Source organism: Variovorax sp. ZS18.2.2, from assembly GCF_024701975.1.
In the GTDB taxonomy this organism is placed as follows: Bacteria; Pseudomonadota; Gammaproteobacteria; order Burkholderiales; family Burkholderiaceae_C; genus Variovorax.
The window spans coordinates 57,672-113,930 of the sequence record NZ_JANLNM010000010.1 but is presented as its reverse complement, the minus strand read 5'-3'; the positions used below and the strand labels follow the sequence as shown (position 1 = coordinate 113,930).

Below are 56,259 nucleotides of genomic sequence, written 5' to 3'. Positions count from 1 at the left end.
GGCGGCCACGCCGCACATGCGGCCCTGGCAGCGACCCATGCCGATGCGCGACAGGGCTTTGAGTCGATTCATTTCATCGGCGCCGTTGACGCGAACGGTCTCGCGCAGCGTGCCGGCGGTGATGTTCTCGCAGCGGCAGACGACAAGGTCGTCGGGCGCGTTCGCGGCCCAGTCCTGCGGCAGCGGAAAGGCGCGTTCCAGTCCGCGGCGAAAGCCCGTCAATCCTTCAAGCTTGCGTTCGAGTGCCACGGCGCGCGCGGCATCGACGGCCACGCCGCGGTCCGCGAGCAGTGCGAGCGCGGCGCGCTCGCCGGCCCACTCGGCCGCATCGGCGCCCATGATGCCGGCGCCATCGCCCGCGAGGTACACGCCTTCGACGCTGGCGCGGCCCGCCGCATCGCGCACCGGCAGGTGGGCGCGGTGCATCGGCGCGAACTCGAAGCGGCAGCCGAGCAGGTCGGCCAGCTGCGTCTCGGAGCGCAGCGCGTAGCCGAAGCCGACGGCGTCGCAAGCCAGCGTGCGCTCTTCGCGGCCGTCGTGCCAGGTGACGCCGGTGACGCGGCGGGCTTCGTCGTCGCCGATCACGCGCAGCGGGCGCACGCCGCTGTGCAACGGCACGCCGTGCGCGCGCAACCACGCGACGAAGTACACGCCCTTCGCGAACACGGCGGGTTGGCGGAGCATCGCGGGCGTCGCGGCGATCTGGTCGGCGAGCCGCGCGGTGTCGAGCACCGCCGCGACCTTCGCACCGGCCTTCGCGTATTGATACGCCACGAGGTACAGCAGCGGCCCCGTACCCATGAACACCACGCGCTGCCCGATGGCGCAACCTTGGAACTTGAGCGCGACCTGCGCGCCGCCGAGCGTGTAGACGCCGGGCAAGGTCCAGCCCGGCACCGGCAGCACGCGATCGGTCGCGCCCGTCGCGACGATCAGCGTGCCGTGCGGCACACGCGTCGTGGTGCGTGTCGGGTTATGCAGCACGTCGAGCACGTTGCCCTGCGCGTTCCACACGAGGCTGTCGGGGCGGTAGTCGATGCGATCGCGCAGTGCGTCGAAGGCCGCGTGTACCGCGTTCGCGCGCGAGGCCTCGAAGCCGTAGAGCGTGGCCGCCGTGCGCTGCATGAAGTTGGCGGGCGGGCGTCGATAGATCTGTCCGCCGGCCCGCAAAGCCTCGTCGATCACGAGGGGCTTGAGGCCGTGCGCGACCAGCGCCTCCGCCGCGCGCACGCCGGCCGGCCCGGCGCCGACGATCACGGGTTGAAGCCCGGCATTCGTCGTCATGCGCCGCTTCTCCCGGTGACCAGCGCCATGCCCGGCGCGATGAAGGTCGAGCAGGCGCGCAGGCGTTCGCCTTCGGCGGTCGCGATCCAGCAGTCCTGGCAGGCGCCCATCATGCAGAAGCCGGCGCGCGGCATGTCGCTGAATTCGTTGCGGCGGAGTTGGCCGGCCTGCGTGAGCACGGCCGTGAGTACCGTGTCGCCAGCGAGTGCCGACGCGGGCTCTCCGTCGAGCGTGAACGCCACGGCATCGCGGCCGGTCTCGGCCACGCGATGCAGCAGTGCGTGGTGTGCGGTCGATGCCATCTACTTGCGCCCCACCAGCACGCGGTCCAGCCCGTAGAGCCGGTCGAGGATCACCATCGCGATGGCGGTCACCGCCACCATCAGCGCCGAGACCGCCGCCATCAGCGGATCGATCGACTCGGTCGCATACATGTACATGCGCACCGGCAGCGTCACCGTGCTCGGCGAGGTCACGAAGATCGACATCGTCACTTCGTCGAAGCTGTTGATGAAGGCGAGCATCCAGCCGCCCGTCACGCCCGGCAGGATCATCGGCAGCGTGATGCGCCGGAACACCGTCGCCTGGCTCGCGCCCAGCGAGAGTGCCGCCTGCTCCGCGCTGCGGTCGAAGCCCACGAGCGCCGCCACCACGAGGCGCAGCGTGTAGGGCGTGACGATCAGCGCATGCGCCATCACCAGCCAGCCGAAGCTGCCCGTGCCGCCCACCAGCGCGAACAGCCGCAAGAGCGCCACGCCCAGCACCAGGTGCGGAATGATCAGCGGCGAGAGAAACAGCGCATTGAGAAAGTCGCGCCCCGGAAACTCGTAGCGCGTGATCGCCATGCCGGCCGGCACCGCCAGCAGCGTGGCAATCGTGGCCGAGGCCAGCGCGAGCCACAGGCTGTTCCAGAACGACTGCATGAAGTCGGGGTGCGCGAACACCGCGGCAAACCAGCGCAGCGAGAAGCTGGTGGTCGGAATGGTCAGCGTGTTCTCGGGCGTGAACGCGACGATGCACACCACCAGCAGCGGCGCCAGCATGAAGGTGATGACGAGCGCGTTGAACGCGAGGGCGATGGGGCCGTTCTTGCTCATCGCCTCAGCCCAGCGCTTTCTTGTAGCGGCCTTCGACGAGGCGGTTGTAGCTCAGCATCACGATGAGGTTTGCGGCGAGCAGCGTGAGTGCGATGGCTGCGCCCAAGGGCCAGTTGAGTTCGCTCAGGTACTCGTCGTAGACCACCGTCGCGACCATCTTCAGGCGGCGTCCGCCGAGCAACCCCGGAATCGCGAACGAACTCGCCGCGAGGCCGAACACGATCAGGCTGCCCGAAAGAATGCCGGGCATCACCTGCGGCAGCACGATGCGCCGCAGCGTGGTGAACTGCGAGGCCTTGAGCGAGAGCGCCGCGTTCTCCACACCCGCATCCAGCTTCTGCAGCGAGGTCCATACCGGGATCACCATGAACGGCAGCATCACGTGGACCAGCGCGACGATCACCGCGATCTCGGTGTAGAGCATCTTCACCGGCCCGATGCCCACGAGGCCCAGCAGCGAATTCACCGCGCCCTCGGGCCCGAGCAGCATGCTCCAGCCGAAGGCGCGCACCACCACCGACACCAGCAGCGGCGCGAGCACCACCAGCAGCAGGATCGAGCGCCACGGGTTGCGCATGCGGCTGAGCACATAGGCTTCGGGCGCGCCGATGACCACGCAGATCAGCGTGACCAGCGCCGAGATCCAGAAGGTGCGCCAGAAGATGCCGTGGTAGTAAGAGTCGGTGAACACATGCGCGTAGTGCGCCAGCGTGAACTCGCCCGCCTTCGGCCCGGTGGCCGGGTCGTACACGTTGAACGACAGCACCGCGGTGAGCAGCAGCGGCACCAGCAGCAGCGCGGTGAAGAGCAGCAGCGCCGGCCCCGAGAGCCACCACGGCGCGGCCTTGTTTCGGATGCCGCTCATGCCGCGACCGCCTCCTCGGCCGGCAAGAGCCGCGTGCAGTGCGCGGGCCAGTCGATGCCGACGGCGTTGCCCTCGTCCAGCGCATCGCGGCCGTCGTTGGGGCTCAGCACCATCAGGTCGCCCGCGGGCGTGGCGATGCGGTAGAGCCACTGGCTGCCGAGGAAGAAGCGCTCCTGCACCGTGCCGTCGAGCCGGCCGCGGCCGGCAGTGACCAGCTGGAGTTTTTCGGGCCGCACGCTCATCAGCACCGCGGCGCCGGCCTTGAAGCCGTCTTCGTCCACCTGCACCGCCAGGGGGCCGACCTCGACGCTGCAGCTGCCGGTGCTGCAGGTCGTCACGCGCCCGTTCAGCAGGTTGGCCTTGCCCACGAAGGTGGAGATGAAGCGCGTGCTCGGGTGCTCGTACACGCGGTGCGGATGGTCGATCTGCGTGGCGCAGCCGCCTTCCATCACCACCACGCGGTCGCTGATCGACATGGCCTCGCTCTGGTCGTGCGTGACCATCACCGTGGTGGTGCCGACCTTGCGCTGGATCTGGCGCAGCTCGAACTGCATCTCCTCGCGCAGCTTGGCGTCCAGGTTGGAGAGCGGTTCATCGAGCAGAAGCACCGGCGGCTCGATCACCAGCGCGCGGGCCAGCGCCACGCGCTGCCGCTGGCCGCCCGAGAGCTCGCGCGGGTAGCGCGTGGCGTGCGGCTCCAGGTGCACCAGCGCCAGCGCCTGCTTCACGCGTTCGGCGCGCTCGGCCTTGGGCATCTTGCGCATCTCCAGGCCAAAGCTCACGTTGTCGGCCACCGTCATGTGCGGAAAGAGCGCGTAGCTCTGGAACACGATCCCGAGGCCCCGCGTGTTGGCCTTGGCGTTCGTGATGTCCTTGCCCGCGAGTTCGATGCGGCCGCTGGAGACCGCCTCGAAGCCCGCAATCATCTGCAGCGTCGTCGTCTTGCCGCAGCCCGAGGGGCCGAGCAGCGAGACGAACTCGCCCTTTTCGACCGTGAGGTTCATGGCCGACACCGCGCGGGTGCTGCCGTAGAACTTGGTCACGTCGGTAAGCCGTAGGAATGACATGGAAGCGCCTTTTCTGTGGGGCAAAAAGATGGCGTGCGACACCTTGGTGTAGGCCATGGACCGCTGAGTACTTTCAATTCACTCTATTGCAACGATTGCGCCAGAACGCCTCGGGTATTCCATTAATCAGAATCTTTCTCTGATTTATTCCGTTCATCGGAATATCAATCCTAAAATCGCTTCAGAGAATTCCACAGGAGCAAGGTATGGAAACCCCTTCGGAGGCAACTTCGGCGTCGCCCGCGTCCAGCAGCGGCGTGCCGCGCGTCTTTTCGGTGATCCGCGCGCTCGGCGCGGTGCAGGCCGAAGGCGGCCGCGTGACCCAGATCGCACGGTCCGTGGGCCTGACGCAAGCCACCACGCACCGTTTGCTGCAGGCGCTGATGGCCGAGGGCATGGTCGAGCAGGACGAGCGCACCAAGCTCTACCGCCTGGGAATCGATTTCTTCGCGCTCGCGGCGAGCGCGGGCAACCCCGGTGACCTGCGCTCGATCTGCCGGCCGGTGCTGCTGCGGCTGTGCGCGAGCCTGGGGGACAGCATCTTCTTGTTGGCGCGCAGCGGCTTCGACGCCATCTGCCTGGACCGCAGCGAGGGGCCGTTTCCGATCCGCTCGTTCACCGGCGACATCGGCGGGCGCATCGCGCTGGGCGTGGGGCAGGGGGCGCTCGCGATCCTGGCCTTCTTGCCGGAAGCGGAGCGGGAAGAAGTGATCCGTTTCAACCTCTCACGGGTGCGCGAGTACGGCGTGTACGACGAGGTCTATCTGCGCACCGAGATCGAGCGCGTGCGCCAGCAGGGCTACGCAGGGCGCAACACCGGGCTGCTCGAAGGCATGGCGGGCGTGGCGGTGCCGATCCTCGACCGCGAAGGGCGCGCGGTGGCGGCGCTGAGCGTGGGCACGATTGCGGACCGGCTCAATGCGGACCGCATGCCGACGGTGGTGGAACTGCTCAAGCGGGAAGCGGCCGCCATCGGGCCGAAGATCAACCCGTTCGATGCGACCTTGCGGCGGCCAGCCCAGAGCCTGGCGGGTTCGCCGGCGGGGCAGAAGATCTCGCTGCCCGAGGCGCCCGGCCCGGCCTGATCACTTCAGCTTGCGGTCTTCGCTCTTGGCCTCTGCCATGGCCTCGGGCTCCAGCTCCTCGGCGTAGCGGTTCAGGCGAATGAAGATCCCCCAGCCCGCCATCAGCAGGCCGACGGCGCCGAGCATCGCGGCGGCGTGCAGCATCAGCTCGGGCGCCTCGCGCGCCTTGAAGGTCGCGACCAGCCCTTCGACCGCGACAGCGACCACGATCACCACCATGAAGCGCGAGAGGAACCGGCGCACGCGGGTCGGCGCGCCGATGTGGGCATCGCGGACCACTTCTTCCTCGAGCACGGTCTGCGAAATCTGCAGCGCTACGACGCCGGCTGCGAGCAGGCCCACGGCTTCGATGATCGCTTCGGCGGCCGGAAGATCGAGGCCCTGCATCACGGCGCCCCAGCCGGCGCGCGCGGCGATCACGACCAGCACGATCGAGGCGATGGCGAACGCGAGCGCCATCAGCGCATGGATCGCGGCGTAGAGGGCGTGGATGACTTTCATGGCGCGGATATTCGACGCCGCCCGACGGCCCGCGCGTAGGCGTGCAGCCCGTTGCGCAGGGAGCGGACGCCGAGTTCATTCCGCAAACGCATCAAGTCCTTCCTTTTTTTCACTAGGCAAGCGCGCGGGATTCGCAGATATTGGCCGCATTTCCCCGGCCTCCTGTTGTCTTTCTTCTCCCTCCTTCCCGGAGCGCGCCCATGTCTGAAGCCCAAGCCACCCTCTCTGTCCCCACCGAAGTCGAACAACTGCTGCAGCGCCTGGGCGTGCCCCGCACCGCCTACACCGGCGGCGAATTGACGGTGCGTTCGCCGGTCAGCGGCGAGGTGATCGCAGAGGTGCCGCAGACCACGGCGGTGGAAGCCACCGGCGCCATCGGCCGCGCGCACGAGGCCTTCAAGGCCTGGCGCAACGTGCCGGCGCCGCGCCGTGGCGAGCTGGTGCGTTTGCTGGGCGAAGAGCTGCGCGCCGCCAAGCGCGACCTGGGCCGCCTCGTCACGCTGGAGGCCGGCAAGATCCCGTCCGAAGGCGCGGGCGAGGTGCAGGAAATGATCGACATCTGCGACTTCGCGGTCGGCCTCTCGCGCCAGCTCTACGGCCTCACGCTGGCCACCGAGCGCGCCGAGCACCGGATGATGGAAACCTGGCATCCGCTGGGCGTGTGCGGCGTGATCTCGGCCTTCAACTTCCCGGTGGCCGTGTGGTCGTGGAATGCGGCACTCGCGCTGGTGTGCGGCGATTCGGTGGTGTGGAAGCCGTCCGAGAAAACGCCGCTGACCGCGCTCGCCGTGCATGCCATCGCCGAACGCGCCATCGCCCGCTTCGGCGATGCGCCCGAAGGCCTGCTTGGTTTGCTGCTGGGCCAGCGCGACATCGGCGAAGTGCTGGTGGACGACCACCGCGTGCCGATCCTCTCGGCCACCGGCTCCACCGCGATGGGCCGGCAGGTCGGGCCGAAGCTCGCTGCGCGTTTCGCCCGCGCGATCCTCGAACTGGGCGGCAACAACGCCGCCATCGTCACGCCTTCGGCCGACCTGAACCTCACGCTGCGCGGCATCGCGTTCTCGGCCATGGGCACGGCCGGGCAGCGTTGCACGACGCTGCGGCGCCTCTTCGTGCACGACAGCGTGTACGACCAGCTGGTGCCCAAGCTCGCGAAGGTCTACGGCAATGTGCAGGTGGGCGATCCGCGCGAGGCCGGCACGCTGGTCGGCCCGCTGATCGACCGCGCGGCCTTCGACGGCATGCAGAAGGCGCTGGGCGAAAGCCATGAAGCGGGCGCGAAGGTGCATGGCGGGCAGCGCGTCGAGGGCATCGGCACGAAGGACGCTTACTACGTGCGTCCCGCGCTGGTCGAGCTGAAAGAGCACACCGGCCCGGTGCTGCGCGAGACCTTCGCGCCGATCCTCTACGTGGTGCGCTACAGCGACCTCGACCAAGCCATCGAATGGCACAACGCAGTGGGCGCCGGCCTGTCGTCGTCGATCTTCACGCTCAACGTGCGCGAGGCCGAGCGCTTCATGTCCAGCGCGGGTTCGGACTGCGGCATCGCCAACGTCAACATCGGCCCGAGCGGTGCCGAAATCGGCGGCGCCTTCGGTGGCGAGAAGGAAACCGGCGGCGGGCGCGAAGCCGGCTCGGACAGCTGGAAGGCGTACATGCGCCGCGCGACCAACACCATCAATTACTCGACGGCATTGCCTTTGGCTCAAGGCGTGACCTTCGACATCGGCGACTGATCGACCTCGGACCGTTGTTCCTGCCGCGCAGCACCTCGCTGCAGCGGCAGGGCGGCGGCCGCGCGTACCCAAGAAAAACTACCAGGAGACAGAGAAGATGAAGAAGCAACTGAAGAAGACCCTTGCTACCGCAGCGCTGCTCGCGCTCGTCTTCGGCAGCGCCTCCGCGCAGCAGGCTCCCACGGGTGGCACGCTCGACAAGATCAAGGCGAGCGGCAAGGTCGTGCTCGGCGTGCGCGAAGCCTCACCGCCGATGGCCTACATGCTGGGCGCGGGCGAGAAGTACGTGGGCTACCACGTCGAGCTCTGCGAGCGCGTGCTGAAAGACATCACGCCCAACGCCAAGCTCGAATACATGGCCGTGACCGCGCAGAACACGATTCCGCTGGTGCAGAACGGCACGCTCGACATCGGCTGCGGCCCCACCACCAACAACACCGCGCGCCAGCAGCAGGTGGCCTTCGCGCTCACCACGTATGTGAGCGAAGTGCGCATGGCCACCAAGGTCGATTCGGGCATCACCACGCTCGACCAGCTCGCGGGCCGCAACGTGTCGGCCTCGACAGGCACCACCGCCGTGCAGCTGCTGCGCAAGCGCGAGCGCGCGCAGAACGTCTCGTACAACACGATGCTCGGCAAGGACCACCTGGAGAGCTTCTTGTTGATGGAGTCGGGCCGCGCCGATGCCTTCGTACTAGACGACAACCTGCTCGCCGGGATCATCGCGAACTCGAAGAGCCCGGCGTCGTACCGCATCGTGGGCGACGCGCTGGGCTCCGAGCCGATCGCGCTCCTGTTCCGCAAGGACGACCCGGCCTTCAAGACCGCAGTGGACGAGTCGCTGCGCAAGCTCATGAAGAGCGGCGAGCTCGAGAAGATCTACACCAAGTGGTTCGTGGCCGCGATTCCGCCGAAGAACACCAGCCTCAACCTGCCGATGAGCCCTGCGCTCAAGCAGTTGCTGCTCGAACCCAACGACAAGCCACTGGAAGCCTACGCGAAGTGACAGACGCAGCCGTGTTCTCGCCGGCGCAACGTGTGCGCGCCATCAACGTCTCGGAGATCCTGCGCATCACCGACCACGCGCAGGCGCTCAAGCGCGCCGGCCGCCCGGTGATCGTGCTGGGGGCGGGCGAGCCCGACTTCGACACGCCCGAGAACATCCGGCATGCGGCCTCGCAGGCCATTGCACGCGGCGACACGCGCTACACGGTGCTCGACGGCAGCCCGGCGATGAAGGCGGCCGTGCAGCTGAAGTTCAAGCGCGACAACGCGCTCGATTTCGCGCTCGACGAGATCAGCGTGAGCGCGGGCGCCAAGCAAGTCATCTTCAACGCGCTGATGGCGAGCCTGAACCCGGGCGACGAGGTGATCCTGCCTGCGCCGTACTGGACGTCTTACGCGGACATCGTGCAGATCTGCGGCGGCGTGCCGGTGTCGGCGGCGTGCGGCGAGGAGAACGGCTTTCGCCTGACAGCGGCGCAGTTGCAGGCGGCGATCACGCCGCGCACGCGCTGGCTGTTTTTGAACTCGCCGTCGAACCCGAGCGGCGCGGCCTACAGCGCGGCGCAACTCAAGCCGATCACCGACGTGCTGCTCGATCACCCGGGTGTCTGGGTGCTGGCGGACGACATCTATGAACACATCCTCTACGACGGCCTCGCCTTCGCAACGCCGGTGGCCGTCGAGCCGCGGCTGCGCGAACGCACGCTCACGGTGAATGGCGTGTCGAAGGCCTATGCGATGACCGGCTGGCGTGTGGGCTACGGCGCCGGGCCGCGCGCGCTGATCGCGGCGATGGCGGTGGTGCAGAGCCAATCGACCTCGTGCCCGTCGTCGGTGAGCCAAGCGGCCGCCATCGAGGCGCTCACCGGGCCGCAGGGCATCGTGGCCGAGCGCTGTGCATCTTTTCAACAGCGCCGCGACTTCGTTGTGGCCGCGCTCAACCGCACGCCAGGCCTGCACTGCCGCGTGCCCGAGGGCGCCTTCTACACATTCGCAAGTTGCGCCGGCGCGCTCGGCAAGCGCACCGCCGGCGGCGCGCTGCTGCAGACCGACAGCGACTTCTGCCGCTACCTGCTGCAGGACTTCGACGTGGCGGTGGTGCCGGGCAGCGTGTTCGGGCTCGCACCGTATTTCCGCATCTCGTATGCGACGTCGATGGCGCAGCTCGAAGAGGCGTGCGCGCGGATTTCTGCAGCATGTGCGGCACTCTCATGAATTTCTCCCTCCCCCGCTGGGGGAGGGTTGGGGTGGGGGCACGCGGCGTCTCCATTGCCGCCGGCCTTTTCAGCGCCGCTTGCCCCCATCCCAGCCTTCCCCCAGAGGGGAAGGAGCCAAGACCAATATCCACAGTCATCCTTCGGAGCGCACATGACTTCCTCCCGCACCGGCGGCCAGATCCTGGTCGACCAGCTCATCACCCACGGCGTGCAGCAGCTCTTTTGCGTGCCTGGCGAAAGCTTCCTGGCCGTGCTCGACGCATTGCACGATGCATCGATCGACGTGACGGTGTGCCGGCAAGAAGGCGGCGCGACGATGATGGCCGAGGCGCAGGGCAAGCTCACCGGCAAGCCCGGCATCTGCTTCGTCACGCGCGGCCCCGGTGCCACCAACGCGGCGGCGGGCGTGCACATCGCGCACCAGGACTCGACGCCGCTCTTGCTGTTCGTCGGCCAGGTCGCGCGCGACGCGATGGGCCGCGAGGCCTTCCAGGAACTGGACTACGGCGCGGTCTTCGGCACGATGGCCAAGTGGGTGGTGCAGATCGACGATCCGGCGCGCGTGCCCGAACTCGTGTCGCGCGCCTTCCATGTCGCGACCTCGGGCCGGCCCGGCCCGGTGGTGATCGCGCTGCCGGAAGACATGCTGACCGAAGCCGCCGTGGTGGCCGATGCGCTGCCCTACGCAGTCACCGAAACCCATCCCGGCGCGGCGCAACTGGCCGAGCTGCAGCAACGGCTGTCGCAGGCGCAGCGGCCCGTCGTCATCCTGGGCGGCAGCCGCTGGTCCGAAGCTGCGACTCGGCAGTTCGCGCAATTCGCCGAGGCGTATTCACTGCCCGTGTACTGCTCGTTCCGCCGCCAGATGCTGATGTCCGCCGAGCACCCTTGCTATGCGGGCGACCTGGGGCTCGGCGCGAACCCGCGCATGCTGGCGCGCATCCGCGATGCGGACCTCGTGCTGCTGGTGGGCGGGCGTCTGTCGGAAGTGCCTTCGCAGGGCTACGAGCTGTTCGCGATTCCGCAGCCGAAGCAGGCGCTGGTGCATGTGCACGCCGATGCCGACGAGCTCGGCAAGCTCTACCGCCCGGCGCAGGGCATCCACGCCACGCCGCAGGCTTTTGCCGAAGCGGTGTCCACGCTGCGCCCGGCGTCACCGTCCGCCTGGCAGGCCGAGACGAAGACCGCGCGCGAAGAGTTCCTCCGCTGGAGCGACCCGGCCCCCATTCGCATTCCGGGCCCGCTGCAGATGGGTGAGGTCATGCAGCACCTGCGCGAGGTGCTGCCGGCCGACACCATCTTCTGCAACGGCGCGGGCAACTTCGCGACCTGGGTGCATCGCTTCTGGCCGTTCCGCGCGTTCGCGAGCCAGCTCGCGCCGACCAGCGGCTCGATGGGCTACGGCCTGCCGGCGGGCGTCGGTGCCAAGCGCCTGTGGCCCGAACGCGAGGTGGTCGTGTTCGCAGGCGACGGCGATTTCATGATGCATGGCCAGGAGTTCGCCACCGCCGTGCAGTACGGCCTGCCGATCCTCGTGGTGCTGCTGGACAACGGCATGTACGGCACGATCCGCATGCACCAGGAAAAGCATTACCCCGGCCGCATCAGCGCCACGCAGTTGAAGAACCCGGACTTCCGTGGTTATGCCGAGGTGTTCGGCGGGCACGGCGAACGCGTGACCACGACGGAAGAGTTCGGCCCCGCACTCGCGCGAGCGCGTGCCAGTGGCAAGCCGGCGATCCTGCATTGCCTGCTGGACCCCGAGGCGATCACGCCCGCGAGCACGCTGCAGTCGATCCGCAAGGCTGCGTTGGCAGCGGGCTGAAGCGTTGCCCGATCAGCGCAACCCACCCACATAGCGAGGCGGCGGCGTAGGCGGCGTCCCATCCGGCTGTCGCGCCGCCAGCCGCGCGGCGCGAGCAACAGGCTCCATCGCCTGCTCGAGCCGCGTAGCCAGCTGGTCGAGTTCCTCGTCCTTCGTCTCCGCCGCATGCGCACGCGTCATGCGCACGATCTCGGCGGCGTACTCGGCATTGGTGGCCATCCATTCGGTGTCGGTCACGCGCCCGTGCTTTCGCCGCAGTGCCACGTGAAGACGGGCTGCAAGCGCAATGCGTTCGCTTTCGGACATGGATGGCATGGTGTCTCCCGCGGGAGGTCAGGCTCCCAGGTGTTCACGATGCTGAGCAAGATCGAGGCCCAGCTGCTCGCTTTCGGGATCGACGCGCAGTCCGACCAGCACGTGCACCAGGAACAGCACGATCGCCGTTCCCGCCGCGCTGTAGATCGCCACGCTGCCGACGGCGATGGCCTGCGTCAGTACATTGCCGGTCGCGCCGGAGATGCGCGCATCGGCGAACACGCCAGTGAGCAGCGCCCCCACGATGCCGCCGATGCCGTGCACGCCGAACACGTCGAGCGAATCGTCCGCGCCGAGCATGTGCTTGAGGCCCGTGGCGCCCCAGTAGCAGGCCAGGCCCGCGATGGCGCCGATGGCCAGCGCCGCGGGCGGCGTGACGAAACCGGCCGCCGGCGTGATCGCCACCAGCCCGGCCACGAGGCCCGAGCAGAGCCCCAGCAGCGAAGGACTGCGTCGCACGATCCACTCGCCGATCATCCAGCTCATGGCACCAGCCGCCGCCGCGATGTGCGTGACCAGCATCGCGAGGCCCGCACGCCCGTCGGCCGCCACCGCCGAGCCGGCATTGAAGCCGAACCAGCCCACCCACAGGAGCCCGGCGCCCATCATCGTCATCGCCAGGCTGTAGGGCTCGAAGGCCTCGCGGCCGTAGCCCTTGCGCGGGCCGAGCGCATAGGCGCACACCAGCCCCGCGATGCCCGCGTTGACGTGCACCACCGAGCCGCCCGCGAAGTCGAGCGCGCCCATCTGCGCGAGCCAGCCGCCCGGCTCCCACACCCAGTGCGCGATGGGCGCATAGACCAGCACGCTCCACAGCAGCGCGAACCACAGCACCGCCGAGAAGCGCATGCGCTCGACGAAGGCGCCCAGCACCAGCGCGGTGGTGATGATGGCGAAGGTGAGCTGGAACATCGCGTAGACCGACTCGGGCACGTTGGGCGCAACATGGCTCACCGCGATCTGCCCGGCCTCCTTCAGGTACTCGAAGCCCGAGAACCAGAAGCGCTCGGTGCCGCCGAGCCACGGCCAGCCGGCGGTGAAGGCCAGCGAGTAGCCGAGCGTGAACCAGGTGAGCGACACCGCCGCGGCAATCGCCACGACGGCCGCCATGGTGGCCAGCACGTTCTTGCGCCGCACCATGCCGGCGTAGAAGAGCGCGATGCCGGGCAGCGTCATCAGCAGCACCAGCGCGGTCGACGTCATCATCCAGGCGGTGTCGGCCGCGTTGATGGAGGCTTGCGGGACCAGGGCCATGGCAGTGCGCTTCTTCGAGTTGTCGGATGTGGCGCTACGTGCACGAGTCGTGCCACATCGTTAACTACCAGAAACACTTTGGTTTGCGAATCGGCCGTTCGCAGTAAGGCAAAGCGGGTAATTCCCAATGCACTGGTGCGGTGCAGCACATAAAGTCTGCGCACTCGCGAACGGGCCCTGCTCGTGCTGCCGAGGGTCCGAGGAGACAATTCCCCCTTCAAAAAGAAAAATCCTTCAAGGCTCCGTACGAGATGCCGGTTTGAACTTGAAAGGCGCCGCTGGTCGGCGCCTTTTTTATGTCCGTGCGGCAGGCGTTGGCAGGTCTTTTTCTCCCCGTCGAATCTCAAGGTTGACCACGTGTCACGGATCTTTGTAGCTATCTTTTCAGTAGCGGCACAGAGAAAACAATCTCGTCATTGAAATGCCGGTGGCGATGGGCGCTTCGGTGCCTGCGGGACTTGCCGATTCGAGGTGGATTGATCCCGTATCCGCGCTGTTTGGGGGCCTTCCAGACGCACCACCGACGACGGCGCCCGGCACCAACAAGAGCGCGTCGATATGGGGCATGGCCGTCGATGCGGCGTCCCTGAAATGAGAAAAGCCCCTGCGCTTTCGTGCAGGGGCTCGTTCCGGGAACGCCAGGGCGAGCCTATTCCTCGACGAAGGCCTCTTCGCGCTTCGCCTTGATGGACGGCAGCAGCACGATGCACAGCAGCGCCGCCGCAGCCACCAGCAGCCCGGCCGAGAGCGGCCGCGTGACGAACACGCTCCACGCACCGCGCGACAGCAGCAGCGCGCGCCGCAGGTTCTCTTCCATCATCGGCCCGAGGATGAAGCCCAGCAGCAGCGGGGCCGGCTCGGTCTTGAGCTTGAGGAACAGGTAGCCGATGAAGCCGAAGATCGCGACCATCCACACGTCGAAGGTGTTGTTGTTGGTCGAGTACACGCCGATCGCGCAGAACAGCACGATGGCGGGGAACAGGAACTTGTAGGGCACCGTCAGCAGCTTGATCCACATGCCGATCAGCGGCAGGTTCAGGATGATCAGCATCGCGTTGCCGATCCACATCGAGGCGATCAGGCCCCAGAAGAGCTCGGGGTTGCTGGTCATCACCTGCGGGCCGGGCTGGATGTTGTGGATCGTCATCGCGCCCACCATCAGCGCCATCACCGCGTTGGGCGGAATGCCCAGCGTCAGCAGCGGAATGAAGGAAGTCTGCGCGCCGGCGTTGTTGGCCGACTCGGGTGACGCCACGCCGCGGATGTTGCCCTTGCCGAAGGGCACTTCGCCGGGGCGCATCTTGATCTTCTTCTCCAGCGCATAGGCCGCGAAGGCCGCCAGCAGCGCACCGCCGCCGGGCAGGATGCCCAGGGCCGAGCCCAGCGCCGTGCCGCGCAGCACTGCGGGCGTCATGCGCTTGAAATCGTCCTTGGTGGGCCACAGGCCCTTGACCTTGTGCGTGAAGACTTCGCGCTCGTCGTCGGGCTGCGAGAGGTTGCCGATGATTTCGCCGTAGCCGAACACGCCCATGGCGATCACCACGAAGCCGATGCCGTCGGTGAGCTCGGGGATGTCGAAGCTGAAGCGCGCGACGCCCGAATTCACGTCAGTGCCGACGATGCCCAGCAGGAGGCCCAGCACGATCATCGCCACCGCCTTCAGCAGCGAGCCCGAGGCCAGCACCACGGCGCCGATCAGGCCCAGCGTCATCAGCGAGAAGTACTCGGCCGGGCCGAACTTGAAGGCCAGCTCGGTCAGCGGCGGTGCGAAGGCGGCCAGGATCAGCGTGCCGACGCAACCTGCAAAGAACGAGCCGAGGCCCGCGGCTGCAAGTGCGGGGCCTGCGCGGCCCTGCCTTGCCATCTGGTAGCCGTCGATGCAGGTGACGACCGAGGACGACTCCCCGGGCAGGTTCACCAGAATGGCGGTGGTCGAGCCGCCGTACTGCGCGCCGTAATAGATACCGGCCAGCATGATCAGCGCCGACACGGGCGGCAGCGCGTAGGTGGCGGGCAGCAGCATCGCGATGGTCGCGACCGGGCCGATGCCCGGCAGCACGCCGATCAGCGTGCCCAGGATGCAGCCCAAAAGGCAATACAGCAGGTTGGTGAAGGTGAAGGCAACGCCGAAACCGATGGAAAGGTTGTGGATCAGGTCCATGGTGTGCGCTCCTCAGCCCGAAATGAAAGTGGGCCAGACCTGGATCTGGAGCTTGAGCGCCCAGATGAAGGCCACATAGCTGCCGGCCGCCAGGATGGTGGAGAGCACCAGCACATCGCGCAGCTTGAACTGCGTGCCCGCCATGCTCGAGATGATCGTGAGCGCGTAGATCGCGATGATCATTCCCATCGCCGGCAGGCCGATGCTTGGCAGGCCGCCCAGGAGGATGCCGAACGCGAGGTTGGCGCCGAGCACGAAGGCCAGCGGCTTCCAGGCCCATTTGCCGATCTTGTCGCCGTCGGTGGTCTCCACCACCATGGCCTGGAACATGATGACCACCCCGAGGATGGCCAGCAGGATGCCCAGCATGAGCGGGAAATAGCCGGGCCCCATGCGGGCGCCGTTGCCGACGGTGTAGGTGGTGGCGCCTATCGCGAAGCCGCCCCCCACGGTGGTGAACATGACCCCTGAAAAGAAGTCCGCCTGACTCTTGATCTTCATCGCCTCGACCCTCTGTTTTGGAGAGGTGAGGGTCGTCGTCCGCGGCTGACCGTTGGCTGACCGGTGCGGTAAGGACAAATGCTTAGGCCAGGATTAGGGTTCTCCCAGGAGCAACGCCTGTGGCCTGGTGAAGCCGGTTCCTCGGTGCTTCCGGAAAGGGGCGCCAGAAACGAAAAAAGCTCCCGAAGGAGCTTTTCATTTTTCATTCAGAGAGCCGGAGCTCCCTGAGTGTGGATGAGGGCTTAGTAGCCGCCGCGACCACCGCCGCCGCCGCCGTAACCGCCGCCGCCACCGCCGCTACGGCCACCGCCGCCGCCGCCGTAACCACCGCCGCCGCCACCACCACCGTAGCCGCCACCACCACCACCAGCGCCGCCGCCGTAGCCGCCACCACCGCCGGTGCGGGGAGGACGTGCTTCCATCGGACGGGCTTCGTTCACCGTCAGGGCGCGGCCCTGGAGCGAATGGCCGTTCATGGCTTCAATGGCTGCGAGTGCTTCAGCATCCGAACCCATTTCGACAAAGCCGAAGCCCTTCGAACGGCCGGTGTCGCGTTCCATCATGACCTTGGCGCTGACGATCGAGCCGAACTCGCCGAAAGCCTGTTCCAGGTCGTTGTCACGCACGGAGTAGGCGAGGTTGCCTACGTAGAGTTTCTTGCCCATGGAGGGACTCCTAATTCAAACCAACAAAACAAAGCGATGGAGTCCCAGAATCACAACAAACAAGTGCGCTGTGGCGCGAAACTGACCGATCACCGAATTACGTGCACGGGAGCAAGCTCACAGACACGTGGGGCGAATTATCCCGGTCCTTGGCAAAAAAGCTTGGGAAATCGTGTGTTATTGAGAAACATCCCGGCGCGACGGGCGGTTTCGCAACGGTTTGAGCAGGTCCGACAGGCCGTTGTGGTCTATTTCATGCATCAAATGGAGCAGCCGGCCGATTTCTCCCGAGGGAAAACCCTCGCGTGCGAACCAGGTCAGGTAATTTCCGGGCAAATCGGCGATCAGCGTGCCCTTGTGCTTGCCAAAGGGCATTTCGAGGGTCACGAGGCGCTGCAGGTCTTCGGGTTTCATGGGTTCCTTCCTCAGCCTCCGGCGCGCTTGACGGTGTGGCCCCGCTTCACGAGCGCCGCGATCACCAATTCGCGATGATCGCCCTGGATCTCGATGGTGCCGTCCTTCACCGTACCGCCCGAGCCGCAAGCCGTTTTCAGTTGCTTGCCCACCGCCGCGAGTGCCGCGGCGTCCAGTGCGAGGCCCTTGATGACCGTCACGCCCTTGCCTTTGCGGCCCTTGGTCTCGTGCGATACACGCACAATGCCGTCAGTGGCCGGCGCGCGCGCCTTCTCGAGTTCCTTGCAGCGGCATTGCGCCATCGGCGCACGGCAATCGGGGCACATGCGGCCGCCCGCCTCGGTGGAATACACCAGGGTGCTGGCCTGATTGCTTTTCGTCGTTGCCATTCGATCCATCTCTCTTGTTTATCTCTGGGTTCTTCTCTCTGTCTGCTCACATGCCATTCGACTCACTGGGCCTGGCCCCCGCGCTCGTGCAGGCTGCCGCCGAAAGCGGCTATGCCACACCGACCGCCATCCAGGCCGCGGCCATCCCCGCGATTTTGCAGGGCCGCGACGTGCGGGGCTCGGCGCAGACCGGCTCCGGCAAGACCGCCGCATTTTCCCTGCCGCTGCTGCAGCGCCTGGCCGCCGAACCCGTACAGTCGCCGCGCCGCGTGCGCGCACTGGTGCTCGTGCCCACGCGCGAACTCGCAGCCCAGGTCGGCGAAACCATGCGCAGCCTCGCCCAGCACCTGCCCGAACGCCTGAAGATCGCCATCGCCTTCGGTGGCGTCTCGATCAACCCGCAGATGATGAGCCTGCGCGGCGGCGCCGACATCGTCGTCGCCACGCCCGGCCGGCTGCTCGACCTGGTCGAGCACAACGCGCTCAAGCTCGGTTCGGTCTCGATGCTCGTGCTCGACGAGGCCGACCGCCTGTTCGATCTCGGCTTTGCCGAAGAGCTCGGCCGCATCCTCGCGCTGCTGCCGGCGCAACGGCAGAACCTGCTCTTCTCCGCCACCTTCCCGCCCGCCATCCAGTCGCTGGCCGACGGCATGCTGCGCGACCCCGCGGTCATCGACGTGCAGGGCGAGCCGGGCACCGAGCCCGCCATCGTGCAGAGGGTGATCGAGGTCGATGCGAACCGCCGCACGCAGCTGCTGCGGCACCTGCTGAAAGAGAACGAATGGGAGCGCGTGCTGGTGTTCGTCGCCACGCAGCACTCGGCACAGATCGTGGCCGAGAAGCTCTACAAGAACGGCGTTTACGCGGTGCCCTTCCACGGCGACATCGCGCAGGGCACGCGCACCGGCATCCTCGCGCAGTTCAAGGAGAGCCGCTGGGACGTGGTGATCGCCACCGACCTCGCGGCGCGCGGCATCGACATCGCGCAGCTGCCTGTGGTCATCAACTACGACCTGCCGCGTTCGCCCACCGACTACATCCACCGCATCGGCCGCACCGGCCGCGCGGGCGAGAGCGGACTGGCGATCAGCTTCGTGAGCGCATCGACCGAGGCGCACTTCCGCCTGATCGAAAAACGCCAGGGCCTGAGCCTGCCGCGCGAGCGCATCGAAGGCTTCGAGCCGACCGAGGTGGCCGTGCCGCTGGTCGATGCATCGGGCACGGGGGGCATCAAGGGCAAGCGGCCGAGCAAGAAGGACAAGCTGCGCGCGGCGGCGCAGGCTGCGCAGCAGGGCGAATCCGAAAAGAACGACTGACCGCGTCGGTCAATCCGCCGCGTAGTCCACCTGGTGCCGCGCGATCCGCAGATCGCCCAGTTCCTCGCGCACCCGCAGATGCGCGGGGTGTGTCGCATAGCCGTCCAGCGATGCCTGGCTGTCGAACTCGCTGTAGAGCACCACATCGCAGGCGTAGGCGATGCGGCTCGAATCGACGCCCACCTCGAGGTGCAGCAGTCCGGGAATCTGCCCGCGCAGCGATTCGAACTTGCGCTTGAGCAACTGCGTGGCCGCGGCCTTTTCCTCGGGCGATTCGCCGCGCAGGTCCCACATCACGATGTGCTTGAACATGGTGCGGGGCTCGCTCATTCGGCGGAATCGGGTTTGTGGAGGAGATGGAAAAAAAGGATCACGGCGGCTCCGGCTTCATGCGGTGGCGGGGCGCTGGAGAGCGACCCCGGTGTGCGGCCGATGGTAAGCAGGCACCGCGCGAAAGGCCATGCCTTGCGCGCCTCGCCGATGAAGAACAGTTTTCCGTTTAAGGAAACACAACAGGCCGGCGCTACAGCCAGCCGAGTTGCCGCGCCGCCAGCTCCTTCATGATCTCTTCGGCTCCACCGCCGATCATCATCACCTTCACCTCGCGGTAGATGCGCTCGCTGACCGTGCCGCGCATGAAGCCCATGCCCCCGAGGATCTGCACCGCCTGGTCGGCGCAGAACTGCATGGTCTGCGTCGCGTGATTCTTGAGCATGCAGACCTGCGCCACCCATTCGGGCGCGTTGAAGCGGCCGGCCGCTTCGTGCACATCGCCTTCGGCGGACACCGCCTCGAGCCACGCCTCGGTGGAGGCGATGCGCATCTGCATGTCCACCAGCTTGTGTCGCACCGCCTGGTGTTCGATGAGCGCCGCGCCGAAGGTCCTGCGCTCGCGCGACCAGGCCAGCGCCTCGTCGAGGCACGCCTGCGCGAACCCGAGCGAGGCCGCCGCAATGCCGATGCGCTCGCCGTTGAAGTTGCTCATGATGATGCGGAAGCCCGAACCTTCGTCCCCGAGCAGGTAGCGGGCCGGCACGCGCACGTTGTCGAAATGCAGCGTGGCGGTGTCGGAGCACAGCCAGCCCATCTTCGCGAGGCGCGTGCGCGAAAGGCCGGGTGCATTGCCGGGTACCAGCAGCATCGAGATGCCGCCCGCGCCGCGCCCTTCGCCGGTGCGCACCGCCACGGTGATCCAGTCGGCGCGCATGCCCGAGGTGATGAAGGTCTTCTCGCCGTTCAGCACGTAGTGGTCGCCGTCGCGCTTTGCCGTTGTGCGCAGCGCCGCGACGTCGGAGCCGCCGCCGGGTTCGGTGATTGCGAGCGCTGCGATCTTCTCGCCGCGCAATACCGATGGCACGACCTCGCTGCGGATCTCATCGCTGGCGTGCAGCACCACGGGCGGCAGGCCGATGTTGTGCGAGAACAGGCTCGCGAGCACACCGCCGCTCTTGCCGTGGCGCGCGAGCGCGATCCATGCGGAGAGCTTGAGCGAATACGAGGCCGGCGTGCCGCCGAATGCTTCGGGATAGCCGAGACCGAGCAGCCCGAGTTCCGCGGCGCGCGTGTAGAGCGCGCGCGGAAATTCGCCCGCGTCGTCCCAGGTTTCGACATTCGGTGCGATCTCGCTTTCGGCGAAGCGCCGCACCGTGTCGGCGAGCGCCGCGCGGTCGGCTTGGAGTTCGGCGTCCATGCGCGTTTCAGCCGCGTTCAACCGCGCGGCGGCCGCTTGGCGATGCCCATCGTCTTCGCGAGGATGCCCAGCATCACCTCGTCCGCGCCGCCGCCGATCGAGCCGAGGCGGCCATCGCGGAACAGGCGCGACACGCGGTTCTCCAGCGTGAAGCCCATGCCGCCCCAGAACTGCAGGCAGGTGTCGGACACCTGCCGCGTGAGCCGCCCGGTCTTGAGCTTGGCCATCGAAGCCAGCTCCAGCACGTCCTCGCCCTGCACATGCAGGTCGCAGGCGCGGTAGGTGAGGGCGCGCAGCGCTTCCACCTCGGTCTTGAGTTCTGCCAGCTTGAACTGCACCCACTGCTGGTCGGCCAGCGTGGCGCCGAACATCTGGCGCTGCTGCGCCCATTCGATGGTCTGCGCGATGCAGTCTTCCATCGGTTCGAGCGAGCTGGCTGCGGCCCAGAGCCGCTCTTCCTGGAACTGCTGCATCTGGTAGACGAAGCCCTGGCCTTCCTCGCCGATGCGGTAGCGCTGCGGCACGCGCACGTTGTCGAAATAGATGAGCCCGGTGTCGCTCGAGTGCATGCCGATCTTGCGGATCTTCTTGGCCTTCTCGATGCCGGGGCTGTTCATCGGCACCATCACCAGCGACTTGTTGCGGTGCACCGGGCCATCGCTGGTGTTGACCAGCATGCACATCCAGTCGGCCTGCAGGCTGTTGGTGATCCACATCTTCTGGCCGCTGATGAGGTAGTCGTCGCCGTCCTTGCGCGCGTGGCTCTTGAGGCCCGCGACATCGCTGCCCGCGCCGGGCTCGCTCACGCCGATGCAGCCGACCGTGTCGCCCGCGATGGCGGGCACGAGGAATTCGCGGCGCAGCTCGTCGCTGCCGAAGCGCGCGAGCGCGGGTGTGCACATGTCGGTCTGCACACCGATGGCCATCGGCACGCCGCCGCAGCTCACGTGGCCGAGCGCCTCGGCCATCGCCATCGCATACGAGTAGTCGAGGCCGGCACCGCCGAAGGCTTCGGGCTTGTTCAGGCCCAGCATGCCGAGGTTGCCGAGCTTTTTGAAGACCTCGTGCGCGGGGAAGATTTCGGCCGCTTCCCATTCATCGACGTGCGGGTTGATTTCCTCGTCGATGAAGCGGCGCAGCGTCTTCTGGATCTCGAGGTGTTCGTGGGTGTACTGCATGTCGCTTGTCTCCGATCAGTCAATCAATCAGTCGTTCGTTTCTTTGTCCTGGAACACACGCGGCGTCTGCGCCAGGTGGAAGCCTTCGAAGGGCCGCACCGCCGGGCGTTGCCGCGCCGCCGCATCCGGCAGCGCCATCGGCCAGCCCATGCGCACCTGCGGCCGCGCGCCGTCCACGCGCAGCACGCTGCCGCTGATGAAGCTCGCCGCGGGGCTCAGCAGGAAGGCGATGGCCGCGGAGGTCTCGGCCTCGTTGCCGAAGCGGCCCGCGGGCACGGTCTTGCGCATCGCGCGCAGCATGTCGCCGGCTTCTGGCGGGTAGTGGTCCATGCCGCTCGACGCGATGTAGCCCGGTGCCACCGCATTCACGCGCACGCCGCTCGCGGCCCATTCGAGCGCTGCCGTCTCGGTGAAGCTCACCATGCCCGCGCGCGCGGCGCCGCTGTGGCCCATGTTGGGCATCGAGCCCCACATGTCGGCCACGATGTTGACGATGGCACCGCCGTTGGCCTGCATGCTCTGCACGAAGCATTCGCGCGCGACGAGGAAGCCGCCCGTGAGGTTGGTGTGGATCACCGCTTCCCAGCCCTTGGCCGAGATGGCGGCGAGCGGCGTGATGTACTGGCCGCCTGCGTTGTTGACGAGGCCGTCGATGCGGCCGTGTGCTGCGACGACCTCGGCAATCGCGGCGCGCACGGCTTCTTCCTGACGGATGTCGAAGGCCTGCGTGCTGGCTTTGCCGCCGGCCTTGGCGATCTCGGCCTGCACCTGCTGCAGCTTCTCGGTATTGCGCCCGACGAGCACGACCTGCGCGCCGAGCGATGCGAGTTCGTGCGCGGTGCAGCGGCCGATGCCCGAGCCGCCGCCGGTAACGACGATCACCTGCCCGTCGAACAGGCCGGGCGAGAACACGGAGCGGTAGCGGGAGGGGGCGTTCATGCGAAAGGCTTTCAGGAAATCGGGAAGAGCGGGGCGGATCGCGTCATGCGTCGGCAATCTCCGCCACCACATGGCGTGCTGCCACCTGCGCGCCCACCGCGACATGCAGCGCGGCGACGCGGCCGGCACGCGGTGCGCAATGCACATGCTCCATCTTCATCGCTTCGAGGGTGACGAGGGGCTGGCCGGCAGTGACCGTGTCGCCCTCGGCGGCCAGCAGCGCGATGACGCGGCCGTTCATCGAGGCGCGCAGCAGGCCATCGCCGCCTGCGGCGCCGCCGCGGGGCACGGCCACATGCGTGAGGTTCTCGAGTTCGAAGGCCTGGCCGCGGAAGTGCATCCACAGGTGAGTGGCGGACTCGCGCACCGACATGGCTTGCTCGGAAACACCGCTGCACGAGAAGCGCACCGCGCCGCCACCGGGCAGCGCAAGCAGTTCGATGCGCTCAGGCGCGGTTGCATCGAGTGCGACATCGAAGCGGCCTCTGCCCTGCGGCGTCACGCGCGCCGCATGCACCTTGCCGTTGAGCGAAAAGCGCAGGGCGTTGGGCAGCGTGTGCGCGAGCGGTGAAGGCCAGCCGCGTTCGCCCAGTTGCAGCAGCAGCGCGGCCAGCCATGCGGCGCGGCCTTCCGTGGCGGTGTCGGGCGCGAGCAGCGCATCGGCATGTTCGGCGATGAACGCCGTTGTCGCAGCGCCCTCGGCAAACACAGGGTGCGACAGCGCGCGCTGCAGAAACTTCTGGTTGGTCGCGATGCCGAGCGCCACGGTGTCCTGCAGGCCTGCGATGAGACGCTGCCTCGCTTCATCGCGGGTGCGACCGTGCGACACCAGCTTGGCGATCATCGAGTCGTAGAAAGCCGGCACTTCGGCGCCATCGCGCAACGCGTGCTCGGTGCGCAGGGCCGGCGACGGACGGCACGCGGCGAGCGTGCCGCTCTGCGGCATGAATCCCTGCTGCGGGTCTTCGGCGCACAGGCGTACTTCGATCGCGTGGCCATTCATCCGCACGTCCTGCTGCGTGAGCGGCAGCGGCTCGCCGGCGGCGACGCGCAGTTGCAGCTCGACGAGGTCGAGCCCCGTCACCGCCTCGGTCACCGGATGCTCCACCTGCAGCCGCGTGTTCATCTCCATGAACCAGTACCGGCCCTCGGCGTCGAGCAGGAATTCGAGCGTGCCCGCGCCTTCGTACGCGATGGCCTTGGCCGCCGCAACCGCCGTCGCGCCCATGCGTTCGCGCAGTTCGGCAGACACGGCTGGCGAGGGCGATTCCTCGATCACCTTCTGATGCCGCCGCTGCACCGAGCAGTCGCGCTCGCCGAGGTGGATGGCGTTGCCGTGCCGGTCGGCGAACACCTGGATCTCGATGTGGCGCGGCGCGACGATCGCGCGCTCCAGGATCACGGTCGCATCGCCGAAGGCGTTGAGCGCTTCGGACTGCGCGCTCTGCAGCAGCTCGGCAAAGGCCGCGGCCGACGGCACCAGCCGCATGCCGCGCCCGCCGCCGCCGGCAGTCGCTTTGATCATCACGGGCCAGCCGATGCGGGTGGCTTCGGCGGCCAGCGTGGGGTGGCTCTGGTCTTCGCCCTGGTAGCCGGGAATGCACGGCACGCCGGCCGCCTGCATCAATCGCTTCGCACCGGCCTTGTCGCCCATCGCGCGAATGGCTTCGGGCGAGGGGCCGATGAAGACGAGGCCCGCGTTGCGACAGGCCTCTGCGAACCCGGCGTTCTCCGCGAGGAAGCCGTAGCCGGGATGCACGGCTTGCGCGCCGCTCGCACGCGCGGCTTCGACGATCGCGGCGATGTTCAGGTAGCTCTGCGCGGGCAGCGACTCGCCGATCCACACGGACTGGTCGGCTTGACGCACATGCTCCGCATCGGCGTCGGCACTCGAATACACGGCGACGGTGCGATAGCCCATCGCGCGCGCGGTGCGCATCACGCGGGTCGCGATTTCGCCACGGTTGGCGACGAGGATCTTGCTGAATGCGTTCATGTGGCTCATGGCCGCGCCACCGAAAACTGCATCGCCTGCGGCACGCGCGCATCGGCATCGCGGCACACCGACAGCACCTCGGCCAGCACCGCGCGCGTGTCTCGCGGATCGATCACGCCGTCGTCCAGCAGCAGCGCGCTGGTGGTGAACACGCTCATCTGCCGGTCGAAGCGCTCGACGATCTGCTGCTGCATCGCATCGATCTTCGCGGTGTCGACCGCGCCCTTGCGCGCCATGCCGGCCTCCATGACGATGGCCATGGTCTTCGCGGCCTGCTCGCCGCCCATCACCGCGGTGCGCGCGTTGGGCCACGAGAAGCAGAAGCGCGGCGCGAAGCCGCGGCCGCACATGCCGTAGTTACCCGCGCCGTACGAGGCGCCGCAGTACAGCGTGATCTGCGGCACGGTCGCGTTGGTCACGGCCTGGATCATCTTCGCGCCGTGCTTGATGATGCCGGCCTCCTCGTGCGCGCGGCCCACCATGTAGCCGGTGATGTTCTGCAGGTAGACGATGGGCGTGCGCGACTGGCAGCAGGCCTGGATGAAGTGCGTGGCCTTGGTCGCGCCATCGGAATCGATCGGGCCGTTGTTGGTGATGATGCCCACCGCATGGCCTTCGAGCCGGATGTGGCCGCAGACGGTGGCGCTGCCGTAGTGCTCGCTGAATTCGAGGAATTCGGAACCGTCGGCGATGCGCGCGATGACCTCGCGCATGTCGACCGGCCGGCGTCCGTCGCTCGGCATGATCCCCAGCAGGTCTTCGGCGTCGTAGCGCGGCGGCGTGAATTGGCTCGGTGCTTCGTCGCGGGTCCAGTCGATGCCGCCGAGGATCGAGCGCGCGATGCGGATGGCGTCGCGGTCGTCTTCGGCGAGGTAGTCGCCCAGGCCCGAAATGTGGGTGTGCATCACGGCGCCGCCGAGTTCTTCTTCCGTCGCGATCTCGCCGGTCGCGGCTTTCAGCAGCGGCGGACCTGCGAGAAAGGCCCGCGTGCGGTCGCGCACCATCACGATGTAGTCCGACAGGCCCGTCTGGTAGGCGCCGCCCGCGGTCGAGGAGCCGTGCGTCACCGTCACCACCGGCAGCCCCGCGGCCGACAGGCGCGCGAGGTTGCGGAAGATGCTGCCGCCGCGCACGAAGTCCTGCACGCGGTACTGCATGAGATTGGCGCCGGCGCTTTCCACCAGCTGCACGTAGGGCAGCTTGTTCTCGAGCGCGATCTCCTGCACGCGCAGCTGCTTGTCCAGGCCCATCGGTTGCAGGGCGCCGGCGTCGATGCCGGAGTCGGAGGCGCTCACCATGCAGCGCACGCCCGCGACCTGGCCGATGCCGGAGATCAGCCCGCCGCCGGGCACGCTTTTCGAGAGGTCGGGGTTGTCATGGCCGAGCCCCGCGAGCGAGGCCAGCGGCAGGAACGGCGCGCCGGTGTCCAGCAGCAGCGCGATGCGCTCGCGCGGCAGCAGCTGGCCGCGCCTGGCAAAGCGCTCGGCCGAGGCACCCGAGGCGGCCGCGGCGCGGGCCTCGTGCGTGCGCACCTGCGCCAGCAGCGCGAGCATGCCGGCGCGGTTGGCCTGGAAGGTGTCGCTGGCCGATGGCAGCCGGGATTCGATGACGGGCATGAGGTCTGTGCAGATCGCTGGTTTTTCGCTCTGCACAGACTTTAGGGGGCGGGCCCTCGGCCCGCTTGCGCCAACTAGCTGGTGCGGGCGCGCTGCGGCGTGGTGGGCGCGTCGAGGCTGCTGCCGGTCACCACCCAGAAGATGAAGATCAGCACCGCGCCGGCCGTGCCGAACACCGACAGGCCCATGTAGCTGCCGCCGATGGCGAGCGCATCGGTCGGTGCCGCGGCCGTGCAGATCATGCTGGCGGCGCTCATGCCCACGTAGTGCATGGTGCAGACCGCCACGCCCATCACCGCGGCGGCGGCGACCTGGTGGCTGATCTTGCGCAGGTTGAAGGCCAGCCACAGGGCGGCCGCGGCGGCGGTGATGGCGATCGCCACCGACAGCGCGACGGTGCCCATGTCGAACTCCATCGAGGCGCGCATGTTCATCGCGAACATGCCCATGTAGTGCATCACGCACACGCCGATCCCGGCCAGCAGGCTGCCGGCGAGCCAGCCGGTCTTGCTGAATTTGCGCCGGCCGCCGGCCAGATAGAGGGCGATGCCCGAGATCAGGATGGCCGCCACCAGCGACACGGTCGTCAGCGGCATGTTGTACGAGATGGCCACCGGCAGCCGGTACGCCAGCATGCCGATGAAGTGCATCGACCAGATGCCGATGCCGCCCAGCGCCACCGCGGCGCAGGCCACGACGGCCAGGTTGGGTTTGCCGTCCGCGCCGACCATGCGACCCGCGCAGATCAACGCCACCAGCGATCCCGCGAACGAGATGAGGAATGAAAGCGCCACCAGCCCCAGGGAGTACTCGGGCGACAGCAACTGGCCTACGACGAGGGGAGTCATGCGTTTTTTCCTTTCAGAGAAACGCCTGCGGGCCCCGGAGACCGGATGTGATCGGGGCACCCAAACGGCGTCCCGGCCAGTTTGTAATATTTGTTTTTAAAAGTAAATCGAAATCTGTACTTATGGTTACCCTACCTTACGGCACGGATTCGATATATCGCATTGTTGCGGTCGGCGCTCACGTAGACCGTGCCGTCGGCGCCCACGGCCACGCCGGTGACGACGTAGGGCGGCGGCAGACCGGGCCCGGGCGCTAGGCCGATCGGCAGGTTTTCGGCGATGGTCCGGCGGGTGCCGTTGGCCGGGTCGATTTCCACCAGCCGCCGCGCCGCGCTCTCGGCCACGATGAAAGTGCCCCACGGCGTTTGCGCCACGCCCTCGGGCAGCGCGAGGCCGTCGACGATGGTGCGCAGCGGCGCGCTGGCATCCAGCGGAATGCGCAGCAGCTTGCCGGCGGCCTCGGTGACGTAGAGCGCGCCGTCCCGGCCCAGGACCATCTGCACCGGGCCGTTCAGTCCGCTAGCAAGCACTGACTTTTCTGCAAACTTCGGTCCGCTCGCGCGCGTGATGCTGCCGGTGGCGATTTCGGCGTAGATCACGCTGCCGTCGGGCATGGGGATCGCATCGAAGGGCGCCTTCAGGCCGTGGATGGTTTCGACGGTCTTGAGCGTCTTTCGGTCGACCAACTGGACCGTGCCGGTGAACCACGAGGTCAGTGCGAAGCGCGTGGCCGAGAGGCCGACCGCGAAGGGATAGTCGAGCTCCGGCTCGCGCTGCATGCGGAACACGTCGCGCACTTCGCCGGTGCGCACGTCCACCTGCCGGAAGCCGAAGACGTCGGCCACCCAGAGGTCGTTGCCGTCGATCTTCAGACCCGCGGGCACCGCCACCTTGCCGCTGGTGAGGGTGCGCAGATCGCCCGTGGCGGGGTTGAAGGCCTGCACCTCGTTGTTCGCCATGTTCGACACGTAGATCGTGCCGTCTGGAGCAATGGCCAGGTTGTCGAGCGAGGGCCGAAGCTGCTTGGCGACGGTCTTGTTGCCGGTGGCGAGCTCCACCCGCACCAGTTCGCCGCTGCGCGCATCGACCACCCAGAGGTTGCCCTTGCCGTCGAGGTTGGCCGCGGCCGGGATCTTGAAGCCATCGGCGATCACGGTCATTTGGCCGTTGGCCGGATCGATCTTCACGACTTGGCCCTTGAACCACAGCGGCCCGTAGAGCATTCCGTCGGGCCCGACCTCGAAGCCGTTGAAGCCGCCCATGTCCTTCTTGATGAGCCGCGGCGGCTTCTGGCCGGTGCGGTCGATTTCCCACAGCGCATCGCCCAGAAACACCTGCGAGGCGTAGAGCTTGCCGTTGCGGCGGTCGAAGTCGAGCGAGTTGAGGCCGGGCAGGTCCTTGGCGAGCACGCGCATCGGCGCAGTGTCGCTCTCGCGGTAGCGCAGCATGCCCATGAGGTAGTTCGTCCAGGCCAGCTCGCCCTGCGGACCGACCGCGATGTCGTCGGCCTGGCCTTCGGGCGCATCGATCAGCACCTTGGCCGCGCCGGTGGTGCGGTCGACCTCCCACAGCGTGTTGCCGAGCACCGAGCCCGCGAGCAGCCGGCCCTTGGCATCGATGGCCAGGCCGTGCACGCCCGAGAACGACGACGGCGGCACCAGCGCCTCGGGTGCGGCCCACGAGGCGGGCCGGGTGTTGAGTGGCAGAGGTGCCGGTGCGGGTGTCGGCGAGGGCGCAGGCACCGGTGCAGACGCAGGCGGTGCAACCGTGCTGCAGGCACCCAGCAGGGCGAGCGAGGCGATCAGCGCGGCAGTGGCGCGGAACGGGCAACGGGGCATGTCTTCTTCTCCTTCTTGTGGACGCGCGCGGAGTCTAGAAGGAGGAAGGGGTGGTGGCGTAGTCTTTCCCGTGACATGCGGACTTTCGTCCGCTGCGGATTACCCGCGCAGCAGCTGCGTGACCGTGTGGATCAGCAAGCCCACCAGCCCGCCCACCAGCGTGCCGTTGATGCGGATGAACTGCAGGTCGCGCCCGATGTGCCGCTCCAGTTCCACCGTCATCTCCTCTGCGTTCCACTCGCCGACCCGCTCCTCGATGTAGCGGCGGATGTCCTCGCGGTAGCGCTCGATGGCCAGCGGCGCGGCGGCCTCGATCTGCTCGTTGATCCAGTGGCGGATGGCCTCGTCGGCCTGCAGCCGCGTGCCCAGCGCGCCGGCCATCGACGCGATGCGCTGGCGGATCGTCGAGTCGCTGCGGCGCAGGTCGCTGTCCAGCCACGCGAGCAGCTCGCCCCAGAGTCCGTGCAGGTAGTCGCCCAGGGCCGGGTGCGCCATCAGCTCGGCGCGGATCTGCTCGCCGCGCTGCTGGAACTCGGGGTCGAGCTTCAGGCGCACCACGAAGTCGTCGACGAAGTGGTCGAAGCGCTTGCGCATCGGATGGTCGGGCTCGGCGGCGAGTTCGCCGATGGTGTGCGCCACGGCGGCGACGATCTTGCGCGTGGCGAGCTTGGCCGCGACCTGGTCCAGGCCCACATAGCGCAGCGTCTTGATCTCGCGCGCGATGGCTTCGGTGATGTGCGCCTGCACCTCCTCGCCTTCGAGCAGGCCCGCCACCTGCTGCAGCACGTCGTCCAGCAGCGCCTGGTGGCGCCCGCCCGCGGTGAGCGCATCGAGCGCCTGGCCGGTGAGGCGCGAGAGGTCGATCTTCTCGAGGCCCGCGGCGGCGGCGCGGCCCATGAAGTCGCGCACCCGGTCGTCGTCGAAGGCAGTGAGCCCATAGCGCGTGGCGGCCACGCCCCATTCGCCGAGCGTCTCGCCGCTCGCGGGCCGCGCGAGCCAGTCGGCGATGCGGCTGGCGGTGTCGAACTCGCGCAGCTTGGCGAGCACCTGCGCGGTGCTCAGAAAGTTGTTGCAGATGAAGCCCGCGAGCTTCGCGCCGATGCGGTCCTTGTTGCTCGGGATGATCGCGGTGTGCGGAATCGGCAGGCCCAGCGGGTGGCGGAACAGCGCCACCACCGCGAACCAGTCGGCAATCGCGCCGACCATCGCGGCCTCGGCGAAGGCGGCCACATAGCCCCAGGCCGGATGCTGCGCGTGCAGCGCGCTGGCCAACGCATAGAGCAGCGCTGCCGCGCACAGCAGGCCGAGCGCGACGCGCTTCATGCGCTGCAGCGCATCGGCATCTTTGATCAATTCAGTTTTCCATCAGTCCATCGCGTGCTGCGCGACGCACGAAATCGTCACGGCCAAGGCCAGACACACCGCGGAACCGGCTTTGCCGGGCCGCCGGTGTGGCCCCCTGCAAGGGGGTTGGCGCAGCGACACGAAGTGCGCGAAGACTGGGGGTGAGCAACATTCACCCAATGGTGTGCGAAGTAGCGAGGCGCTCCATGAACAGCTCGCAGCGCGCGAGTTGCTCGAGGCTCACGAATTCGTCGGGCTGGTGCGCCTGCTCGATGCTGCCCGGGCCGCACACCACCGTGGGGATGCCCGCGTTCTTGAACAGGCCCGCTTCGGTGCCGAAGGCCACCAAGGTGGTGCGGTCCTCGCCCGCGAGGCGCTGTGCGAGCAGCGTGACCGGGTCGCTCGCCGCGCCGAGGAAGCTCGGGATTTCGCAGATGGTCTCGAACTTGAAGCCCGCATCGGGCGCCACCTTCTTCATCGCGGGCTCGATGCTCGCGGCATAGGCCAGCACGTCGGACTGCATGCGCTTGGCGTCGGCCGTGGGCAGGTCGCGGAATTCATAGCGGAACTCGGCATCGCGCGGCACCACGTTGTCGGCGATGCCGCCGTGGAACTGGCCCACGCTCGCGGTGCTGAAGGGCACGTCGAAGCCCTCGTAGCGCGGCTCGCTGCGCTCGAAGTCCTCGGCCATGTCGCGCACCTTGCCGATCACGCGCGCGGCCATCTCGATGGCGTTGACCGACTTCGGCGTGAGCGACGAATGCGCCTCCTTGCCGCGCACGCAGCACTTGTAGCGGTGCACGCCCTTGTGGGCAATGGCCGGCACCATGCTGGTGGGTTCGCCCACGATGCAGGCCAGCGGCTTGATGCCCGCATCGCGCATGTCGGCGATGAGTTCCTTCACGCCGAAGCAGCCGATTTCTTCCTCGTAGCTGAAGGCGAAGTGCACCGCGAAGGGCGAATCGCTTTCAAGGAAGCGTTTGGCGTTGGAGAGCGCGATGGCGATGAAGCTCTTCATGTCGGCCGAGCCGCGGCCGTAGAGGCGCTCGTGCTGCACCACGGCGGAGAGCGGATCGACGCTCCAGTCCTGGCCGTCCCAGGGCACCGTGTCGGTGTGCCCCGAAATGATCACCCCGGCCGGCTTGCCCTCGCCCAGCGTGGCGAACAGGTTTGCCTTGGTGCGCTCGGCGTTGTAGGTGATGCGGCTCTTCACGCCGAGGGCGGCGAGGTGGCTCTGCGCAAGGTCGATCAGCTGGAGGTTGCTGTTCGCGCTGACGGTGTTCATGCGCACCAGCGACTGGGCCAGCGCGAGGCTTTGGGGGGAAAGCGTGTGGGGCATGCAACAGATTGTCCAAGAAGTCGGCGCGGCGTGCGGGGCTGTTGCCCGGGCCGTCATCCGGAGCGGGTACTCTGCGCCATCCTCAGGATGGAGAAAAGACCATGCGCACCCTTCAGATCGCACTGACCGCCACCGCCACCCTTTGCATTGCCGCCTGCAGCGGGACCGGCCCCGGCCCCTCGGGCGGCCCCGCCAAGCTGCTGACCCTCGACGGCAACCCGCCGCTGGTCATCGCCCACCGCGGCGCCTCGGGCTACCTGCCGGAGCAGACGCTGGAGGCCTACACGAAGGCCATCGAACTGGGTGCCGACGTGATCGAGATGGACCTGGTCTCCACCAAGGACGGCGTGCTCATCGCCCGCCACGACCCCAATCTGTCCATCAGCACCGACGTGGCCAAGCACGCCCGCTTCGCCTCGCGCAAGAAGACCATCAAGATCGACGGCGAAACCCAGACCGGCTGGTTCAGCAACGACTTCACGCTGGCCGAGATCAAGACGCTGGGCGGCATCTCGACCGATGCCGAGCGGCCGCAGGAATTCAACGGCAAGTTCAAGGTCGTGACCTTCCAGGAGATCATCGATTTCGCCAAGGCCAAGTCGAAGGAAACCGGCCGCACCATCGCGATCTATCCCGAGACCAAGAACCCGACCTACTTCCGCGACCTCGGCATGCCGATGGAAGACAAGGTCGTCGCCGCCATCACCGCGGCCGGCTGGAACAGCAAGACCGCGCCCATCTACGTGCAGTCGTTCGAGCCCGGCAGCCTCAAGTACATGAAGGCCAAGGGCCTGAACACCAGGCTGATCCAGCTGATCGACGGCGACGGCATCGACATGAAGACCGGTGCCATGACCTATGCCGTTCCGGTCGATCGCCCCTACGAATGGACCAAGGCCGGCGACACGCGCAACTTCAACGTCATGGTCACGCCCGCGGGCTTGGCCGAGATCAAGACCTACGCCGACGGCATCGGCCCCTGGAAGCGCTACATCGTGACCATCAAGGGCAGCGTCGGTCCGGACGGCAAGCCGATCGACGTGAACAAGGACGGCAAGATCAACGACGCCGACGCCACCTCGGTCTCGCCCACCACGCTGATCGCGGACGCCCACAAGGCCGGCCTTTTCGTGCACCCCTTCACCTTCCGCAACGAGTCGCGCCGCCTGGCGGCCGACTACAACAAGGACGGCAAGAACGAGTACGCGATTTATTACAAGCTCGGCGTGGACGGCGTTTTCACCGACTTCACCGACACCGCGATCACCGCGCGCAGCGAGTACCTCAAGAGCATGGGCCGCTGAGCTGTTTGGCTCTTTTCGAGGGACACCGCGGAACCGGCTTTGCCGGGCCGCAGGTGTCGCCCCCGGCGAGGGGGAAGGAGAAGCGACACGAAGTGCGCGCAGCCTGGGGGAGTGCGTAATTACCCGGCACGGTCTTTGCGGAGCACTCTGCAAAGCCTAGACTGTGCCTATGAAACTCATCGATTCGCTCGTCACGCAGGCGGCCGGCATCGCCGCCGTCCGACGTGACCTCCACGCCCACCCTGAACTCTGTTTCCAGGAAGTCCGCACCGCCGACGTGGTGGCAGGCAAGCTCACCGAATGGGGCATTCCCATTCACCGGGGCCTGGGCACCACCGGCGTCGTCGGCATCGTCAAGAACGGCACCAGCAATCGCGCCGTGGGCCTTCGCGCCGACATGGACGCGCTGCCCGTCACCGAGCTCAACACCTTCGCCCACGCCAGCAAGCACCACGGCAAGATGCACGCCTGCGGCCACGACGGCCACACCGCGATGCTGCTCGCAGCCGCCCAGCACCTGGCGAAGAACCGCAATTTCGACGGCACCGTCTACCTGATCTTCCAGCCGGCCGAAGAGGGCGGCGGCGGCGCCCGCGAAATGATCAAGGAAGGGCTCTTCGAGCAGTTCCCCATGGACGCCGTCTTCGGCATGCACAACTGGCCCGGCATGAAAGCCGGCCAGTTCGCCGTGAGCCCCGGCCCGGTGATGGCCTCGGGCAACAAATTCCACGTGAACGTGATCGGCAAGGGCGGCCACGCGGCGCTGCCGCAGACCGGCATCGACCCGGTGCCGATCGCCTGCGAGATCGTGCAGGCCTTCCAGACCATCCTCACCCGCAAGATGAAGCCGACCGATTCGGCTGTGATCTCGGTCACCACCATCCATGCGGGCGAAACCAACAACGTGATTCCCGACAACTGCGAGCTCTCGGGTACGGTGCGCACCTTCTCGATCGAAGTGCTCGACATGATCGAGGCGAAGATGAAGCAGGTGTCCGAGCACATCTGCGCGGCGCACGACGCGACCTGCGACTTCCGCTTCGAGCGCTACTACCCGCCCACCATCAACACCGAGGCCGAGGCCAACTTCGCGCGCGACGTGATGGCCGGCATCGTCGGCCCCGAGAACGTGTTGAAGCAGGAGGCGGCCATGACCTCCGAAGACTTCGCCTTCATGCTGCAGGCCAAGCCCGGCGCCTACGCCTTCATCGGCAACGGCGACGGCGCGCACCGCGACGTGCACCACGGCGAAGGCCCGTGCACGCTGCACAACGCGAGCTACGACTTCAACGACGATCTGATTCCGCTCGGCGCCACCTGCTGGGTGCAGATCGCCGAGCAGTTCCTGAACAAGCCGGGCGGCAACGTCTCATGATCGGCATCGGCGAGGCCTTTTCGCCGCGCTATGCCCAAGCGCGCCAGAAGTTCCTGCAAGGCTGCGTGAGCGCGGGCCTCACCGTGGAGCCGCATGCGCACCCGCTCAAGGGCCGCGACGGCGAAGAGCTCTCGATGGACGTGGCGCTGGACGGCGATGCGAACGCCGAGCGCCTGCTGATCGTCTCCAGCGCCTGCCACGGCGCCGAAGGCCATTGCGGCAGCGGCGTGCAGGTGTTTGCACTGCACGATGCCGAGTGGCGCGACAAGGCCAAGGCGCAGGGCGTGGCGGTGCTCTATGTGCATGCGCTCAACCCGCACGGCTTTTCTTATGGCCGACGCGTGACGCACGAGAACGTCGACCTGAACCGCAACTTCATCGATTTCTCGAAGCCGGCGCCAGTCAACGAACCCTACGCCAAGCTGCATCCGCTGCTGCTGCCCGACACCTGGCCGCCCACGCCCGAGAACCAGGCGGCCATCGAGAAATGGATCGAGAAGCACGGCGCCACCGCCTACCAGGCGGCCGTGACCAGCGGTCAATACCAGTTCGACGATGGCCTCTTCTTCGGCGGCAAGGCGCCTACCTGGAGCAACAAGACCATCCGCAACGTGTTGCGCCGCCATGCGGGCAGCGCCAAGCGCCTTGCCTGGATCGACCTGCACACGGGGCTCGGCCCTAACGGGCTCGGCGAGCGCATCTATGCGGGCAAGGACGACAAGGTCGCCTATGCGCGGGCGAACGCCTGGTGGGGTACGCCCGCGGCGCCTGTCACTTCGATCTACGACGGCTCATCGACCTCGGCGCTGCTGCGCGGGCTGATGTGGGATGCCGTCTACGAGGAGTGCCCGAAGGCCGAATACACCGGCATCGCGCTGGAATACGGCACGCTGCCGATCCTGGAAGTGACCGGTGCACTGCGCGCAGACCACTGGCTGCACAAGCACCCGGACGCGCCGGCCGACCTGGCCGATGGCATCCGTGCCCGGATGGTCGAGGCGTTCTATACGGACACCGACGCGTGGCGCGGGCAGATCGTCAGCCAGGCGCGGCAGGCGATGTTCCAGGCTGTGGACGGCCTGAGCGCCAAAAACTAAGTTCGAACTCGCCCGTCGCCCGTCAGCATCGACAACTCGACGAACTTCGACCCCACGTGGTTCTTCGCCGAGAACGACACCTCGAATCCACCGAACTGCTGCCGGTCGATGCTTTCCAGCCCTCCGACGAGGCTGTCGCGCGTGAGCTTGCCCGAGGCCTTGCGCAGCCCCTCGGTCAGCACCTTCGCGGCCAGGTAGCCCTCCATGCTCGAGAAGTTCGCGCTGGCCCCGGCGCCCGCCTTGCGCACCGCATCGACGAATTCGCGCGTGATCGCGTTGGCCGGGTTGTAGGGCGAGGGCACCACCTGCGTCACCATCACGCCCGCGGCTCCCTTGCCGAGCTCGTCCGCCAGCGCCTGCGTGCCGACGAACGACAGGTTGATGAAGGTGCCGCCATAGCTCGCCTTGCGCGCCTCGCGGATGAACGCCGCGCAGGCCTTGTACGCGCCCACCTGCACCACCGCATCGGGCCGCGCGCCCACGATGGCCTTCACCGCCTGTGCCACTTCGGCCGAATTGCGCTCCACCGTGGCCATCGCGATCGGCTTCAGATCCAGCTGCGACAGCGCCAGCGTCACCCCGTCGAGCCCGGCCTTGCCGTAGGCGTCGTTCTGGTAGAAGACCGCGATCTTCTTGAGCCCCAGGTGGGTGAGCTGCTTGACCATCAGCGCCGTCTCGTCGTTGTACGAGGCGCGCAGGTGGAACACGTTCTTGTGGAAGGGCTCCCGCAGCGACATCGCACCCGTGAACGGCGCGATGAACGGCACCTTGTCCTTCACCGCCAGCGGCAGCGCGGCCAGGCTGGTCGGCGTTCCGATGTAGCCGAAGAGAGCGAACACGTCTTCCTCGATCAGCTTCTGGGTGTTGGCGGCGCAGCGGTCGGGCTCGTAGCCGTCGTCCAGGTTCTTGATCACCACGTTGCGGCGGCCGGGCTGGGCGTTGTACTGGTCCAGGAACACCTTGGCGCCCTGGTGGAACTGGATGCCCAGCTGCGCGGCCGGACCGGTGAAAGGCGCGGACTGGCCCAGCACGAGCGGCGCTTCAGCCTGCGCCTGTGCGATGCGGAAGCCGCCCAGCGTGGCGGCGGCGCCGACGGCCAAAGAAAAATGCCTGCGATTCACCATTGTGAAATCTCCCTCTGCGCCCGCTGCGCGTTTTTCCCGCACTCAAATTAGACTTGTCCGATGCCCCACGCAACGGACTCCCTGGAAGCAACGACTTCCGACCCCTTGACCACCACCGTGCTGGGCGCCTGCCCGCACGATTGCCCCGACACCTGCGCGCTCGTCACCACCGTCAAGGACGGCGTGGCCGTGAAGCTGCAGGGCAATGCCGCCCATTCGCACACCGGCGGCGTTCTGTGCACCAAGGTGTCGCGCTACATCGAACGCAACGACCATGCCGAGCGGCTGGTGCAGCCCATGAAGCGCGCCGGCCCCAAGGGCAGCGGCCAGTTCGAGCCGGTGTCGTGGGACGCCGCACTGGACGACATCGCCGCGCATCTTCGGTCATTGCAAGGCGATCCGGAAACAATTGTCCCCTACTCTTATGCGGGCACCATGGGGCTGGTGCAGGGCGAATCGATGGACCGGCGGTTCTTCCACAAGCTGGGCGCGTCGCTGCTGGACCGCACCATCTGCTCGATGGCCGGCGGCGAGGCGATGGTCCACACGCTGGGCGGCAAGGTCGGCATGCGGATCGAGTTCTTCGCCGAGGCGAAGCTGATCCTGATCTGGGGCAGCAACTCCATCGCCAGCAACCTGCATTTCTGGCGCCACGCCCAGGCCGCCAAGCGCGCGGGCGCACGGCTGGTGTGCATCGACCCGCGCAAGACCGAAACCGCCGACAAGTGCGACGAGCACATCGCGCTTTTGCCTGGCACCGACGCCGCGCTGGCCCTGGCGCTGATGCACGAGCTGATCGTGCATGACTGGCTCGACCATGACTACATCGCCAACCACACGCTGGGCTGGGAGCAACTGCGCGAGCGCGCGCTGCAATGGCCGCCTTCGCGCGCGGCCGAGGTCTGCGGCATTCCCGAAGCGCAGATCGTGGCGCTGGCCCAGGCCTATGGCACGACCAAGCCCGCGGCCATTCGCTTGAACTACGGCATGCAGCGCGTGCGCGGCGGCGGCAACGCGGCCCGCGCCGTCGCCTGTCTGCCGGCGCTGGTGGGCGCGTGGCGCGACCGGGCAGGCGGGCTGCTGCTGAGCAGCTCAGGCCATTTCCCGGTCGACCGCGCCGCGCTGCAGCGCCCCGACCTGCTCGAAGGGCGACGGCCGCGCACCATCAACATGAGCACCATCGGCAATGCGCTGCTCGACACGGCGAAGCCGGTGAAGGCCATCGTGGTCTACAACAGCAACCCCGTCGCGGTGGCGCCCGATTCGGCCAAGGTGGTGGCGGGCTTCGCGCGCGAGGACCTCTTTACCGTGGTGCTCGAGCAGTTCCGCACCGACACCGCCGACTACGCCGACTACCTGCTGCCCGCCACCACGCAGCTCGAGCACTGGGACATCCACTGCAGCTACGGCCACACCGACGTGCTGCTGAACCGCCCCGCGGTCGCGCCGCGCGGCGAGGCCCATAGCAACGCCTGGGTGTTCCGCGAACTGGCCCGCCGCATGGGCTTCGACGAGCCCTGCTTCTTGGACGACGACGAGGCGCTGTGCCGCACCGCGTTCGCCGAGAACGCCATCGATTACGCACAGATGCTGACTCAGGGCTTCACCACCGTGAAGCTGCCCGAGGCCCCCTTCGCCGAAGGCAAGTTCCCCACGCCTTCGGGCTGCTGCGAGTTCTTCAGCGCGCGCCTGCAGGCCATGGGCATGGACGGCCTGCCCGACCACGTGCCCAACTGGGAGCCGGCCGGCAGCTCGACCGAATTCCCGCTCGCGATGATCTCGCCGCCCGCGCGCAATTTCCTGAACTCCACCTTCGTCAACGTGACGAGCCTGCGCGCCATCGAGGTCGAGCCGCTGCTCGAAATCCACGCGGCCGACGCCGCAGCGCGCGGCATCGAAGACGGCGCGATGGTGCGCGTGTTCAACCAGCGCGGCGAACACCGCTGCCGCGCCGAGGTGTCGCGCCGCGCGCGCCAGGGCGTGGTGCACGGCATGGGCATCTGGTGGCGCAAGTTCGGCGGCGACGGCACCAACGTCAACCAGCTCACGAGCCAGCGGCTGACCGACATCGGCCGCGGCCCGACCTTCTACGATTGCCTGGTGCAGGTCGAACGCGCGTGAGGGGGCTGTCCGCATTGGCGCTGGCCGGCGCCCTGTTCCTCACGGGCTGCGCCGACCTCGGCTACTACTGGCAGTCCGCCAGCGGCCACATCGGCATCATGCGGGCCGCCAAGCCGGTGCCCGAGTGGCTCGCGGACCCGGCCACCTCGGCGCCGCTGAAGGCCAAGCTCGAACTCACGCAGCGCATCCGCCGCTTCGCCTCGGCCGAACTCGGCCTGCCCGACAACGCGAGCTACAAGTCGTATGCCGACCTGCACCGCCCCGCGGCCGTATGGAACGTGGTGGCCGCGCCGCCGTACTCGCTCACGCTCAAGAGCTGGTGCTTCCCCGTGGCCGGCTGCGTGGGCTACCGCGGCTACTACAGCGAGGACGCTGCCAAGACCGAAGCCGAGGCGCAGCGCGCGCTCGACCTCGAAGTGGCCGTGTACCCCGTGCCCGCGTATTCGACGCTCGGCTGGATGAACTGGGCCGGCGGCGATCCGCTGCTCTCCACCTTCATCGGCTATCCCGAAGGCGAGCTCGCGCGCCTCGTGTTCCATGAGCTCGCGCACCAGGTGCTGTACGTGCCGGGCGACACGGTGTTCAACGAGTCGTACGCCACCGCGGTCGAGCGCATCGGCGGCGGCATGTGGCTGCAGCGCGAAGCCGGCGAGGCGGCGCGCCGCGAGTACGCGCAGTTCGACGGCCAGCGCCAGGAGTTCCGCGCGCTCGCGCTCAACACGCGCCGCGCGCTCACGCAGGTGTACGAGTCACCCGAAGCCAAGGCCAAGGACTGGCCCGCCGTCGAAGCGATGAAGAAAGCCGCAATGGCCGACTTCCGCGCGCGCTATGCCGAGCTGAAGAAGGGCTGGCCCGGCCCGCGCCAGGGCGCCTACGATGGCTGGGTGGCGCGCGCCAACAACGCGGCCTTCGGCGCGCAGGGCGCCTACGACGACCTGGTGCCGGCCTTCGAGGCGCTGTTCGAGCGCGAGGGCCGCGACTGGCCGCGCTTCTACACTGAGGTCCGGCGCATCGCCGCGCTGCCGACCATGGAAGAACGCCGGAGTGCCCTGCAGGCCGCCACGGGCATCCTGCAAACCCATTCCAGCGACGACAACAACAACGGAGATCACGGTGCCTGACATCCTCATCGAACGAAACCACACGCTGGGCATTGCCGGCGCCCGCGAAGTCGCGCGCCAATGGGTGCAGCAGGTCGAGCAGGACTACGGCCTGGAGTGCACCTACACCGAGGGCAAGACCTGCGACGTCGCCCAGTTCAGCCGCCCCGGCATCGACGGCACGGTCGAAGTCACCGCCGACACCTTCAAGCTGGAGGCCACGCTGGGCTTCCTGTTCAGCAGCTTCAGCGAGCAGATCGAAGAGAAGATCTCGCGCAACCTCGACGAACTACTCGACGCGCCGAATGGCGGCACACGCTTCGCCTGATCGACTGAACTGGCTCAGACGATCGTGTAGCCCCCGTCGACCGGCAGCGCCACGCCGCTGACCATCGACGCGCCATCGGAGAGCAGGAAGAGGATCGGTGCCACCACCTCCTCGACCTCTGCAAACCTTCCCATCGGAATGTTCCTCAAAACCGCCGCGCTCTTGGCCGGATCGGCCCAGGCCTCTGCGGCCATCGGCGTGAGCGTGACCGTCGGGTTCACGCTGTTCACTCGGATGCCGTGCGGCCCGAACTCGAGGCACAGCGAGCGCGTGATCGCATCCATCGCCGCCTTCGACGCGCAGTAGCAAAGGTGCGCATCGAGCGCGACCAGCGCGGCCTGGCTCGACACGTTGACGATGCTGCCGCGCACGCCGGCCGCGATCATCGCCTTGCCGCAGCGCGAGGCCACCAGCGCGGCGGCACGTGCGTTGACGGCCATCACGGCGTCGAAGCTTTCGGCCTGCAGGTCGAGCGCGGATTCGAGCAATGCGATGCCAGCGCAGTTCACGACGAGGTCGAAGGCGAGCAACGGTGCGAGCGCGCGTTCCAGCGCCGCTGCATCGCCGACGTCGATCACCAACGGCGTGCAGCCCGCCTCCGCATGCAGCGCATCCAGCGCCGCCGCATTGCGCCCCACGGCCGTCACCGCCGCGCCCGATTGCGCGAGTCGCATCGCCACCGCGCGGCCGATGCCGCTGCTCGCGCCGGTCACGAGTGCGCGCCGGCCGGAGAAATCGAAGGAGGTGGTCATGTCAGTCGGTGCATCGCATCGCGCAATGCGGGGTAAAGGGATTTGTAGATGTCGAAACGTTCGCGATAGACCGCCTGCGCCGCGGGCTCGGGCCGCGCGCGTTCCACCAGCGTGACCCAGCCGCGCTCGGCCGTTGCCGCATCGACCAGCCCCGCGCCGAGCGCCGCGAGCATCGCCGCACCGAGGGCCGCCTCGACCTCTTCCTCGATGGTGAACACGGGGTAGCCCGTGATGTCCGCGACGATCTGCATCCAGAGGTCCGAATGCGCTGCGCCGCCGACCACGATGAGGCGGTCGTCCAATGGCTGCCCGCTTTGTCGGCCCGCTTCGATGTTGTGCTGCAGCGCGAAGCTCACGCCTTCGAGCACTGCGCGATAGAGATGCGCACGGCTGTGCGCGAGCGAGAGGCCGATGAACGCGCCCTTGGCCTGCGCGTCCCAGATCGGGCTGCGCTCGCCCATCAGGTACGGCAGGAAGACGAGGCCTTCCGCGCCGGGTGGTACGTCGACGGCCTTGCGCTCGATCAGTGCGTGGGCGTCTTCGCCGGTGCGCGCGGCCTCGGCCACCTCGGCCTGGCAGAAGGCTTCTCGGAACCAGGTGACGGCCGCGCCCGCGGTGATCGCGCCGCCGAACACATAGCTGCGATCGGCGCCGCGGTACACGTGCGGCATCGTGATGAGCTTGTGGCGCGCATCGACGGTCGAGCTCACGAAGCCCCAGCACATGCTGGTGCCGATCATCGCGACGTGGTCGCCGCTGCCGGTCACGCCCGCGCAGAACGTCGCCACCGCTGCATCGACTCCGCCGGCCATCAGCGGCATGCCTTCGGCGAGGCCGAGCTTCGCGGCCCATTCGGTGCTCAACCCACCGACCACGTCGCTCGATTCGACGAGGCGCGGCGGCATCATCCGTGCCGGAATGCCGAGCATGCCGAGCGCTTCGAACGACCAGCGGCGCTGCACCGCGTCGTACACGCCGCCGATGTTGCCGGCCGAGCTGTGGTCGACCGCGAGCTCGCCCGTCAGTCGCCAGTTGATGTAGCTGTTGGGTGGCAGGAACCAGCGCGTCTTCGCCCACACCTCGGGCAGGTGCTCGCGCACCCACAGGATCTTGGTGTAGCCGTAGTAGCTGTCCACGCCATTGCCGGTGATCGCCTGCAGCCGTGCCACATCGACCGTTGCATTCACCGCATCGACCTCCGCGGTGGCGCGCCGGTCCATCCAGATGAGGCACGGATGCAGCGGCTGCATCGCTTCATCGACCGGGATGCCCGCGCCGCCGTAGAGGCTGCTCACGCACATCGCGGCGATGTCTGCGGGCGCGACGCCGCTCTTCGCCACGCAGGCGCGCACGCTCTCGCACACCGCGCCGAACCACACCGCGCTGTCCTGCTGCGCCCACAGCGGCTTCGGCGTCTCGGGCTGGTAGGCCACGCTGCTGTGCGCATGCACCTTGCCGTCGATGCCGACCAGCAGGCACTTGGTGCTCTGCGTGCCGATGTCGACGCCGATGACGTACTTCATGACACTGCGCGGGGCTGCGGCTTGAGCAGCACCTTGATCGAATCGAGCGAATTGGCCAGCGCGAAGGCGCGCTCCCATTCGGTGAGCGGAAAGTCGTGCGTCACGATGCCCTTCGATGTGACGAGCCCGCGCGCCAGCAGGTCGATGGCGATCGGGTAGCAGTAGGGCCCCAGGTGCGCGCCGCGCACGTCCAGCTCCTTGCGGTCGCCGATGATGGACCAGTCGGCGCTGGTCTCCGAACCGAACACGCTGAACTCCACGAAACGGCCGAGCTTGCGGATCATCTCCAGGCCCTGCGTCACGCCGATGGGCGCGCCGGTGGTCTCGATGTACACGTCGCAGCCGTAGCCTTCGGTCAGGCCCTTGACGATGGCGTCGGCGTTCTCGGTCTTGGGGTTGATCGTCACGTCCGCACCAAACTGCTTGGCGAGGGCGAGGCGCTCGGGCACGAGGTCGATCACGATCAGCTTCCTGGGCGTCTTCAGTCGCGCGGCCTGCACCATCATCAGCCCGAGCGGGCCGGCGCCGGCGATCACCACCACGTCGTCGAGCTGGATGTCGCCACGGTTCACCGTGTGGATCGCGCACGAGAGCGGCTCGATGATGGCCGCGTCTTCCAGCGAGATGCCGTCGGGGATCTTGTGCACGCGCGAGGTTGGCGGCAGCCGCATGTAGTCGGCCATGCCCCCATCGGCCACGATGCGCTGGAAGCCGAAGATGTTGTGCACCTCGCACATCCAGTACTTGCCCGAGGTGCAGAAGCGGCACTTGCCGCAGGGCACGATCTGCTCGGCGATCACGCGGTCGCCTTTCTCCACGCCGAAGTGCTCGGCGGCGCCTTCGCCGAGCGCCTCGACGTAGCCGAAGAATTCGTGACCCGGGATGACGGGCGCCTTGACCCACGAAGGCTGGCCGTCGCCGCCCCAGAACATCTTCGCGCCCGAGTGGCATTTGCAGTCGGAGGCGCAGATGCCGCAGGCGGCAATGGAGATCAGGAGTTCGTTGCGGCCGATGGTGGGCATCGCGACGGTTTCGAGGCGGTAGTCCTTGGGGCCGTGGCACACGACGGCCTGCATGGCAGCGAGTTCGCCGATGGCGCCAGATGCGCCGGGCTGGAGCTTTTGATAAGACATGGGTTCCTTGTGGTCAGAGAGGGTGTTGGGTATTTCTCCCTCCCCCTCTGGGGGAGGGCAGGGGTGGGGCAAGCGGCGTCACCACTGGGCACGCTCTGCGTGCCCCCATCCCAGCCTTCCCCCAGAGGGGGAAGGAGCAAGACAGAAGAGGGTCAGCGTTTTGCTTCTCGGCTGATGAAGATCGCAAGGAGGACGATGCCGCCCTTGATGATCAATTGCAGGTACGGCGACACGCCGATCATGTTGAGACCGTTGTTCAGCACGCCGAGCAACAGCGCACCGACCAGCGTGCCCACGATGGCGCCGCGCCCGCCGGCGATGGACGTGCCGCCCATCACCACCGCCGCGATCGCATCGAGCTCGAAGCCCACGCCGACACCGGGCTGCCCGCTCGTGACACGCGCCGCCTGCACGATGCCGGCGATGGCCGCAGTAAGACCGCTCAACGCATAGACGAGCAGCTTGTAGCGCGACACGCGCACGCCAGACAGGCGCGTCGCTTCTTCATTGCCGCCGATGGCATACACATACCGCCCGAACGGCGCCATGTTCAGCAGCACGTACGCCACGAGGTAGGTCGCCAGCATGATGAGGATCGGCACCTTGATGCCCGCGAACACGCCGCCGCCGAGGAAGGCGAACGATTCGGGCAGGCCGTCGATCGGATAGCCGCCGGTGTAGATGAGCGCAATACCGCGTGCGATGCCCATGGTGGCCAGCGTCACGATGATCGGCGGCATGCGCAGGTACGCCACGCAGTAGCCGTTGAAGAGGCCGATCACCACGCCCACTGCCAGGCCGAGTGGCACCGCGAGCATCGGCGGCAGCCCGAACTGCACCATCATTCCCGAGGCCAGCGTGCCCGACAGCGCCACCACCGCGCCTACCGAGAGGTCGATGCCGCCGGTGAGGATCGCGGCCGTCATGCCCACCGCGATGATCGCGTTGATCGACGACTGCAGCGCGATGTTCTGCAGGTTGCCCCACGAGAGGAAGTTGTCGGTCGCCACGATCATGAAGACCGAGATCGCGACCAGCCCGACCAGCGGCAGAAAGGCTGTCGAACGGCGCAGCTGGGTGAAGAATCCGCCGGCAGAAGCCTGAGGTGTGGGCGGCGTGGGATGGCTGGCGGTGGCATTCATTGCGAACCCCCTGTGGTTGCGTGGCGCATGATGTCGCCCGAGTTGATGGAGTCGCCCTCCAGCGTGGCCACGATGGACCCGCCCGAGAACACGGCGACGCGGTCGCACATGCCGACGATCTCGGGCAGCTCGCTCGAGATCATCACGATGGCTTTGCCCTGGCGCGTGAGTTCGCGCATCAGGCTGTAGATCTCGGCCTTGGCGCCGACGTCGATGCCGCGCGTGGGCTCGTCGAAGATCAGCACTTCGCTCGCGTGGCCGAGCCAGCGCGCGATCACCACCTTCTGCTGGTTGCCGCCCGAAAGCGTGGCCACGCGCGTCTCGATGCTCGGCGCCTTCACGCCGACGCGCTTGGCGAGTTCGCCGGCCGATTGCTTCTCCGACTTCTGGCTCACAAGCCCCGCGCTCTTGTGCTTGCCCAGGTTGTTCATCGAGATGTTGAAGCGGATCGTGAAGTCGGTGATCAGCCCCTCGACCTTGCGGCTCTCGGGCAGGAGGCCGATGCCGTTTGCCAGCGCCTCGGTCGGGTCGTTCAGGCGCACGGGCTTGCCGTTGCGCAGCACCGTCTTGCGGTGCACGCGGTCGGCGCCCATCATCCCGAGCGCGAGTTCGGTGCGGCCCGACCCGACAAGCCCCGCGAAGCCGAGGATCTCGCCTTCGTGCAGCGTGAAGCTGTTGACCGGCCCGCCCTTGGCGAGCTGGATCTCGGGCACTTCGAGCACCTTGCGTCCGCGCGGCGCGGGCACGGGCTTGGGCGGAAAGTTGTGCTCGATCCTGCGGCCGACCATCATCTGAACGAGCGCATCCACATTCGTTGCGCCCACGTCCGCATGCCCCGCATTGGCGCCGTCGCGCAGCACGCTGATGCGGTCGCACACCTCGAAGATTTCGTCCAGGTGGTGCGAGATGAAGATCATCGCCACGCCCTTGGCGCGCAGCTCCCGCATGATCTTGAAGAGATGCCCGGCCTCGTTCGGCGTGAGCGTGGCGGTCGGCTCGTCGAGCACCAACAGGCGCGCCTTCAGCGACAGCGCCTTGCCGATTTCCACGAACTGCTGCTGCGCCACCGAGAGCCGGCAGATCGGCACGCCGAGGTCGATCTGCACGCCCAGCTCGTCGAAGAGTTGCTGTGCGGAGCGCTTCATCGCCGCCTTGTCCATCAGCCCGAAGCGGTTCTTCAGGTAGCGGCCGAGAAAGATGTTCTCCACCGCGTTCAGGTACGGGATGAGGCTGAACTCCTGGAAGATGATGCCGATGCCCGCCGCGATCGCGTCGTTGTAGCCCGCGAACTTGCGCTCGCTGCCTTCGATGAAGATGCGGCCCTCGTCGGCCTGGTAGATGCCGCCGAGGATCTTCATCAGCGTCGACTTGCCCGCGCCGTTCTCGCCGAGCAGCGCATGCACCTCGCCCTTGCGGATCGAGAGGTCGATGCCCGAGAGCGCCTTCACGCCCGGAAAGCGCTTGGACACGCCTTCCAGCCGGAGCATTTCTTCGCTTTCTGCGGAGGTCATGGCCGATCCGATGCGCCGCTTACCAGGTGAAGGTCTTCGCGCCCTCGGCGTCGATCAGCTTCACGTCCACCGGCACCGCAGCCGGCACGTTGGCGCCCCACTTCTTGGCGAGCGCGATGCCGATGGCCAGGCGGATCTGGTCGCGCGGGTACTGGGCGGTGGTGGCGATGAACCTGGAGCCGGGCTTCTGCATCGCCTTGATGGCTTCGGGGGCGCCGTCCACGCTGGTGAGCTTCACGTCCTTGCCGCTCGCGTCGATGGCCGCGAGCGCGCCCATCGAGCCACCGTCGTTCACGCTGAAGATGCCCTTCAGGTCCTTGTTGGCCTGCAGGATGTTCTCGGTCACGGTGAGCGCGGTGGCGCGCTCCTGCTTGCCGTTCTGCGTGCTCACGACCTTGATGCCGGGGTACTTGGCGAGCGCTTCGCGGCAGCCTTTCACGCGTTCCAGGATCGGCACGACCGGAATGCCGTCGAGGATCGCCACGTCGCCTTTTTCGCCGATGCTCTTGGCGAGGTATTCGCAGGCGAGGCGCCCGGCGTCGGTGTTCTTGGAGCCGACGAAGGAATCGACCGGGCCCTGCGCATTCGCATCGACCGCCACCACGATCAGCCCCGCCTTCTTGGCCGAGCGCACCGCCGACTGCACGCCGGTGGAGTCGGTCGGGTTCAGCAGGAGGATGTCCACCTTCTTCTGGATCATGTCTTCCACGTCGCCGATCTGCTTGGCCACGTCGTGTCGCGCGTCGGTGGTGACCACGGTCGCGCCGATGGTGGCCGCGGCTTCTTCCAGCGCCTGCTTCATCGTCACGAAGTAGGGGTTGTTGAGCTCCTGGAAGGTCATGCCGATGCGCAGCGGCTGCTTGGGCGCCTGTGCCTGGGCGGCGGTGGCGCCGCAGGCGAGGGCGGCGAGAGCGGCGATATGGGCGGTGGCTTTGAGAAGGTTCTTCATGGTTGCGGTCTCCTTGGGTTTGTTGGCTGACAAAAAACGCGGACAAAGGCTCGCCCCACGCGGCGCCCGATGCGCCGCGCCGGTAACGACGCGGGGAACGAAAAAGCGAACGCCGGCTACGGCGCGCTGGCGGCACGCGAGGCCGCGGCCTGCATGCGATGGAAGTTGCGGAACTTGGTCGGCGGCATGCGCTTGTGCAGGAGGAACTGCCGGTTGAAGTTCGACACGTTGTTGAAGCCCACGTCCATGCAGACGTCGAGCACCGGCTTCTCGCTGTTGGTGAGCAGCTCGCAGGCGCGGCTGATGCGCAGCCGGTTCACATAGCGCACGAACGACTGGCCCGTGTGCTTGCGGAACGACCGCGAGAACGCGCTCGGGCTCTGGCCCACCAGCTCGGCCAGCATGGGCTCGCGCAGCTCGTCGCCGAGGTTGGCCGAGATGTGCGCGAGCACGTTGTTGATGGCGTGCGACATGAAGGCCTTGGGGTCGGGCTTGAAGGCCGGGCTCGCGAGCCGCTGGCGGTCGTGGCTGTCGACCAAGAGTTCGAGCAGCGAGAGCAGCAGGATCACGCGGCGCAGGCCTCGCGCCTCCAGCAGCGATTCCATGATCGGCTTGGCCGCGAGGGCCGTCTCGGCGGAGAACAGGAGGCCCGAGCCCGACTCGGCGAGCAGCGGCGCGATGCGCTGGAACTCGGGGAAGGCGGCGTTCATGTGGGTCATCAGTTCGGCCGGGAACTGGATCACGATGCCGCGCCGCTCGACGCTCTGGCCCGCGGGCACGTCGCTGATCCAGTTGTGCGGAAGGTCGGGGCCCATCAGCACGAGGTTGCCGGGCTCGAAGTGGCCGACGTGGTCGCCCACGAAGTAGACGCCCCGGGTCTCCACGATCAGCTGGATCTCGTACTCGGGATGGAAGTGCCAGCGCACCGTGCGGTACGGATAGCCGTGCGCCCAGGCGGTGAACGATTCATCGCTGCGGACTTCGACGATTTCCAGATCGGGTTGCATCGGTGGTCTCCTTTTCTTTCTTTCTTGTCGCTTTGTTTGTCTTGCGATCGACACATGACAACGTGGGGCGGACTGTACGAATCGCTCAGGACGCCAACAACCAGAGATGAGGTCTGAAATTGATACTTTTTTGACTTCGGCGCCAGCGGGTTGACGAGGGCATTGCGGTGCAGCAATCGCCTTTCTCCTCGGGAGAGAGGGGCAGCAGGCGGGCGATTGCTGCGGTGCGGAAAGCGCCGGAAATGCGAAGTCAAGAATTCATAGGTGTTTTCCCGCCCCGAGGAGGCTGCGCCGCGACGCGGCACACTCTGGCGCCATGACGAATACCGCTTCTTCCCCGGCCACGCCGGCCGCCGCGGGCCCGCTGGCTGGCCTCAAGGTCGTCGAGCTTGGACAACTCATCGCCGGGCCTTTCGCCGCACGCACGCTGGCCGACTTCGGCGCCGAGGTGGTCAAGATCGAGCCGCCCGGCGCGGGCGACCCGCTGCGCACCTGGCGGCTGCTGAAAGACGGCACGTCGGTCTGGTGGCAGGTGCAGTCGCGCAACAAGCGTTCGCTGGCGCTCGACTTGCGCGAGCCCGAGGCGCAGGCCATCGTGCGGCAGCTCGCGGCCGAGGCCGACGTGCTGATCGAGAACTTCCGCCCCGGCGCGATGGAAGGCTGGGGCCTCGGCCCCGACGCGCTGCTGGCCGCCAACCCCGCGCTCGTGATGCTGCGCATCAGCGGCTACGGCCAGACCGGCCCCTACCGCGACCGCCCCGGCTTCGGCGTGGTGGCCGAGGCGATGGGCGGGTTGCGCCACCTCACGGGCGAACCGGGCCGCGTGCCGGTGCGCGTGGGGGTGTCGATCGGCGACACGCTGGCATCGCTGCACGGCGTGATCGGCGTGCTGATGGCGATGCAGCACCGCCACGCGACGGTGAGCGCGCAATACCCGAAGGGCAGGGGGCAGGTGATCGACGTGGCGCTCTACGAGGCGGTCTTCAACTGCATGGAAAGCCTCTTGCCCGAGTACGGCGAATTCGGCGCGGTGCGCGAGGCGGCCGGCAGCGCGCTGCCCGGCATTGCGCCGACCAATGCGTACCGCTGCGCGGATGGCGGCTACGCGATCATTGCCGGCAATGGCGACGGCATCTTCCGCCGCCTGATGGCATGCATCGGCCGGCCGGACCTGGCCGCCGATCCGGCGCTCGTGGGCAACGCAGGCCGCGTGGCCCAGGTGGAAATGCTCGATGCCGCCATCGGCGACTGGGCCGCTGCGCGCACCGTGGACGAAGTGCTCGCCGCGCTCGATGCGGCGCATGTGCCGGCCGGCCGCATCTACACCATCGCCGACATCGCGGCCGATCCGCACTACGCCGCGCGCGGCATGCTTCAAGAGGTGCGGATGCCCGACGGCAGCGCGCTCGCGGTGCCCGGCTTCGTGCCCAAACTGTCGCTCACACCGGCCAGCCACCGGCACAACGCGCCGGTGCTCGGAGCGGACACCGATGCAGTGCTGAAGGAAATCGGCCTGAGCGCCGAGCAGATCGCCGCGCTGCATGCGCGCGGCATCGTGGGTTAGCGGGTCATTCGTTCATTGGCCTGAAATGCGCCCCATGCGATAAACCGGGCAACAAGGAGAGTCCATGGCAGCAGCGAGCAAGCGTCAGGCAGCACCGAAGCGAACCCCCATGGCGCGTGACACGCGCGACACCGGCCGCGCGCAGCCACAGCACGCGAAAGGCGAGATCTCGAAATCGGACGGCGAGAACGTCGAGCGCCTGTTGCAGGCGCTGCGCCTGCGTCGCATGGCGGTGGAGCCCAAGTTCTCGGACGACGTCATCGTCTGGCCTTCGCGGAGTGCCGCGCCCGGCGGTGCGGAGCTCGCGACATTGAGCGCGATCAACCTGGGCAACTCGGCAGAGGCGATCGGTGAACGGGTGGAGGGGCGCGGCGTTCCGCGGATGAAGCTCGTCAAGCAGATCGACGACGTCTCCGTGATGAAGGCCAATTCGTCGGCCCTGCTGGCGATGCGCCGGAACACGCCCGGCCTGCGGGTCGCACCCGCCGCATGGGCCTACCTCCAGTACATCCGGCCGCTGGGCGACGAGCTGGATTCCAGCGCGATCCAGGTGGCGCCCGGGGCCAAGGTCAAGCGCTTCGAGCTGCATCTTGCGGACCCGCAGGGCAAGCCCGTGGCGGGCGTGCGGGTCAAGGCGCTCGTGAACTGGGACGGCGCGCACGTGCCCGCGGTGACCGACAGCCGGGGCATCGCGGACCTGGGAATCCCGGTGCTCTATCCGCGGGTGGAAATGATCCTGGTCGAGCCTGAGCACACGCACTGGTCGGTCTTCGTCAAGGGGTTCGATCGCGTCGCGGCGCCCAAGCGATTGAATGTGCAGGCGCTGCCGCTGGTGCCCGACAGCTTCCAGCTGCTGGCGAACTACGCGCCCTACGACCCCGAGGCCGGCGCGGGCGTGACGGTCGGCGTGATCGACAGCGGCGTCGGGCCGCATGCGGACATCGCCGTGGCGGGCGGCGCCTGTTTCGTCACTGGCGAGAATGCCGCGGATTTTCTGGACAACGGCATCGGGCACGGGACCCACGTCGCCGGAATCATCGCGGGCAGGAAGGCCGAAGCCACCGGCATCCATGGCCTGGCGCCGGCCTGCCGCCTGCTGGCCTACCGCGTCTGCCCGAAGACCGGCGAACGCGGACGCGCGAAATCAACCGACATCGCCAGCGCGCTGGAACGCGCGATCGCCGACGGCTGCCACATCGTCAACATCAGCATGGGCAGCCTGGAGCCGATGCCGGAGATGCCGGACGTGCTGCAGCGGGCGCGCGATGCCGGCGTGGTGGTGTTTGCCGCCACCGGCAACGACGGCCAGCCGCTCCTGCGCTATCCGGCCCGCTACAGCCACACGATGGCGGTCGGTGCGCTGGGGCGCGACGGCACCTTTCCGGCGGACTGCCCCGAGAGCTTTCAGGAGAGCGAGATCCGCCGCAAGAAGGAGTTCGTCGCCGAGTTCTCCAACTACGGGCTGTCGACCGATTTCATCGGCCCCGGCGTGGCCGTGCTGTCGACGTTTCCGGGCGACAGGTACGCCATGATGTCCGGCACCTCGATGGCCACGCCCTACACCTCGGGCATGGCGGCCCGTCTGTTGTCAGGGAATTCGAAGCTGCTTAACATGCCAAACGGCCCCGAAAAGGCCGACGCCATCGTCACGATGCTGTCGCAGGCAGCGCAAAGAGTGGGGTGGCCCGCCGAATATGAAGGTTTTGGAGTTCTGAAGAAGTGAACAGCGTCGTCTTGACCTACACAGGCAGCCCCGGCAAGAAGTTGTCGGCGGAAGCACGGCTGCGCCGCTGCGTGCCCGGTGTCGTGCTCACGCCGAAGACGGGCACCCTGGTGGAAGCCCAGCTCGACGACGAGCAGCTGGCCGCCATCGAGCAGAACCCCGAATGGGTCGTGTCCCAGCCCACCTTCGCGGAAATCCGCAAGCCTGTCTTCAACCTGAAAAACGCACGCGCCAAGCTCGCGAAGTAGCCGCAAGGCGCCTGCGGCCGTTGTCGGTCGCGGTGGTGTTTTTCCGAAGAGGGAGCTTCATGTCCGATACCGACATCCAGGTCGTGAGCAGTTCGTGGGCCGGCATCCAGCGTGTCGCCGCCATACCGAAGCCGCCGGAGTTCTTCAGGGGTCGCGAGGGCTACGAACCTGAGTTCTTCGGCGACGACAACCGCGTGGAACTGCCGTCGATCGGCGACGCCATCGCCATGGACGACATCGCAACGCTCGACGACGGCTCCTTCGAGCTCAAGTACCAGCACTTCAGCACGGTGCAATGCATCTCCCGGCGCGTGCCGCTTTACTCGGCGTGCAACATCGACGGCTCGAAGTCGAAGAACGTGCCGCGCCATGACACCTGGAACTACGACGGCCGCATCAGCAAGGAATATCAGATGCTGCGGGAGGCGTATGGCCCCGAGCAGGAGCAGAAATTCTCCCGCGGCCACATGACGCGAAGGCAGGACCCGAACTGGGGCTCGCTCGCCACGGCGCAGCGCGCCAACATCGACACCTTCTTCGCCACCAACGCCTGCCCGCAGTGGCAGCCCTTCAACGACGGGCTGTGGGGCGACCTGGAGGACTACATCCTGGGCAATGCACAAGGTGACGACAAGCGCATCAGCGTGTTCACCGGCCCCATCCTCCGGTCGGACGACCCCGAGCGGTTCGGCATCCAGATTCCGCGGGGTTTCTGGAAGGTCGTTGCCTTCATCAGCGAAGCGACGGGCGAACTGAGCGCCATCGCCTACCTGATGAGCCAGGGCACCTACCTCGATTCGGGCGTGGCGCGCGACCTGGAAGATTTCGGCACTTCGCAGCGCCCCCTCGCATTCGTCGAAGCGGAGACCGGGCTCCGTTTCGAAAGCCTCGAAGGGCGCGACGTGCTCGACGGCGTGGACATCGCATTCGTCCAGCCCATCCGGCGCTTCACCGACACGAAGCTGCCGGCCTGAGAAGGTGTGAATAAACCTACTGCGCGGTCCGATCTCGCACCTGCGGTCCTCACCGTACAGAGTACGGCTCCGGTCCTCGGTGCAAGCTCGAACCGCTCGCTACGGTTTCTTCACACCTTCTGAGTTGAGCTTGGTCGGTCAGCCGCGCAGGGATTCGATCAGGTCGATGTACTTCTGCTTGGCCTCGTCGGCGCTGGCGCCCTTCTGGGCGGTCCACGCGTCCCACTTGGCACGCGCGACGATGTCGCTGAAACTGGGCTTCTTGGCGGTGTTGTCGCCTTCGGTGGCCTGCTTGAAGAGACCGTAGATCTTCAGCAGCGTCGGGTTGTCGGGGCGCTCGGCCAGCAGCTTGGAGTTGGCCTGGGCGGTTTCGAATTGGGTGTTGAGGTCGGACATGGCGGGTGGGAAGAAGATGAGTCGAAACGGCGATCTTAATAACCGCGAGCGCGAGGGACATTCATGAAGAAGACATCCGCACCCTGGCGTGCCGCGCTGCTGCAGCTCTTGCTGCTGCTGGCCGTCACGAGCGCCCACGGCGCATTGCGCGAGGAACAGCTCGACGTGCCGGTGCAGGTCAGCGACATCTACGGCAAGCGCATCGAGCAGTCCATCAAGGTGACGGTCTTCTCGGACGACGCGAACCCGGTGCCGGCCCCGCTGGTCGTACTCAACCACGGCCGGGCGGCGCAGTCCGCGGAGCGCGCGGCCATGGGGCGCGCGCGCTATTCGGTGGCGTCGCGCTTCTTCGTGGCACAGGGTTTCGTCGTCGCCGTGCCGACCCGCATCGGCTACGGCGTGACCGGCGGCGAAGACGTGGAAGCCAGCGGCCAGTGCGGCGCCAGGCGCTACGCACCGGCTTACGAAGCGGGGCTGGCGCAGACGCTGCGGGTGCTCCAGCTGATGCGCGCGAGGCCCGATGTCGATCCGGCGCGCGCGGTCATCGTCGGGCAATCGTTCGGCGGAACCATCGCCATCGCGGCGGCGGCCCAGAACCCGGCGGGCGTGGTGGCGGCCATCAACTTTGCGGGCGGCGGCGGCGGCAATCCGAAGACCCAGCCGCAGCGCCCGTGTTCGCCAGAGGCGCTGGAGCGGCTGTTCGGCCAGTACGGCAAGACGGCGCACATGCCCACGCTGTGGATCTACACCGAGAACGACCAGTACTTCGGGCCCACCTATCCGCAGGAGTGGTTCAAGGCCTTCAAGGATGCGGGCGGCAAGGGCGAATTCACGCAGTTCCCGCCGTACGGCGAGGACGGGCATGCGCTGTTCTCGCGCTATCCCGAGGTGTGGCAGCCGCGGGTGCGGGCGTTCCTGGAGCAGGTCGGGCTGACGCGCCAGAGACGCTGACGCGCGCGCCGCTCAGTCCGACAGCCCCGCCCGCGCCAGCTCCACGTCCAGCCGCTCCCGCGCATCCGCCGGCTTCATCGCCGCGGCCTTTTCGTAGAGCCGGGTGGCCTCGGCCATGCGCGAGTCGCCGTGCAGCATCAGGAGGGCACGGGCGTATTCCATCATTCCGGCGGGCGAGTGCGGGTGCAGCGCGAGGCCGCGCTCGAACAGCTCCACCGAGGTCTCGGCGCGCACGCCGTAGGTCATGCGGCCGACCAGCGCGCCCACCTTGTCGATCACCTCGGCATGGAACGCGGCCAGCGCGAGGTGCGCGTCGGCGTGCGCCGGTTGCAGCGCGATCACATGCTCCAGCGCACCCTTGAGCTTGCTGCCCAGGCCCTGCGCCAGCGCGCGCGCCACGCTGATGCCCTGGCTGTAGCGGCCCAGCGCGTAGGCCTGCCAGTAGAGCGCCTGGCAGTTGTCGGGCTCGGCGGCGGCCTGCGCACTCGCGCGCTCGATCACCTGGCGGAACATCGCGAGCCGGGTGGCCTCGCGCGGCTCGAGGTAGTTGGCGTAGATGGCGGTGGCCTGGTTGGCGAGCACCAGGCCTTCGGAGCCGTGCAGGAGGCCGATAGCGGCGGCGCGTTCGAATTCGCCGCTGTGGTACAGCGCCCAGCCCTCGGCCAAAGGCGCGTCGGCGTCCGGGGGCGGCAGGTGGTGGCCGGCGTGCAGGCGCGGCCAGTGCGGCAGCAGGCTGCGCGCGTCGAAGCGCGGCACGTCGGCGTAGGGCAGGGGTGTCCAGGGCCCCGCGTTGGCGGTGACCGGGCTGGCGGACATCAGCGAGAGCGGTTTGAAATCGGGGTGGGGCATGATTTTCTAGGCCGCCATGTCGACAGTGGGAGCCACGTTGTGCGTGGCATCTTCGCCGTTGTAGGCATTGCTGAGTGTCAGCAGATGCCGTCGTTGTTCGCGCCCGAGGTAGGGCGCGAGCAGGTGCAGGGTGTGGTGGCCGCCGCGCATCAGCGCGCCCTGGGCGTGCGCCGGTTCGAGCGCCTCGCGCGGGTTGCGCACGTATTCGTAGCTGAGCCAGTAGGTGAGCACCACGACCATGCTCTGGGCCAGCGGATCGATCTCGTGCGCGTCGATGTCCAGGTGGCCGGCGCGGCCGAGGCCGGAGATCAGCTGGCGGATCGCGCGGGTCTTGTTCTTGAGCACCAGCTGGAACTGCGTTTCCAGGTGCCGGTTCTTGCTCAGCAGGTCGTTCAGGTCGCGGTAGAGGAAGCGGTAGCGCCAGATCAGCTCGAAGAGCGTGTGCATGAAGAACCACGCGTCCTCCACGTCGTGCACGCCTTCGCTGGCATGCAGCAGCTCGTTGAGCTCGGCTTCGTAGCCCTGGTAGAGCTTGTTGATCAGCTCTTCCTTGGCGGGGTAGTGGTAGTAGAGATTGCCCGGGCTGATGTTGAGCTCGCCCGCGATCAGCGTGGTCGAGACGTTCGGTTCCCCGAAGCGGTTGAACAGGTCCAATGCGGCTTCGAGGATGCGTTGCGCTGTGCGGCGTGGCGCCTTCTTTGCCATGTCGGTGCCCCCGGTGTGTCTCTTGGTCTTGGGAACACTCTAGCGTATGTGCACCGCACCATGAACGGTGCGGGACATGTTTTGCGGCGCTTGATTTTTGTGCAGTGCCGCAATTCGGGCGAGGTCAGCCGGCCTTGGCGCGGCGCAGCGTCTTCTTTGCGGCGGGGGCGGGTGCCGCGCTCTTGCGCGCGGTGGTCTTGCGGGTGGTTGCGGCCGCCTTCGCGCTGCCCTTCAGTTGCGCTTCGAGGGCTTCGACGCGCGCCTGCAGCGCGGCCATGTCGGCGGCCGAAGGGACGCCGAGCTTTTCGAGGGCGCGCGCCACGCGCTCTTCGAAGATGTTCTCCAGCTTGCCCCACTGGCCCGCGGCCTTGGTGCCGAACTCGCTGGCGAAGCCGGCCATGCGCTGCTGGGCCTGGGCGAGGGTTTCTTCGGCGGCCGCCTGGGTCTTCTTCTGCATGCCGGCGCCGTCCTTGACCAGCGCCTCGAAGGCCTTGCTGCCTTCCTGCTGCATCTTGGCGAAGGCGCCGAGGCCGGCCAGCCAGATCTGCTGGGCGGAGTCCTTGATGCGGTCGGAGGATTTGTTGCCGTTGTTGCTGTCGTCGTCTTGAGTCGCCATGGCGAAGTGTTCCTTTGAAAACAATCGCCTGACTCTAGCTGCTGGGCATCGCTCCCGTTAGAGCTTCGCCTCTACGAGGATCAGGGCGTGGCGCCGGCTGCGCGGCTCGCGTCGAGATGCGCCTTCGCCCGTTCCGCCAGCGCCATTTCGCCGGGCGTGCCGGGCACGAAGGCCACCACCGGGAGCGGCCGGCCGTGCGAATCGACCGAGACGAAGACGATCAGGCACTCGGTGGTCTTTTCCATCGTGCCGCCCTTCATGTCGCCGCTGCGCACCTCG

The 56,259-nt window shown here is 67.5% G+C and carries 53 protein-coding genes (2 of these 53 running past the window's edge); 17 read left to right on the top strand and 36 right to left on the bottom strand.

The window, feature by feature from the left end; genetic code table 11:
• The 5 genes in view from NU688_RS29340 to NU688_RS29320 are tightly spaced (at most 4 nt apart) and all read right to left on the bottom strand, a layout consistent with a single transcriptional unit that may run on beyond the window.
• Window positions 1-1,284, bottom strand: the 5' portion of a protein-coding gene (locus tag NU688_RS29340) for an NAD(P)/FAD-dependent oxidoreductase (RefSeq protein ID WP_257864355.1). 129 nt of this gene lie to the left of the window's left edge; only the first 1,284 of its 1,413 coding nucleotides appear in the window; it begins with the start codon at window positions 1,282-1,284; its stop codon lies off the left edge, out of view.
• Complete coding sequence (locus NU688_RS29335) at window positions 1,281-1,586, bottom strand: (2Fe-2S)-binding protein (RefSeq protein WP_257864354.1); 306 nt, start codon at window positions 1,584-1,586, stop codon at window positions 1,281-1,283. The genes NU688_RS29340 and NU688_RS29335 overlap by 4 nt, the downstream gene beginning before the upstream one ends.
• Window positions 1,587-2,381 carry an ABC transporter permease gene (locus NU688_RS29330; RefSeq protein WP_257864353.1) on the bottom strand — a complete coding sequence of 265 codons (795 nt, stop codon included), beginning with the start codon at window positions 2,379-2,381 and terminating at the stop codon, window positions 1,587-1,589.
• A 4-nt stretch (window positions 2,382-2,385) separates the two neighbouring features.
• Complete coding sequence (locus NU688_RS29325; RefSeq protein ID WP_257864352.1) at window positions 2,386-3,246, bottom strand: ABC transporter permease; 861 nt, start codon at window positions 3,244-3,246, stop codon at window positions 2,386-2,388.
• Entirely contained in the window at window positions 3,243-4,313 is a 1,071-nt protein-coding gene (locus tag NU688_RS29320) for an ABC transporter ATP-binding protein (protein WP_257864351.1), read from the bottom strand. Before NU688_RS29320 ends, NU688_RS29325 begins: the two co-directional genes overlap by 4 nt.
• 206 nt (window positions 4,314-4,519) lie before the next feature.
• Between NU688_RS29320 and NU688_RS29315 the strand changes: the two genes are divergently transcribed.
• Window positions 4,520-5,398 carry an IclR family transcriptional regulator gene (locus tag NU688_RS29315; protein ID WP_257864350.1) on the top strand — a complete coding sequence of 293 codons (879 nt, stop codon included), beginning with the start codon at window positions 4,520-4,522 and terminating at the stop codon, window positions 5,396-5,398.
• On the opposite strand, the gene NU688_RS29310 is transcribed toward NU688_RS29315, so the two are convergent.
• A complete protein-coding gene (locus NU688_RS29310; protein WP_257864349.1) occupies window positions 5,399-5,899 on the bottom strand; it encodes a hypothetical protein in 501 nt (166 codons plus the stop codon).
• A gap of 200 nt (window positions 5,900-6,099) precedes the next feature.
• Between NU688_RS29310 and NU688_RS29305 the strand changes: the two genes are divergently transcribed.
• From NU688_RS29305 to NU688_RS29290, 4 genes are all read left to right on the top strand, one after another.
• Window positions 6,100-7,638, top strand: a complete 1,539-nt coding sequence (locus NU688_RS29305) for an aldehyde dehydrogenase family protein (protein ID WP_257864348.1) — start codon at window positions 6,100-6,102, stop codon at window positions 7,636-7,638.
• 97 nt (window positions 7,639-7,735) lie between these two features.
• Complete coding sequence (locus NU688_RS29300; RefSeq protein WP_257864347.1) at window positions 7,736-8,644, top strand: amino acid ABC transporter substrate-binding protein; 909 nt, start codon at window positions 7,736-7,738, stop codon at window positions 8,642-8,644.
• On the top strand, window positions 8,641-9,858 hold the full coding sequence (locus NU688_RS29295) for a pyridoxal phosphate-dependent aminotransferase (protein WP_257864346.1): 1,218 nt from the start codon (window positions 8,641-8,643) through the stop codon (window positions 9,856-9,858). The genes NU688_RS29300 and NU688_RS29295 overlap by 4 nt, the downstream gene beginning before the upstream one ends.
• 153 nt (window positions 9,859-10,011) lie before the next feature.
• Window positions 10,012-11,685, top strand: a complete 1,674-nt coding sequence (locus NU688_RS29290; RefSeq protein WP_257864345.1) for a thiamine pyrophosphate-binding protein — start codon at window positions 10,012-10,014, stop codon at window positions 11,683-11,685.
• 12 nt (window positions 11,686-11,697) lie between these two features.
• On the opposite strand, the gene NU688_RS29285 is transcribed toward NU688_RS29290, so the two are convergent.
• From NU688_RS29285 to NU688_RS29255, 7 genes are all read right to left on the bottom strand, one after another.
• Window positions 11,698-12,000: a hypothetical protein gene (locus NU688_RS29285; RefSeq protein ID WP_257864344.1), complete on the bottom strand. Its 303-nt coding sequence runs from the start codon at window positions 11,998-12,000 to the stop codon at window positions 11,698-11,700.
• An 18-nt stretch (window positions 12,001-12,018) separates the two neighbouring features.
• Entirely contained in the window at window positions 12,019-13,254 is a 1,236-nt protein-coding gene (locus NU688_RS29280) for an ammonium transporter (protein ID WP_257864343.1), read from the bottom strand.
• Window positions 13,255-13,903: 649 nt separating this feature from the next.
• Window positions 13,904-15,415 (bottom strand): tripartite tricarboxylate transporter permease, encoded by a 1,512-nt coding sequence (locus NU688_RS29275; RefSeq protein ID WP_013538814.1) that lies wholly within the window; start codon window positions 15,413-15,415, stop codon window positions 13,904-13,906.
• Between the two features lie 12 nt (window positions 15,416-15,427).
• Complete coding sequence (locus tag NU688_RS29270) at window positions 15,428-15,916, bottom strand: tripartite tricarboxylate transporter TctB family protein (protein WP_257864342.1); 489 nt, start codon at window positions 15,914-15,916, stop codon at window positions 15,428-15,430.
• 242 nt (window positions 15,917-16,158) lie between these two features.
• The gene (locus NU688_RS29265) at window positions 16,159-16,581 is read right to left on the bottom strand and encodes an RNA-binding protein (RefSeq protein ID WP_206176754.1); all 423 of its coding nucleotides are present in this window, start codon (window positions 16,579-16,581) and stop codon (window positions 16,159-16,161) included.
• A gap of 177 nt (window positions 16,582-16,758) precedes the next feature.
• Entirely contained in the window at window positions 16,759-16,995 is a 237-nt protein-coding gene (locus NU688_RS29260) for a DUF3820 family protein (RefSeq protein ID WP_093053658.1), read from the bottom strand.
• A gap of 11 nt (window positions 16,996-17,006) precedes the next feature.
• A complete protein-coding gene (locus NU688_RS29255) occupies window positions 17,007-17,384 on the bottom strand; it encodes a translation initiation factor Sui1 (protein ID WP_257864341.1) in 378 nt (125 codons plus the stop codon).
• A gap of 50 nt (window positions 17,385-17,434) precedes the next feature.
• Here NU688_RS29255 and NU688_RS29250 point away from each other — a divergent pair, with 50 nt between their 5' ends.
• On the top strand, window positions 17,435-18,700 hold the full coding sequence (locus NU688_RS29250) for a DEAD/DEAH box helicase (RefSeq protein ID WP_257864340.1): 1,266 nt from the start codon (window positions 17,435-17,437) through the stop codon (window positions 18,698-18,700).
• 9 nt (window positions 18,701-18,709) lie between these two features.
• Here the strand turns inward: NU688_RS29250 and NU688_RS29245 are convergent, their stop codons facing one another.
• From NU688_RS29245 to argE, 10 genes are all read right to left on the bottom strand, one after another.
• On the bottom strand, window positions 18,710-19,030 hold the full coding sequence (locus NU688_RS29245; RefSeq protein WP_257864339.1) for a Dabb family protein: 321 nt from the start codon (window positions 19,028-19,030) through the stop codon (window positions 18,710-18,712).
• Window positions 19,031-19,223: 193 nt separating this feature from the next.
• The gene (locus NU688_RS29240) at window positions 19,224-20,390 is read right to left on the bottom strand and encodes an acyl-CoA dehydrogenase family protein (RefSeq protein WP_257864338.1); all 1,167 of its coding nucleotides are present in this window, start codon (window positions 20,388-20,390) and stop codon (window positions 19,224-19,226) included.
• A 17-nt stretch (window positions 20,391-20,407) separates the two neighbouring features.
• Complete coding sequence (locus tag NU688_RS29235; RefSeq protein ID WP_257864337.1) at window positions 20,408-21,568, bottom strand: acyl-CoA dehydrogenase family protein; 1,161 nt, start codon at window positions 21,566-21,568, stop codon at window positions 20,408-20,410.
• Between the two features lie 27 nt (window positions 21,569-21,595).
• Entirely contained in the window at window positions 21,596-22,507 is a 912-nt protein-coding gene (locus NU688_RS29230) for an SDR family oxidoreductase (protein ID WP_257864336.1), read from the bottom strand.
• A 43-nt stretch (window positions 22,508-22,550) separates the two neighbouring features.
• Window positions 22,551-24,503, bottom strand: coding sequence for an acetyl-CoA carboxylase biotin carboxylase subunit (locus NU688_RS29225; RefSeq protein WP_257864335.1), 1,953 nt, complete (start codon window positions 24,501-24,503; stop codon window positions 22,551-22,553).
• A 5-nt stretch (window positions 24,504-24,508) separates the two neighbouring features.
• On the bottom strand, window positions 24,509-26,119 hold the full coding sequence (locus tag NU688_RS29220) for an acyl-CoA carboxylase subunit beta (protein ID WP_257864334.1): 1,611 nt from the start codon (window positions 26,117-26,119) through the stop codon (window positions 24,509-24,511).
• A gap of 74 nt (window positions 26,120-26,193) precedes the next feature.
• Entirely contained in the window at window positions 26,194-26,967 is a 774-nt protein-coding gene (locus NU688_RS29215) for an MHYT domain-containing protein (RefSeq protein ID WP_257864333.1), read from the bottom strand.
• Window positions 26,968-27,098: 131 nt separating this feature from the next.
• Window positions 27,099-28,805: a hypothetical protein gene (locus tag NU688_RS29210; RefSeq protein WP_257864332.1), complete on the bottom strand. Its 1,707-nt coding sequence runs from the start codon at window positions 28,803-28,805 to the stop codon at window positions 27,099-27,101.
• Between the two features lie 99 nt (window positions 28,806-28,904).
• A complete protein-coding gene (locus NU688_RS29205; protein WP_257864331.1) occupies window positions 28,905-30,158 on the bottom strand; it encodes a DUF445 domain-containing protein in 1,254 nt (417 codons plus the stop codon).
• A 163-nt stretch (window positions 30,159-30,321) separates the two neighbouring features.
• On the bottom strand, window positions 30,322-31,488 hold the full coding sequence (gene argE / locus NU688_RS29200; RefSeq protein ID WP_257864330.1) for an acetylornithine deacetylase: 1,167 nt from the start codon (window positions 31,486-31,488) through the stop codon (window positions 30,322-30,324).
• 101 nt (window positions 31,489-31,589) lie between these two features.
• Between argE and NU688_RS29195 the strand changes: the two genes are divergently transcribed.
• From NU688_RS29195 to NU688_RS29185, 3 genes are all read left to right on the top strand, one after another.
• Entirely contained in the window at window positions 31,590-32,792 is a 1,203-nt protein-coding gene (locus NU688_RS29195; protein WP_257864329.1) for a glycerophosphodiester phosphodiesterase, read from the top strand.
• A 169-nt stretch (window positions 32,793-32,961) separates the two neighbouring features.
• A complete protein-coding gene (locus NU688_RS29190) occupies window positions 32,962-34,167 on the top strand; it encodes a M20 aminoacylase family protein (RefSeq protein ID WP_257864328.1) in 1,206 nt (401 codons plus the stop codon).
• Window positions 34,164-35,264, top strand: coding sequence for a M14 family metallopeptidase (locus tag NU688_RS29185; protein WP_257864327.1), 1,101 nt, complete (start codon window positions 34,164-34,166; stop codon window positions 35,262-35,264). Before NU688_RS29190 ends, NU688_RS29185 begins: the two co-directional genes overlap by 4 nt.
• Here the strand turns inward: NU688_RS29185 and NU688_RS29180 are convergent.
• Window positions 35,261-36,388 carry an ABC transporter substrate-binding protein gene (locus NU688_RS29180; protein ID WP_257864326.1) on the bottom strand — a complete coding sequence of 376 codons (1,128 nt, stop codon included), beginning with the start codon at window positions 36,386-36,388 and terminating at the stop codon, window positions 35,261-35,263. The two genes, NU688_RS29185 and NU688_RS29180, sit on opposite strands and share 4 nt — an antisense overlap.
• A gap of 60 nt (window positions 36,389-36,448) precedes the next feature.
• On the opposite strand from NU688_RS29180, the gene NU688_RS29175 reads away from it, so the two are divergent.
• Genes NU688_RS29175 through NU688_RS29165 form a run of 3 tightly spaced genes read left to right on the top strand, consistent with a single transcriptional unit; the run spans window position 36,449 to window position 39,937 of the window.
• Window positions 36,449-38,509 carry a molybdopterin-dependent oxidoreductase gene (locus tag NU688_RS29175; RefSeq protein WP_257864325.1) on the top strand — a complete coding sequence of 687 codons (2,061 nt, stop codon included), beginning with the start codon at window positions 36,449-36,451 and terminating at the stop codon, window positions 38,507-38,509.
• Complete coding sequence (locus NU688_RS29170) at window positions 38,506-39,630, top strand: aminopeptidase (RefSeq protein ID WP_257864324.1); 1,125 nt, start codon at window positions 38,506-38,508, stop codon at window positions 39,628-39,630. The genes NU688_RS29175 and NU688_RS29170 overlap by 4 nt, the downstream gene beginning before the upstream one ends.
• Window positions 39,623-39,937, top strand: coding sequence for a polyhydroxyalkanoic acid system family protein (locus tag NU688_RS29165; protein ID WP_257864323.1), 315 nt, complete (start codon window positions 39,623-39,625; stop codon window positions 39,935-39,937). Before NU688_RS29170 ends, NU688_RS29165 begins: the two co-directional genes overlap by 8 nt.
• A 14-nt stretch (window positions 39,938-39,951) precedes the next feature.
• On the opposite strand, the gene NU688_RS29160 is transcribed toward NU688_RS29165, so the two are convergent.
• The 7 genes from NU688_RS29160 to NU688_RS29130 all read right to left on the bottom strand — a co-directional run bounded on the left by NU688_RS29160 (window position 39,952) and on the right by NU688_RS29130 (window position 47,954).
• A complete protein-coding gene (locus tag NU688_RS29160; protein ID WP_257864322.1) occupies window positions 39,952-40,689 on the bottom strand; it encodes an SDR family oxidoreductase in 738 nt (245 codons plus the stop codon).
• Complete coding sequence (locus NU688_RS29155; RefSeq protein WP_257864321.1) at window positions 40,686-42,212, bottom strand: FGGY-family carbohydrate kinase; 1,527 nt, start codon at window positions 42,210-42,212, stop codon at window positions 40,686-40,688. Before NU688_RS29155 ends, NU688_RS29160 begins: the two co-directional genes overlap by 4 nt.
• Window positions 42,209-43,345 carry an alcohol dehydrogenase catalytic domain-containing protein gene (locus tag NU688_RS29150; protein ID WP_257864320.1) on the bottom strand — a complete coding sequence of 379 codons (1,137 nt, stop codon included), beginning with the start codon at window positions 43,343-43,345 and terminating at the stop codon, window positions 42,209-42,211. Before NU688_RS29150 ends, NU688_RS29155 begins: the two co-directional genes overlap by 4 nt.
• Window positions 43,346-43,497: 152 nt before the next feature.
• The gene (locus NU688_RS29145; RefSeq protein ID WP_257864319.1) at window positions 43,498-44,487 is read right to left on the bottom strand and encodes an ABC transporter permease; all 990 of its coding nucleotides are present in this window, start codon (window positions 44,485-44,487) and stop codon (window positions 43,498-43,500) included.
• Entirely contained in the window at window positions 44,484-45,998 is a 1,515-nt protein-coding gene (locus NU688_RS29140) for a sugar ABC transporter ATP-binding protein (protein WP_257864318.1), read from the bottom strand. The genes NU688_RS29145 and NU688_RS29140 overlap by 4 nt, the downstream gene beginning before the upstream one ends.
• Window positions 45,999-46,017: 19 nt before the next feature.
• Entirely contained in the window at window positions 46,018-46,947 is a 930-nt protein-coding gene (locus NU688_RS29135) for an ABC transporter substrate-binding protein (RefSeq protein ID WP_257864317.1), read from the bottom strand.
• Between the two features lie 116 nt (window positions 46,948-47,063).
• Window positions 47,064-47,954 (bottom strand): AraC family transcriptional regulator, encoded by an 891-nt coding sequence (locus NU688_RS29130; protein ID WP_257864316.1) that lies wholly within the window; start codon window positions 47,952-47,954, stop codon window positions 47,064-47,066.
• A 316-nt stretch (window positions 47,955-48,270) separates the two neighbouring features.
• Here NU688_RS29130 and NU688_RS29125 point away from each other — a divergent pair, with 316 nt between their 5' ends.
• The 4 genes from NU688_RS29125 (at window position 48,271) to NU688_RS29110 (ending at window position 52,463) form a co-directional block, all read left to right on the top strand.
• The gene (locus tag NU688_RS29125; protein WP_257864315.1) at window positions 48,271-49,518 is read left to right on the top strand and encodes a CaiB/BaiF CoA-transferase family protein; all 1,248 of its coding nucleotides are present in this window, start codon (window positions 48,271-48,273) and stop codon (window positions 49,516-49,518) included.
• A gap of 109 nt (window positions 49,519-49,627) precedes the next feature.
• A complete protein-coding gene (locus tag NU688_RS29120) occupies window positions 49,628-51,241 on the top strand; it encodes a S8 family serine peptidase (protein WP_257864314.1) in 1,614 nt (537 codons plus the stop codon).
• Window positions 51,238-51,489, top strand: a complete 252-nt coding sequence (locus NU688_RS29115; RefSeq protein ID WP_257864313.1) for a hypothetical protein — start codon at window positions 51,238-51,240, stop codon at window positions 51,487-51,489. Before NU688_RS29120 ends, NU688_RS29115 begins: the two co-directional genes overlap by 4 nt.
• Window positions 51,490-51,548: 59 nt before the next feature.
• Window positions 51,549-52,463: a DNA/RNA non-specific endonuclease gene (locus NU688_RS29110; protein WP_257864312.1), complete on the top strand. Its 915-nt coding sequence runs from the start codon at window positions 51,549-51,551 to the stop codon at window positions 52,461-52,463.
• A 138-nt stretch (window positions 52,464-52,601) separates the two neighbouring features.
• Here the strand turns inward: NU688_RS29110 and NU688_RS29105 are convergent, their stop codons facing one another.
• Entirely contained in the window at window positions 52,602-52,859 is a 258-nt protein-coding gene (locus NU688_RS29105; RefSeq protein ID WP_257864311.1) for an acyl-CoA-binding protein, read from the bottom strand.
• 63 nt (window positions 52,860-52,922) lie between these two features.
• On the opposite strand from NU688_RS29105, the gene NU688_RS29100 reads away from it, so the two are divergent.
• The gene (locus tag NU688_RS29100) at window positions 52,923-53,810 is read left to right on the top strand and encodes a dienelactone hydrolase family protein (protein ID WP_257864310.1); all 888 of its coding nucleotides are present in this window, start codon (window positions 52,923-52,925) and stop codon (window positions 53,808-53,810) included.
• 12 nt (window positions 53,811-53,822) lie between these two features.
• On the opposite strand, the gene NU688_RS29095 is transcribed toward NU688_RS29100, so the two are convergent.
• From NU688_RS29095 to NU688_RS29080, 4 genes are all read right to left on the bottom strand, one after another.
• Window positions 53,823-54,659 carry a hypothetical protein gene (locus NU688_RS29095; protein WP_257864309.1) on the bottom strand — a complete coding sequence of 279 codons (837 nt, stop codon included), beginning with the start codon at window positions 54,657-54,659 and terminating at the stop codon, window positions 53,823-53,825.
• 6 nt (window positions 54,660-54,665) lie between these two features.
• Entirely contained in the window at window positions 54,666-55,364 is a 699-nt protein-coding gene (locus NU688_RS29090; RefSeq protein ID WP_257864308.1) for a TetR/AcrR family transcriptional regulator, read from the bottom strand.
• 124 nt (window positions 55,365-55,488) lie between these two features.
• The gene (locus NU688_RS29085; protein ID WP_257864307.1) at window positions 55,489-55,980 is read right to left on the bottom strand and encodes a phasin family protein; all 492 of its coding nucleotides are present in this window, start codon (window positions 55,978-55,980) and stop codon (window positions 55,489-55,491) included.
• 80 nt (window positions 55,981-56,060) lie between these two features.
• A protein-coding gene (locus tag NU688_RS29080) for an acyl-CoA thioesterase (protein ID WP_257864306.1) crosses the window boundary here: on the bottom strand, window positions 56,061-56,259 show its end. 251 nt of this gene lie beyond the right edge of the window; 199 of the gene's 450 nt are visible here — the last part of the coding sequence; its start codon lies beyond the right edge, outside the window; the stop codon is at window positions 56,061-56,063.

Coding starts and splice junctions, on each gene's coding strand:
- NU688_RS29335 (WP_257864354.1), bottom strand. CDS start 1,586: ATGGCATCGACCGCACACCACGCACTGCTGCATCGCGTGGCCGAGACC.
- NU688_RS29330 (WP_257864353.1), bottom strand. CDS start 2,381: ATGAGCAAGAACGGCCCCATCGCCCTCGCGTTCAACGCGCTCGTCATC.
- NU688_RS29325 (WP_257864352.1), bottom strand. CDS start 3,246: ATGAGCGGCATCCGAAACAAGGCCGCGCCGTGGTGGCTCTCGGGGCCG.
- NU688_RS29320 (WP_257864351.1), bottom strand. CDS start 4,313: ATGTCATTCCTACGGCTTACCGACGTGACCAAGTTCTACGGCAGCACC.
- NU688_RS29315 (WP_257864350.1), top strand. CDS start 4,520: ATGGAAACCCCTTCGGAGGCAACTTCGGCGTCGCCCGCGTCCAGCAGC.
- NU688_RS29310 (WP_257864349.1), bottom strand. CDS start 5,899: ATGAAAGTCATCCACGCCCTCTACGCCGCGATCCATGCGCTGATGGCG.
- NU688_RS29305 (WP_257864348.1), top strand. CDS start 6,100: ATGTCTGAAGCCCAAGCCACCCTCTCTGTCCCCACCGAAGTCGAACAA.
- NU688_RS29300 (WP_257864347.1), top strand. CDS start 7,736: ATGAAGAAGCAACTGAAGAAGACCCTTGCTACCGCAGCGCTGCTCGCG.
- NU688_RS29290 (WP_257864345.1), top strand. CDS start 10,012: ATGACTTCCTCCCGCACCGGCGGCCAGATCCTGGTCGACCAGCTCATC.
- NU688_RS29285 (WP_257864344.1), bottom strand. CDS start 12,000: ATGCCATCCATGTCCGAAAGCGAACGCATTGCGCTTGCAGCCCGTCTT.
- NU688_RS29280 (WP_257864343.1), bottom strand. CDS start 13,254: ATGGCCCTGGTCCCGCAAGCCTCCATCAACGCGGCCGACACCGCCTGG.
- NU688_RS29275 (WP_013538814.1), bottom strand. CDS start 15,415: ATGGACCTGATCCACAACCTTTCCATCGGTTTCGGCGTTGCCTTCACC.
- NU688_RS29270 (WP_257864342.1), bottom strand. CDS start 15,916: ATGAAGATCAAGAGTCAGGCGGACTTCTTTTCAGGGGTCATGTTCACC.
- NU688_RS29265 (WP_206176754.1), bottom strand. CDS start 16,581: ATGGGCAAGAAACTCTACGTAGGCAACCTCGCCTACTCCGTGCGTGAC.
- NU688_RS29260 (WP_093053658.1), bottom strand. CDS start 16,995: ATGAAACCCGAAGACCTGCAGCGCCTCGTGACCCTCGAAATGCCCTTT.
- NU688_RS29255 (WP_257864341.1), bottom strand. CDS start 17,384: ATGGCAACGACGAAAAGCAATCAGGCCAGCACCCTGGTGTATTCCACC.
- NU688_RS29250 (WP_257864340.1), top strand. CDS start 17,435: ATGCCATTCGACTCACTGGGCCTGGCCCCCGCGCTCGTGCAGGCTGCC.
- NU688_RS29245 (WP_257864339.1), bottom strand. CDS start 19,030: ATGAGCGAGCCCCGCACCATGTTCAAGCACATCGTGATGTGGGACCTG.
- NU688_RS29240 (WP_257864338.1), bottom strand. CDS start 20,390: ATGGACGCCGAACTCCAAGCCGACCGCGCGGCGCTCGCCGACACGGTG.
- NU688_RS29235 (WP_257864337.1), bottom strand. CDS start 21,568: ATGCAGTACACCCACGAACACCTCGAGATCCAGAAGACGCTGCGCCGC.
- NU688_RS29230 (WP_257864336.1), bottom strand. CDS start 22,507: ATGAACGCCCCCTCCCGCTACCGCTCCGTGTTCTCGCCCGGCCTGTTC.
- NU688_RS29225 (WP_257864335.1), bottom strand. CDS start 24,503: ATGAACGCATTCAGCAAGATCCTCGTCGCCAACCGTGGCGAAATCGCG.
- NU688_RS29220 (WP_257864334.1), bottom strand. CDS start 26,119: ATGCCCGTCATCGAATCCCGGCTGCCATCGGCCAGCGACACCTTCCAG.
- NU688_RS29215 (WP_257864333.1), bottom strand. CDS start 26,967: ATGACTCCCCTCGTCGTAGGCCAGTTGCTGTCGCCCGAGTACTCCCTG.
- NU688_RS29210 (WP_257864332.1), bottom strand. CDS start 28,805: ATGCCCCGTTGCCCGTTCCGCGCCACTGCCGCGCTGATCGCCTCGCTC.
- argE (WP_257864330.1), bottom strand. CDS start 31,488: ATGCCCCACACGCTTTCCCCCCAAAGCCTCGCGCTGGCCCAGTCGCTG.
- NU688_RS29195 (WP_257864329.1), top strand. CDS start 31,590: ATGCGCACCCTTCAGATCGCACTGACCGCCACCGCCACCCTTTGCATT.
- NU688_RS29190 (WP_257864328.1), top strand. CDS start 32,962: ATGAAACTCATCGATTCGCTCGTCACGCAGGCGGCCGGCATCGCCGCC.
- NU688_RS29185 (WP_257864327.1), top strand. CDS start 34,164: ATGATCGGCATCGGCGAGGCCTTTTCGCCGCGCTATGCCCAAGCGCGC.
- NU688_RS29180 (WP_257864326.1), bottom strand. CDS start 36,388: ATGGTGAATCGCAGGCATTTTTCTTTGGCCGTCGGCGCCGCCGCCACG.
- NU688_RS29175 (WP_257864325.1), top strand. CDS start 36,449: ATGCCCCACGCAACGGACTCCCTGGAAGCAACGACTTCCGACCCCTTG.
- NU688_RS29160 (WP_257864322.1), bottom strand. CDS start 40,689: ATGACCACCTCCTTCGATTTCTCCGGCCGGCGCGCACTCGTGACCGGC.
- NU688_RS29155 (WP_257864321.1), bottom strand. CDS start 42,212: ATGAAGTACGTCATCGGCGTCGACATCGGCACGCAGAGCACCAAGTGC.
- NU688_RS29150 (WP_257864320.1), bottom strand. CDS start 43,345: ATGTCTTATCAAAAGCTCCAGCCCGGCGCATCTGGCGCCATCGGCGAA.
- NU688_RS29145 (WP_257864319.1), bottom strand. CDS start 44,487: ATGAATGCCACCGCCAGCCATCCCACGCCGCCCACACCTCAGGCTTCT.
- NU688_RS29140 (WP_257864318.1), bottom strand. CDS start 45,998: ATGACCTCCGCAGAAAGCGAAGAAATGCTCCGGCTGGAAGGCGTGTCC.
- NU688_RS29135 (WP_257864317.1), bottom strand. CDS start 46,947: ATGAAGAACCTTCTCAAAGCCACCGCCCATATCGCCGCTCTCGCCGCC.
- NU688_RS29130 (WP_257864316.1), bottom strand. CDS start 47,954: ATGCAACCCGATCTGGAAATCGTCGAAGTCCGCAGCGATGAATCGTTC.
- NU688_RS29125 (WP_257864315.1), top strand. CDS start 48,271: ATGACGAATACCGCTTCTTCCCCGGCCACGCCGGCCGCCGCGGGCCCG.
- NU688_RS29120 (WP_257864314.1), top strand. CDS start 49,628: ATGGCGCGTGACACGCGCGACACCGGCCGCGCGCAGCCACAGCACGCG.
- NU688_RS29110 (WP_257864312.1), top strand. CDS start 51,549: ATGTCCGATACCGACATCCAGGTCGTGAGCAGTTCGTGGGCCGGCATC.
- NU688_RS29105 (WP_257864311.1), bottom strand. CDS start 52,859: ATGTCCGACCTCAACACCCAATTCGAAACCGCCCAGGCCAACTCCAAG.
- NU688_RS29100 (WP_257864310.1), top strand. CDS start 52,923: ATGAAGAAGACATCCGCACCCTGGCGTGCCGCGCTGCTGCAGCTCTTG.
- NU688_RS29095 (WP_257864309.1), bottom strand. CDS start 54,659: ATGCCCCACCCCGATTTCAAACCGCTCTCGCTGATGTCCGCCAGCCCG.
- NU688_RS29090 (WP_257864308.1), bottom strand. CDS start 55,364: ATGGCAAAGAAGGCGCCACGCCGCACAGCGCAACGCATCCTCGAAGCC.
- NU688_RS29085 (WP_257864307.1), bottom strand. CDS start 55,980: ATGGCGACTCAAGACGACGACAGCAACAACGGCAACAAATCCTCCGAC.